The following is a 57,445-nucleotide window of genomic DNA, read 5'->3' as shown; positions in this document are numbered from 1 at the left end:
GATACCACTTTAAAATTGTCGAGCTGGCTGAGAAACGCCGCATCAAAAATTCCCTGATGTGTAGCGCCGTCGCCTGGAACAAGTCCGGCTCTGTCCACTGCCACCAGCACATTGGCGTTTTGCAGAGACACATCATGGATCAGCTGATCATAGGCTCTCTGCAAAAAAGTAGAATATAAAGCTACGACCGGTTTCAGACCAGTCTTCGCCAATCCTGCTGAAAACGTAACGGCATGCTCTTCCGCCATTCCAACATCAAAGAACCGATCTTTGTGCTGTTTATAGAAAAATTGAAGCCCGGTTCCATATTTCATCGCAGCAGTCACTGCGCAGATAGAAGCATCCTTTTCCCCGAGAGACGCAAGTTCTTCTCCGAACACCGTGGAAAAGCTGCTGGGCGGAGCCACATCCGGATCCGTCACATGATCCAAATCAAAGGCCGATACTCCATGAAATTCTCCAGGGTTTTGTTCTGCAGGCGCAAATCCTTTTCCTTTGACTGTCAAGATATGCAGAAAAACCGGTGCGCTCTGTTCATACTGATAAGCTGAAAAAAGATCGCACAATTCGCCAATATCGTGTCCGTTGATCGGGCCGGCATATTGAAAGCCCATCTCTTCGAACATGGTAGAATGGTACAAAGAACGCCGAAAAGCAGATTTAACGGCCTGAATTCCCATGCGTATCGGTGGCCCGACAACCGGGACGGCATCCAAAACAGACTGAACGTCACGTTTGGCTTTAAAATATCCCGGACTGGTACGAAGCTGTGTCAAATACTGTGCCACAGAGCCTACGTTTTTGGAGATGGACATTTTATTATCATTCAGAATCACGATCAGGTTAGAAAGGGTTCGAATGTTGTTCATCCCTTCGTAAACCATTCCGCCGGTAAAAGCCCCATCTCCGATAATGGCAATTACCTTTCCTTTTTCACCGCGAAGCCTTTTCCCTTGCGCCAAGCCGATTGCGGCAGACAGTGCGGTACTTCCATGCCCCGCAATGAAGGCATCGTGTTCGCTTTCCGATGGATTGGGGAATCCGCTCAGGCCGTTTTCCTGACGCAAATGCGCAAAGCCGTCTTTCCGTCCGGTCAAAAGTTTGTGAGTATAACACTGGTGACCAACGTCCCAAACGATCTGATCGGTTGGCGTCGAAAAAATCTTATGCAATGCGACCGTTAATTCTACAGTACCAAGATTGGAAGAAAGGTGTCCACCGGTTTTTGAGACATTTTCAATCAGAAAAGAGCGGATTTCTTCGCACAAAATTTTCAGCTGCGGCTGCGTGAGCTTCTTTACATCGACCGGACTGCCGATCTGTTCTAAGTAACCCGTCTCTGTCACCTCACTATGCAAATTTTTCAAGGAACGGGAATCAGTACTGCAATTAAAATTCCCAAAAGTGCACCAGATAATACTTCAAACGGAGTATGGCCCACTTTTTCTTTCAGCATTTTTTCGTTTTTAGGAAGAATATTTTCAATGTTTCCGTCCATCCATCCCTGCATCATGCGGTTCAGGACCTTGGCCTGTTCTCCCGTTTCGTGCCGAACACCCATGGCGTCGTACATAACGATGGCTGCCAAAATAAAAGCGAAAGCAAAAAATGGCGAGTTAACGCCTTCCAGTTTCGCGGTCGCCATAAACAGAGAACAAACAAGTGCCGAATGAGCGCTTGGCATTCCGCCTGCGCCCCAGAGGCGCTCAGCCTCAAATTTTCCGCTCAGAAAGAAATTGATGGCGGTTTTGCTAACTTGCGCTGCCAGCCAGGAAATCAACGCAACCGATAAAATATAGTTTCCGAAAAAAATTCGTTCGATTACCTGCATCCTTCCCTCTCCCCGCCTTATTTTTTGCGCTGCAATAACGATTTTGCCAAGTCCTGAAGGAAAGCCGCTCGCATTCCAAAGTTGCGGCTCAACTCTTCACATGCCTGCTGCGTAATTTTCTCAGCCATCTCCATGGAACGGGAAACACCGTAGAGAGTCACAAAGGTGGTTTTTCCATTTTCCGCATCACTGCCAACAGGCTTTCCAAGCGTTTCCTGCGCAGCGGTAACATCTAAAACATCATCTACGATTTGAAACACCAATCCAATGGAAAAAGCATACTGTGAAATCGCACGTTGAGTGGCTTCATCCGCCAAAGCAGCAATTGCTCCCAAGCGGGCTGCTGCATCAATCAACATCCCTGTTTTATTTTTGTGAATTTCCTGAAGCTGCTGCTCTGTTGCAGACTGATTTTCAAAACGAAGATCCAGTTCCTGTCCCCAAATCATCCCACGTGTTCCTGCTGCATGGCTAAGACACTTCACAGCATCTACATTCTGCTGCGGATTAAAAGCAGGCGCTCCGGCCAAAACCTCAAAAGCCTGGGTCAGCAAGGCATCTCCAGCTAACAGTGCTTCCGCTTCGCCAAAGGCCTTATGACACGACGGCTTTCCACGACGGAAATCGTCGTTATCCATACAAGGCAAATCGTCATGGATCAGTGAGTAACAGTGAAGCATTTCGACTGCCGCGGCATACTCACATGCCAGCTGTTCGTTTCCATTCAGCATGTCACACACAGCCATGCACAGCACCGCACGGACACGCTTTCCACCTGCCAGAAGGCTGTAGAAAGAGGCATCCGCAATTTTCGACTCAGTGTTCCAGTAATCTTGACGCAGCGTATTCAATCGTTGTTCTACACATACAAGATAATGCTGGTACTGTTCCTGATAGTTCATAATGCGCCTCTCATTCCTTGGGCGATATGGCCGTTTCCAACCGATCGGTAATTTCATCGATCTTCATCTGCGCATTGGCAAGTGTTTCATTGCAAAATGCGACCAACTCCGCAGCCTGTGCATACAGTTCCAAGCTGCGGTCTAATGTCGTTTCTTCCTGCGAAAGTTCACGCAGGATTTGATCCAGCTCTTCGCTCGCCGTTTCAAACGTGATTTTTTTCTTCATGAACATACCTCATCGGAATATACTTGCTCAACTATGCAATCAGTACTTCCCTTTTCCAAACGAATATGGAGCTTGTCCCCTTTGTTCAGTTTCTGCGAATCTTTTATCATTTCCCCCTGCTTTTCCACCACAGCGTATCCTCTGGCCAAAACACTGTATGGATTCAGGGAATGACACAGCTCCGCCCAATGTGCAAGCTTCTGTCGTCGCTGTTTTTGAAGAGATGAAACATGCTGATGCAACACAGACTTTTTCTCAATCAAAGAAGTTCTTTTCTGCTCCGGCAGCAAGCGTACTGCAGAAAAGGCCGGTGCTTGAACCGCACTATCGAGTCTATTATAGCACAAATGAATCTTCTGGTGCATTTCTTGGCGAATATTCGTATATATTTTGTATAAATTCTCCCACTCCGCACGCATGTCCGGCATCACCAGTTCGGCTGCTGCACTGGGAGTAGGCGCACGGAGATCAGCCACAAAGTCCAAAATCGAAAAATCGATTTCGTGACCAATTGCAGAAACCAGCGGTGTTTGGCAGGCATAGGCCGCCCGGGCAATCCGCTCATCATTAAATACCCAAAGGTCTTCACGCGAACCACCACCGCGTGCCACAATGATGACATCCGCCTTCCCACTGGCATCCAAGCGGCGAATCGCATCGACGATTCCAGGCGCAGCCTCGCTTCCCTGTACATTCACTGGAGCCAGCAGGAAATGTGCCATTGGATAACGCCGTCTGGTAACGTTAAAAATGTCCTGAATTGCTGCACCTGTTTTGGACGTAACCAGACCAATGCAATGGGGCATCTGCGGCAGCGCTTTTTTGTGCTCCGGTGCAAAAAGCCCTTCTTTTTCCAGCTTTTCCTTCAGCTGATCGAACGCAAGCTGCATCGCACCAATGCCATCCGGGAACAAATCCTCTACATATATCTGAAATGCGCCGTCCCGCTCAAACAGCGAAATCCTGCCACGAACAATCACGCGCATTCCGTTTTGCGGCAGGAATGACAGCTGCTGTGCATAACTGCGGAACATGACTGCCTTGACGGAACACTGCTCATCGCGTAAGGAAAAATAAAAATGCCCTGTTTTAAAATGATTGGTAAAGTTGGAAATTTCCCCACGCAATGCGATATCCGTCAGAACCGCATCGTGCTCCAAAAGTGTTTTTACATACCGGTTCAGAGCGGTTACAGTGATGACGTTTGCCATGAGCCCACCTCAAAAGACGCAATCACGGAGACCCCGATCGCGTTGTCACTGGAATATTTGCCCGGCACAAAATAAGTGCCCGGTACCGCAGCCTGCACTTCCTGGCGAATAATGTCGCTGCTCATCACTCCGCCGGCGCAAACAACCGGCAAAGACGGATATTCTGCATGCGCCGCTTCAATCATTTTGATGATTGTGCGTGCAATTGCGACCAAGCAATATTTTGCAGTATAGTCCGGAGTATATCCCTGTTCCAAAAGACGCATACATTGATTTTCAAGTCCCGAAAGGCTGCACTGCGTTCCCTTCACACTCACTTTTGGCTTAATCGTAGCAGTACATTCAGCTGCTTTTTCTGAAAGAAAGGAACCGGCCGGAAACGGAAAGCCCAGTCTCACGCCAATTCGATCCACAGCTTGTCCCGCATACAGGTCTGTCGTACCGCCTACCTTCTTTAAAATCTGATACCCTCGGCACAAAAGAAGCTCCGTTGTCCCACCTGAAATATGAAAAACCAAAAGCTCTTTTTCGAACAGATCCGAATTTCCGCAGGCGAGGAGCGCAGCGGCAACATGCCCCTGCTGATGAGTGGTCTCCACAAGAGGAATGCCACGACTCAAAGCGATGCTTTCGGCAACAGCCTTTCCCACCAAAAAACAAGGCATATAGGACCCCTCAACCGGGCGCGGCTTGCAGGAGACACCCACAGCTTCAATCTGCGTCAGCGGAGCGCAGGCATGGAGCTGCTTCAAAAGATTCGGCAGTGCGACCGTATGATGAAATACGGCATCGCTCTGGCGCAGGCCAAGCGCGCCCTGTTTCACGGGTAAAAATTCTTTTTTATCACAAACAACCTCTTTGGCGTTTGAATCATAGATTGCCAAAGAGGTTGCATAATTGCTGGTATCAATTCCTAAAACAAACATTTTTAACCTTCTGCAGTTACAGCTTTATCCCGCGAGATCGCGCCCAACACACCGTTGATGAACTGATAATCCTCATCGCCGGCCGCATATTTTTTAGCCAATTCCACAGCTTCGTTGATCACGATGCTGTCCATATCGTCCTGGCCGGAAAAACGCATTTCTGCAACAGCCAACCGCAAAATAGTGCGATTCACCCGCGGAAGTCGTTCCAACGTCCAGTCCTTCAGTTTTGAACGGATCAGCTCGTCGATCTCCGAAAGATGTGCCGTATAATTGGCGAGCAGCGCACTGCCAAAATCATCCACGGCATATTCGCCGCATTCCCGAGAGTAACGAATAATTTCGTCTAATTCACAGGAATGAAACGAAGTCTCAAAAGCGGCAATAAAAGCATTTTCACGAGCGGTTCTTCTTTTCATAATTTCCCTCACAAAGACAAACCCTCCTGCGTCGGCGGGAGGGTTTGGTCAGATTACTCCTCTTCCTCAACGGATGCAGATGTTTCCTGAACAACACCATTCACAATCACGTTGACTTTGGAAACAGTGATACAGGTCATATTCTGCACAGCGCTTTTTACATTTTCCTGAATCTGCTCGGAGAGCTGCGGAATTTTGCATCCGTATGTCACCACGACATTGACAGTAATTTCCGCCACATCATCGCTCAGCTCCACAACAATCGGTTTTTGAATCGGCATTTTCCGAACAAAAGCAAACCCTTTTCCTGACAGAACACCGCCGGAAACATAGCGTACGCCCTCCACTTCCAATGTGGCCAGTTTGGCAATTTTAGCAATGACATCCGTCGAAATCTGTAAGCTGCCCTTCATCGCACCGGAATTCGTAACTTCCATTCTATAAGCCTCCTGCCTTCCCGGCATACGCGGCAGACACCGCACACTTTTAGAATATTATAGCATTACTTCCGGTATTTAACAACCTATTTTACTTCTACAATGCTGATATTTTTCGCTTCCGTCTCCATTTTGCTCAAAATAATATCCCGTAGCTGTGCAACTTCTGTCTTATCCAGGCCTTCTGCACCTGTTTTTACAGCTAAATTGATCTTATCGCCCTCAATAAAAGCAACACAGTCCGCAAAACCTTTGGCTTTCACCATGTTTTCGATGTCGCTTTCAATCGTGATGCTCTCTAAAGTATTGCTGAGCGTTGCTGTAAGCGATTCCTTTTCTTCAGTGCTTAAACTTGCATCCTTCAAACTTTTCTGCAGCGTATCAAGCGCTTCATCACGGGTTTTGGTCCTGGTCAGACGCGCCTGTTCAAAATACTTTTCATTGCTGTCTTCATCGGCACTGACCAGTTGTGCTTCTCCGTAATTTTTATCCGGCAGTGCTTCCAAAACCGGCTGCGTTTCCTGCTCTTCATCCACCTCGGCGTTGACGGCGGTTGTCTGCTGCAGTGTATACGGAGTATCTCCTTTCGCGTATTCCCAGTTCAGGTAAACCGCCACCCCAAGAGCAATCACCAAGGTAAGAAGAGTCAGTTTCCGTTTGCTTTTTGCGCTTTTCATATGCAATCCTCCGTCTAAATCTTTTTTGTAACGCAGATCCGGTTGCTGGGCAGATCAAGTACGACTGACACCAGTTCGGTAATGCGCTCAATCACTGCAATATCATCTCCGCCGGAACAAACCACTGCAACCCCTTTGATATCAGGGACGAGCTGCTCTTCCACCAGTGCCTGTTTGCCGGCGCCGCTATCAAAAAGAATATGTTCATTTTGAAAAGAAGAATCCCGTTGAACCGTCCCCTCCTCATCTTCCCGCGTGCTGGTCTGGCTTTGCTCATTTTGCGCATACACCGTTTCCGGTCCGCTTTCCAATGTGAGCATCACGGTAACTTCTCCGGCTCCCTGCACCTGGCCAATTACTTCTGTCAACTGTTCTTCAATCTTCTTTTGATAATCACTCTCTGTCTGATACGAAGAGTCTGCAGCTGGCTCGGTATTGCTGTCCGTTGAAAAGAATCCTGCAAAGCCGATTAGAAGAATTCCTGCAATTCCCAAAAGGAAGAGCCCGTTTTTTCTGTGAACGATCTTTGACCACTTTTCCTTGAATGTATCCATCGTTTCGACAATCCCTTTCATGAAATACATGTAACCTCGACATCTGTTTCCCATAGAGCCTGGATATAAGAGCGCACCGTATCAGGATCCGCAGATGTCTTCACGATAAGCTGATCGACCTCTACTTCGCCAGACTCAGAACACTTCAATTGAATTTCCACTTCAGCCTGAATTCCCTTTGCCAGAAGCTCTTTTTCCAGCTGCCCGCTCAAATTCTGTTCGGAAACGCTCAAAATCTCCTGCTGTGTATCCAAAGAACCTGCATCGGCGACAACCGAAACTTCTTCCATCTGCCAGTCCCAAGAGGAATCAACCACCGGAGAAAGTGCAGTTACTAAAATATATAATGTCAACACAAGCTTTATGCCCGAAATCTGTTTTTTCGTGCTGATAAACTGCTGCAGAATTCCCGTCGTGATACACGCCAGGCTTACCGTTAAAACCCACTGGCGCAGCTGTTCCATTTTATGCACTTCCGTTTCCTAAAAGAATCATAAGCACGGTGGTAGATACTACAACAAAGGAAAAAAATACAACCATCGCAAGTTGAAGCTGCAGATAATCGGTCATCCCCCGAAGGAGTTTTCCGCAAGTTGCGTTTCCTGTTGCGCCGGCAATGATTTCACCGATAAAAAAGAGAAACTGACTTACAACGCATTTTATAATCAAAGGCAAAAACGTCAGCGCGATAATCAGAATAGCGGCAAATCCAACGGAACCTTTCAAAAGCTTGACACCTGCCAAAACGCTTCCCATGGCGTCAGAGACCGCTTTCCCCACCACCGGAATACTGCTGCTGAGCAAAAACTTTCCGGTTTTTAGTGCCAATGTATCTGTGCTTTGAGCAAAGACACTTTGAAGCGTTAAAAGTGTGCCAAAAACAGTTGCGCAAAACGTGAGCAACCAACGACCCCATTTGGCGATCCCTCTGGTGAGAGCCGAAAAATCAACGGGTGTTTCCATAATTCCGCAAGCATTCAAGACAAGCAGCAGTTGAAGGATTGGTACACCGAAATTGCACAAAAGCGCGGCAATCAGATTGGCAAACCCTAAAAACAAACCGCCATAAACCGCTGCCGTGCCCGCTTGGCCGCAGCTGACCATTACCGATGTAAACACGGGAATGAAAACCGCAAGATATGTTCTGCAATTCTCCAGACTTGCTTTTAAATCCTGAATCATCTGCAGTAAAAGCGGACTGCATAGGAGAAAAACCGAAACAGCTACGATTATGTCAAAACTGGTTCCAAGCCCGCTCAACGCTTTTTCACTGCACAAACTTTTGACGACTCCTGCGAGAACCAGAATCCCTGCCAAACGAGCAGCCAGACGAATCGGTGCCTGCACAGTTCCTTTTAATTGTGAAGAAAAGAAATCCCACAAATCACGCAAGGACATTGAGCGAAACTCCTGGGCGGTAAGAGGCGCCTCATCCATGGTCTGCTGCCAGGCCGGTGGAATTTCAAACAAACCCGTTTCGGCGCCAGGTTGTGCCGCAAAGGCCGCCGAACAAAGCAAAAAAGCAAAAAGCAAAATAAAACATCCTTTTTTCATCGAAGCAGCTCCTGAAGAGTGGCAGTAAACGTTCTCAGCAGTGGCAAAGCGGTAATCAAGACAGCGGCTTTTCCCGCAACATCTACTTGTCCCGCCAGTGCTTGCTGTCCTGCGTCGCTGCATAAATCTCTAAGATTTTGAGTCAGCAGAACAATGGCGGCAGCCTTCAGCACACAGGACAAATTCTCGAAATCAGACAGCCGGATCAATCCCAACAGCCATTCAAGAACCGGCGAAAAAAGTTCCAACGCCCAGGACAGCAGCACAGCGCATGCAGCCAGTGCAAACAGCAAAGCATATCCTTGTCCATATTGTTTTAAAAGGCTCAGCATCACAACTGCGAGAAGCGCAAACACCAGAATTCGTAAAAGATCCGTCATAATGAAAACAAGTCCTTGATTGTTTCGAACAGCGTACTGATCTGCTCGATAATCATCATCAAGACAACGATCAGACCTGCCAAAGTTGTCATCATCGCCTGTTCTTCGCGGCCAGAACGGATGAGCAGTTGATTCAAAACCGCTACAATGATGCCGATGGCTGCTATTTTAAAGACAAAATCAATATTCACAGTCCTTTTTCTCCTTTACCGCGAATTTTAAAGCAGCAAAAGCGCCGCCATCCCGCCGAAAGAAAAACCCATCACTCGGTAGAGTTTTTTCTGCTGATCGCATTCTTCTCTTGCGTTGCGTACAAGCAAGGAAAGCTGCGATGCAGAATATTCCAAAAGCTTTTCTTCCTGTTCGGCCGGAAGATTTGTTAAACCGGATAAGCAACTGACAAAATATTGAAATTCGTGCTCATGTATAAGAACTTTATACCGTTCGTGAAGTTCTTCCAAAACACGGCTCAAATCCGCGCGTAAGGATGGCCCATCCGACAAACCGCCAAAAGGCAGTCGCAACTCCCGTAAAAGAAGGTTCTGCGAAGCCTTTTGAAGAATTTCATAAGTAGAACCAATTTCAAACCGAAGCGAATCGTGCAAATGGTTCAAAACGATAATCATATCTTCCAGAATCCGCACACGTCGTGTCAGCTGCTCTCCCTTTTGCCAGCCTGCTGCTCCGCAAGCAAAAAAAATCAACACCGCTCCCGCCAGTTTAAATCCCACTTGAAACATTGCAGACCTCCCGAATTCTACCCGGCGCAAGATGACCTTCCAAAAAAACAACCGAATCGAATGCCCCTGTTTTAAGCAGCGCCTGATATTGGGGGCGCCTCATTAAACCGATCATATCTTTTGCATGAATGGATGCTAAAAGCCTTACACCTGCATTTGCCGCCTGTTCAATCGCCGTCACGTCATTCAGGTCTCCCACTTCATCGCAAACAATAACATCCGGTCCCAGACCGCGCAGTGCATGCTGCATGCCGATATGCTTGGGATAACCTGATAAAACATCACAACGACCTGGCGGCAAAAATGCAAAGCCGGTGCTGCCAACAGGGAATAATTCGCCGCGTTCATCCACGACTGCTGTCTGCCAGTTTACATCCGACAGCACCTGTACCGCCGCCCTCAGCAAAGTGGTTTTTCCGCTTCCCGGCTCCCCTGCCACAATCATGCCGCTTTTCATATCACGCAGAGCCCGACAGAATTGCGGAGATAGTCTCAAAACTTCTTTGCGGGCAATCCGAATATTGAGACTTGTGATATTTTGAACAGTCAAACGCCCGGGTTCGGGATAAAAGGCACTTCCGCCAACACCGACACGGTGCCCGCCCGGCAGTGTAAGATATCCGTTTTCCAACGCACGCGCCTGACTGTGTACAGAGTATCGGCAGAGCGCTAAAAAGCATCTGTTTATCATTTCATGCGAAAGAGTCCAGCTGTCCTGTGTACTGGCCGTCATCGGGCCGCGGGAAGAAAACAAAATGTCTGTTCGCCCTGCGCCAATGCAGCAAAGCGGACGATTGGATCGCAGCCGGACTTCCGTAACAGTCTGTGCCTTTTCTTCTTCCAGGCGCTGCATTGGCGCTGAAAGTTCCGGTGGAAGCCATCGAATCACATCATAATAGGCATCCATTTTTTCACCATCCTTCAATCTTGTTTCAAATATATGAAAGCAGGACAGGCATTAGAACAAAAAACGGGAAAGCTCCATCAAGGAAGCTTTCCCGTAAAAGAGAAACAATCTTTACTTTTCAAGCATCGCCAGCAGTTCCGCTTCATTCAAAATTGGAATTCCAAGCGATTGTGCTTTGGTCAGTTTCGAACCAGCAGCCTCGCCTGCTACCACATAACTGGTCTTCCGGGAGACGGAAGATGCCGCTTTTCCACCGTTCCGGGTAATCAGCTCTTCTGCCTGCGTTCTGGACAAAGTGGGAAGAGTTCCTGTTACGACGAAGGTCAAACCTTTCCACGTCTCGCCTTTTTTCTCTCCATGATAAACCATGTTTACGCCCGCCTGGCGAAGACGGTCAATCAGGTCCCGTGTCCCCTCTTTTGCAAAAAAGTCAAGAACGCTGTCTGTCATAACACCGCCAAAGCCATCGATTGCGTCCATCTGTTCTGCGGTAGCCTGCATAACCGCATCCATGGAGCCAAAAGCTTCTGCCAGCAAAGCCGCCGCTTTACTGCCAATGTTACGAATGCCCAAAGCAAACAAAAGCTTATCCAAATTGTTCTGCTTGGACGCTTCAATGGCAGTAAGAAGATTGGAAACAGACTTTTGCTTAAACTTCTCCAGCTGAAACAGCTGATCGGCTGTCAGGTCATAGATGTCAGCCGCATTGCGAACGTATCCCTTGTCCACAAGCTGGGCCGCCACAGCGCTTCCCAACCCATCGATATCCATTGCGGTACGGCTGGCAAAATGAATAATGTTTCGCAGCGTCTGAGCCGGACATTCCGGATTGGTGCAGCGCAAAGCCGCCTCTTCCTTCAGGTGCGAAACCGGTTCTCCGCAGGACGGACATACCCGCGGCATCTCAAAAGCAGCCGCATTGGGACCATGCTTTACAACAGTTACTACTTCTGGAATGATGTCGCCAGCTTTTCGGACACGAATGGTGTCCCCAAGGCGAATGTCCAAATCCCGAATAAATGCTTCATTGTGAAGAATTGCACGGGAAACAGTTGTTCCCGCCAAAAGAATTGGATCAAATACTGCCGTGGGCGTCAGAACGCCGGTCCGTCCTACAGACACTTCAATGTCCTGCAGAACAGTTTCCTTTTCCTCGGGCGGGTACTTGAATGCAATCGCCCAACGCGGATATTTGGCGGTACTGCCAAACATTTCACGCTGCGCAAAAGAATCCACTTTTACAACAGCGCCATCGATATCGTATGGAAGCGTCCCCCGTAATTCTCCGATTTTTTGAATCTCTTCCAGAACCGGTTCGATGGAATCGAAGCGGGTACGGCGAGGAGACACCGGAAATCCCAGAGAAGCAAGATACTCCAAACTTTCTTTATGCGAAGTAAGTTCTTTTCCCTCAATTTGCTGCAAATTAAAAATAAACAGCGATAATCCGCGGCTTGCAGTAATGCTGCTGTCTTTCTGACGCAACGATCCTGCGGCTGCGTTGCGTGGATTTTTAAATGGCTTTTTGTCGCTTAATTCTTGTTCTTCCACCAGTTTCAGGAATGCTTCTTTGGGCATATAAACTTCGCCGCGAACTTCCAAAAATGCCGGCGCATTTTCAAGTTTCTTTGGAATATCACGAATTGTCGCAAGGTTTTCTGTTACATCTTCGCCCACTTCGCCGTCACCACGAGTGGAGCCCCGCACAAAAACACCGTCGCGATATTCCAGGCTGATGGAAAGGCCATCAATCTTGGCCTCCACCACATACTGCGGCTGAATCCCGGACTCTCGAATTCGGCGGTCAAATTCCACAACCTCTTCCAACGAAAACACGTCCTGAAGACTTTCCATTTTAACAGTGTGAACCACTTTTTCAAATTTGGAAGAAACGCTTCCGCCAACATGCTGCGTATAAGATTCCTGCGTCACAAAATCCGGATGATCGGCCTCAATCGCCTTTAAACGCTGTGTAAGCTGATCAAATTCATAGTCATCCAGCTCAGGTGCATCCAAATCATAATATAGATGACTGTGGTATTCAATTTTCTTTTTCAGTGCTTCGTATTCTTCACGAAGATGTTGATTTTCCAATTTTTTCACCTCATTGGACGTCATGTTTTCTCAAACGCTTCTATTGTGCGGTTATTATACCACAAAACACGGAGAAAACGCCACTGCCCTTTACGAACTGGCGTAAAATTGCGGCACTTCTCCCACAATCAAAGTCTGGGCAACACAAATTTTATTTTCTACCGTAACACTGGTCGAATAGCCGGGTAAAATAGCGCTCATCTCAACTTTAAAATCGATAAAAATTCGATGCTGCGTTTGATTAATCCCGGCAGTTTCCAAAGAATCCTGAATATCGCTTTCCACAAATGATGTCGGCAAGATTTGGAGATGGATATTGGGGCCTCGCCCGGCCAGGAGCTGCCATCCGGTTAAAGTACCCAGAGGAATGCCAATATCCTGCTTCTGAATTCCAAGGAGGCGATTGGTAACCGCATCTGTCAATCTCGCCTGAAGGCGGTTCATCTCAACAGAATCAATGTCAACCGATACCACAGAGCCATCTTCTCGGGTCACAACACGAACCAGGCGCTCATCAATATCAGGGTCTTCCTCCAGTTCATCCATCACCGCTTCGTTCATAGCTAAAATGGAAATAACACGGCATTGGTACTCTGCCATTGTCGTAATCACAGGACGCAGCTGCATATCGATTTCAATCAAAATCAGAAACAAAATACTCAGAAACAATAATAGTTTTGTCCAGCCCCTTAATCGAAAAACAGTCCTGCGGTACCTTGGTTTTCGCACAGAGCCATCCTCCTTCCGTGCGGGTTTCGTAACAGTATATTCCGTCGGAAGGAAAATTGTGCGAAAAAAGGCCTCGTTTTACGAGGCCTTTTGTCAAAATCTTTTAGATGGAAATTGCATGAGAAATATCCAGCAAAGCTGTGTCAATCGTTTTGTACATCGACAATGCAACAGAAATATCATAATCGACGATGGACTCCGCACGGGTAGCCACAACGCGGTTGAAAATTCCTTTGTTGATCAACTCAATGGCATGATAACCCATACGGCTGGCGGTAACACGATCGCGCAAAGTCGGAGAGCCACCACGCTGCACATGTCCCAGCACCGTCGCGCGGGAATCGATTCCTGTACGTGCCTGAATCTCATTGGCAATATCAGAAGCCTTACCGGCACCCTCAGCTACAACAATGATGAAATGCTTTTTACCGGTTTTCTGAGTTTCCTTCATTTTGGAGATGACATCACGATCCAGATCGAAGGGGACCTCCGGAATCAAAGTGACCAGAGCGCCTACCGCAATGCCGGTGTTCAGAGCAATGTAGCCGGCATTACGACCCATTACCTCAACGACAGAACAACGGTCATGGCTCTGCGTGGTATCACGCAGTTTGTCGATCATTTCAACTGCGGTGTTCATCGCCGTATCATAACCAATGGTATAGTCGCTGCACGCGATATCGTTGTCGATCGTACCGGGGATGCCGATGCAGGGAATGCCCTGCGCCGCCATGTCTTTAGCGCCGCGGAAAGAACCGTCACCGCCAATGACCACCAGTGTGTCAATTCCCGCCTCACGGCAGGCCTGTGCAGCTTTTTGCTGACCTTCCAGCGTTTTAAACTCCAGGCAGCGGGCCGTATACAGAATGGTACCGCCGCGGTGGATGATTTCAGACACGCTGCGAAGATTCATATCGACAATATCTCCCGTCAGCAGACCATTGTAGCCATGGCGAACACCCTTCACCTTATAACCCTTAAAAAGCGCAGCGCGCACAACAGCACGAATCGCAGCATTCATGCCAGGAGCATCACCGCCGCTAGTCAGCACACCAATTGTTTTGATCTCGCTTGACATAGATGTTATCCTCCTTCAAATATCCTCTCTTCTGCTGCCTCTTATTATAAACATTTGTTGCGTCAAATTCAACCGGTTTTGTTATAAAATTATCGGACTTTCACATTTCCCTTACCTAAAATGCGCTCCAGTTCCGAGAAAAGAAGGTCATTTTTAACACACCAGAGCGAACGCGGTGCACGCATACGCTTGTTGGTATCCTCAAAATACATGTATACCGGGCAGTCACCCTCAAAAATGCTCAGCAGATTTTTGACTTCTTCAAAAGAACGGCTGTTCATGGACGAAAGTTTCAGCCAAAGCTCATTTTTTGTATTTTTATTGCCACTATCTACAGTCAAATCCTTTTGGTAACGACTGATATCCGTGATTTTTTCTGCAATGATTTTGCTGGCCTCATCCTCTTTGTAGGAAACACGGCCGGAGATCACAACTACTGCATTCTCCCGTACTGCCTCAGAACACTGTAAAAGGATTTTCGGGAAAGCAAGAACTTCAATCGTACCACTGAGGTCTTCCACTGTAATGAACGCCATTACTCCGCCTGATTTTGTATTGATGGTCTTGCTTCGGACAATGGTACATACAACGCATACACTCTGATTGTCGTATTGATGCGCATCCTCGCCGTTTAAATCGGAAATTTTACAAGTGGAATACTGTTCGATGGCATCCCGGTGCTGATTCAACGGATGGCCGGAAAGATACAAACCGCTTACTTCCTTCTCCATCTGCAGGAGAGCATCATAAGGATATTCCTCGCAATCCGGAATTTTGTAATCGCTGATTGCAGCTTGCTTTGCATCGCCAAAGCTGCCGAACAGATCCATCTGCCCATCCAGATTTTTGCGGGAATCGTTCTCCACACTCTTCAAAATGCCTTCGACAGCTTCCATCATTCCGCGCCGCTTGGTCTCGATGTTGTCAAAAGCCCCTGCTTTGATCATGCTCTCAACCGCACGCCGATTGATTTCTGTCCCATGCATCCGGCGGCAAAAATCATACAGGCTTCGATAAGGTCCGCCCTCCTGACGCTGCTTTACAACCGTGGCAATCAAATTGCGGCCGACATTTTTCAGCGCCAGCAGCCCGAACCGAATGTCTTTTCCCTGTACGGTAAAGCCAATATCACTTGCATTGACGTCCGGCGGCAAAACCCGGATCCCCATGCGCTGGCACTCTGCAGTGTATTCAATCACCTTATCCGTATTATCCAGCACGCTTGTGAGCAATGCTGCGAAGAACTGCCGTTTGTAGTGCCGCTTCAAATAAGCGGTTTGATAAGCAACCACTGCATACGCCGCAGCATGGGACTTGTTAAAGGCATATGAAGCGAAACTGGACATCTCGTCAAAAATCGCATTTGCAACATCCGCGGGAATTCCATTGGCAACACATCCTGCGCATTCGTGGCCCGGTTCCTGATTCCCATAAACAAAATGCTGCCGTTCTTTTTCCATGACGTCGTGCTTTTTCTTGCTCATGGCACGGCGCACCAGATCCGCCTGTCCGTAAGAGAAACCCGCGAGTTCACGGCAAATCTGCATAACCTGTTCCTGATATACAATACAGCCGTTGGTCACGTCAAGGATATGTGCAAGCTGCGGTGTTTTATACCGAATGTTTCCCGGATTATGTCGATTGGCAATGTACGTCGGAATGGACTCCATGGGGCCGGGACGATACAGCGAAATAATAGCGATGATATCCTCAAGGCTACGAGCTTTCAAACCCATAATTGCCTGCGTCATTCCGCCGGATTCCATCTGAAAAATCCCCAGAGTCTCCCCGGCATTCAGCATGTCATAAACCTTGGGATCATCATAAGGAATTTTCTCCATTGAAAAATCCGGATCTGTTTCACGAACCATTTTTTCCGCGTCGCTGATCACAGTCAACGTCCGCAGCCCCAAAAAGTCCATCTTGAGCAGGCCGAGTTCCTCGATGGTTGTCATGGTAAACTGCGTGACCGGATTGCCATCGTTGGTCGCAAGGGGAACATACTCGTCGGCAGCCTCCCGGGTAATGACCACGCCGGCAGCGTGGGTGGAAGCATGCCGGGGCATCCCTTCCAGCTTCAAAGCTGTATCGATCAGTTCGCGGACCTCTGGTTCCGCTTCATAGCGAGCCGCTAACTCTCTGGAAGTTTTCATCGCTTTTTGAAGCGTCATTTTCGGCTCCATGGGAACCAACTTCGCAATGGTGTCAACCGCCTGATAAGGCATGTCCAGAACACGCCCTACATCTCGGATGGCGGCCCGCGCAGCCATTGTTCCAAATGTGACGATTTGCGCGACGTGATCGGCGCCGTATTTGCGAATTACATAATCAATAACTTCCTGCCGCCGTTCATAGCAAAAATCCACATCAAAGTCAGGCATCGAAACACGTTCCGGATTCAGGAAACGCTCGAAAAGCAGGTTGTACTGAATCGGATCAATATTTGTAATTCCAATACAGTAAGCCGCAAGACTGCCAGCGCCGGAACCACGTCCCGGTCCCACAGGAATCCCCTGGCTTTTGGCATAATTGATGAAATCAAATACAATCAAGTAATAATTGATGTATCCCATTCGATCAATAATTCCGATTTCATAATCAAGGCGCTGACGGATCTCCGGCGAAACCTGCGGTCCGTAGTGTTTATGCAGGCCCGCCTCACACAGCTGAACAAAGTAATCTTTGTTATCCATGCCATCCGGCGCTTCGAAGTACGGCAGCTTTGTCACACCGAATTCAAAATCAAAATTGCACATTTCAGCAATCTTGTTGGTATTTTCGCAAGCTTCCGGCCAGGCAGAAAAAAGGTCGTACATCTCCTGTGTACTTTTCACATAAAACTCATCTGTACCAAATTCCAACACATCGTCATCGTGTACGGTTTTGTTCGTTTGGATACAAATTAAAACATGCTGCATCTTGGAATCTTCCTGGCGCAGATAATGTGAATCGTTTGTTGCCACCAACGGAATACCAGTTTCCCGGGACAAACGAACCAACAGCGGCAACACACGCCGCTGCTCCTCGATTCCATGATCCTGAATTTCAATATAATAGTTTCCTTTTCCGAACAGGCTCTCGTAGTAAAGCGCCAACTGCTTGGCTCTTTCGTAGTCGCCCGCCAACAGCGCCTGTGGCACTTCACCTGCCAAACAGGCCGACAAGCAGATCAGGCCCTCATGATGACGTTCCAGCAGTTCATGGTCTATCCGCGGCTTATTGTAAAATCCTTCGATAAAACCGGCGGAAACCATTTTGATCAGATTCTTGTAGCCAATTTCATTTTTACACAAAAGAACCAAATGGTAAGATCCGTCAATCCGATTCACTTTGTCGAACCGGGTTCTGGAAGCCACATATACTTCGCAGCCAATGATCGGTTTGATCCCTGCTTTTTTGGCTGCCTTGTAAAAATCCACGCAACCGTACATCGCACCGTGATCCGTAATCGCCACGGCCGTTTGGCCCAATTCCTGGATTCGTTCCATGAGACGATCAATTCGGCATGCGCCGTCCAAAAGACTGTATTCTGTATGCAAATGCAGGTGCGTAAATTGTTTCGTGAGATCAGGCATTGCAATTCCTTTCCATCAATGTGGCAGCAATTTGCTCAATTTTTTTCATTCTGTGAGACAACCCGGATTTGCTCAACGGCGGGTCAAATTGAAGCGCCAATTCTTTCAAGGGAAGATCCGGATACTTTTCGCGGCAGTCCGCCGCCACCCTCAATGTTTCCGGCAATGTTTCCAATGCGCCATTTTCCCGCAGATACTGGATAGCCTCAATGGTCTTGCCGCTTGCGGAAACAATTTTATCGATATTGGCCGTCTCGCAATTCGTGATACGGTTGGCTTTGTTTCGAAGGTCTTTATACACTTTCAGATTCATCAGCTGAAGCGAAGACCCCGATGCTCCCATATAAGTAAGCATATCCTCAATTTGCTCGCTGGCCTTAAAATAAAGCACGTTTCCCCCGCGTCTTCGGGTCGTCTTCGGTAAAAAGCCGTGTCCCATCAAAAGCGCACTGAAATCCTGAATCAGGCCATACCGGTTGGATAAAAATTCAAGGTTGTACTCTTTGCTTGGGTCCGTAATGGTTCCGCTGCATAAAAAGGCCGCTGAAATAAACGCCTGCACGCAGTGTTCGCATTGAAAAATTTTACTGTTAATGCGAAGGGAAGGCTCTGTGCCGGTGCCCCCAAACAAAGAAAACATCTTCTCGATCTGCTCGCTGTCTTTCACTGCGAACTCGTACATTCTGCTGTCTTCTTTGCCGCGCGCATAAATTTTTCCTTCGACACCTGCCAGCGAAAACACCTTTTTCGCATATTGCGCAATACCGGTCCGCTCTGTATGCAGCACCATTCCTTTTGAATCAAAATATTTTCCAAAACAAGCCACTCCATAAGCAGCTGCAACTGCGCAGCAGCCTTCAGGCGGAATATGGTTCATGATCTCCTGCTTTACATCCTGGGAAAAACTCACGGGCACTCCTCCACTCGTCAGTTGTATCTTTGCTCATCCCGATGTTCCAAAACAGGATGATATCCTTTTTGCTTGAAATGCTCTGCCAAAAGATTGGCAAACGTAATAGACCGATGTTTCCCACCAGTACAGCCAATGGCAATCGTCAACTGACTTTTACCCTCTTTCACATACAGCGGGAGGGAATAATCCAGCAATGCCTGAAGGTGCTCCAGCAATTTTTGGGACTCTTCAAATTGCATCACATAATCAGAAACTTCATGATCGTTGCCGTTTTTCCCCTTGAGCTCCGGAATATAAAACGGATTCGGCAGACAGCGCACATCATAAACAATATCCGCCTCCCTGGGAACACCGTATTTAAAACCGAAAGACATGATATTCAATGTCATTGCGTCCGAGCTTTTATCTACAAACAGCGAAACAATACGATCTTTCAGCTGAGCCGTAGACAAGAGCGAAGTATCAATTTTATAATCCGCCATCGCGTACAGCGGTTCCAGGATAAGGCGTTCCTGCCTGAGCGCTTCGTCAATGGAAACCTGCGAAGCGATGGATATGGGATGTCTTCGCCTGGTTTCTTTATACCGCCGTTCCAGCACATGCACTTGCGCATCCAGGAACAGAATTTTGAAACTCACATCCTGCCGGCGCAGCTGCTGCAAAGCGTTAAGGATCTCCTCCGAGGACTTGCCGCCACGAATATCCAGAACAACCGCAATTTTCTGCATGGAGTTTTCACTTTGAAGCGACAACTCTACCAACTTTGCCAGCAAGCTCGCCGGGATGTTATCCATGCAAAAAAATCCGATATCTTCCAGCGCGTTCATTGCCAACGACTTTCCTGCGCCGGACAGTCCTGTCACAATTAAAAGATCCATAGCCTTTCCCTTCCCTCTTTATTCCACAACGCGAATCTCTTTCTCCAGAGTGAACCCCGTCTGCTCTTTTACAATTTTAGCCACAACGTCCGTGAGACACAATACGTCAGCACAAGTGGCATTTCCTTTATTCACTACAAAGCCGCAATGTTTCTCACTGATTGCCGCATCGCCTACTGCGTAACCCCTCAAACCGCACTGATCAATCAGCGCGCTTGCATAGGCACCTTCCGGACGTTTGAATGTGCTTCCGGCACTGGGCATATCCAGCGGCTGTTTTTCCGTTCTTCTGCGAGCATAATCAGCCATTTGTTCCCGGATAGAGTCCTTTTCACCTGGTGTTAGAGAAAAAGTAGCCGATAAAATACACCACGGCATATAGGCAAACGCGGAAGTCCGGTATCCGAGGGAAAGTGCCCCGGCCTCCAGCGTGATCTCATGTCCTTTGTCATCCAAAAACGTAACATCACGCAAAATATCTTTAATCTCCCCGCCATAGGCGCCGGCATTCATATAGACGGCGCCGCCCACGCATCCGGGAATCCCGAAAGCAAATTCCATTCCTGCCAAGCCGGCTTCCGCCGCTGCCAGGCAAACTTTGGAAAGAGATGCGCCTGCACCCGCTTTCAAAACCGTTCCCTGTACCTCGATGGCTGAAAATGCATCTCCAATGCGAACTACAACACCATCATAACCTTTATCCGAAAACAGCACATTGGTTCCCTTTCCCAGCAAATAGGTCCGGACACCCTCTTGTGCACAGTAATCGCGGATATCCTGCAGCTGCTTCGGATTTTTCGGCGTACAATAAATTTCAGCCGGCCCGCCGATTTTAAAAGATGTATGACGCGACATTGGCTCTTTTCTCGCGCAGGGAATCTCCTGCTGAATCATCCAATTAAATACAGAATCCAGTTTTTCCATTAATATTACACGCCCTATTATTCATTATTTTGACTGCCGAGGCTCGCGGCGCCGATGATGCCCGCATCGTTGTGCAGCTGCGCAACCACAATTTTGGTGCGGTGCTCGCTGTTCCGCGCGTAGTCCTCTTCATCTACAAGTTTACGCAACGGAGCAAGCAAAGTTTCCCCTTCCCGCGAAACACCACCGCCAATGCAGATAATTTCCGGCTGGAAGACGTTGATAACATTGGTCAGGCCGCACGCCACATACTCAATAAAACGATCGACTAACTCTTTGGCAAGCGCATCGCCGGCCCGCATCCCATCAAAAGCAGTTTTTGCGTTCACTTTACGCAAATCGCCGCCAATATACTGCCACATGATATTGTCCTTATGTTCCTGCAATGCTGCGCGGGTGTCTTCTTCCAAAGCACGGGCAGAAGCGTATTTTTCCCAGCATCCCTTTCGACCGCACATACACGGCCGTCCGCCTTTTTCAATAACTGTGTGCCCGATTTCTGCACCCGCCGAGTTAAAGCCCGAAAAAATTCGTCCATCAATGATAATGCCGCTTCCGATTCCGGTTCCCAGCGTGATCACAACAGCGTTTTTGCTTCCTTTCGCGCCACCTGCAATATATTCTCCATAAGCAGCCGCATTCGCATCATTCTCAATATAAACCTTACCCGGCAGCAATTTTTCCATATCGGCCGTCAAATGCCAATCATGATATCCAAAATTGGCATTAAATTCAATAATACCGGTTTTAGGGTTGACGCTTCCGGGCGTACCAATGCCAATCCAGCGAATATCCTGTTCAAAGGAGAGGTCGTTCCGGGCAACCAGCTCGCGGCAGATCTCAGCGATAGATTGCTCCACCTCTTCCTCCGGTCGGGGCAGATTGGTCTTGCGGGAAAGATGATCCACAATGTGGTGATCTTCATCCACAAGTCCCACGGCAATATTGGTTCCACCCAAATCGACACCAAGCGCGTAACGTTTCATTCCATTCCCTCCATCAAATTTACAATCGTCTTATGATGATCGCGGAGCATTGCGACAAAGGCTTCTCTGCTTCCGTTCACAATCAATTCCGGCGGAAAGTCGATTTCCCGCAGCATTTCGAAAATTGATTCAACTCCACCCAAATGATACTGCGAGTGTGCGTCGGAATTGACCGCAACCGGCACATCATTTCGCTTACAGGCAAGCGCCAAGGCCAGCATATTCTTTTCATTGCCCGGCCGCGCCACCCGTGAATTTGCATTTAACTCAACCACCTTGTGGTTCTGCGCAAAAACTTTTGTGACAGCGTCGTAATCATAAGGATAGAAACGGCTTTCCGAATGCCCGATCATATCCACATAAGGGTTTTGAGCCACATTCAGCCAAAGCTTTGTTGTCTCATCCTCCTGCAAGGGTCCGGAGAGGACTTCCGGGTGAATCGACGCAACGATCCAGTCCATATCCAATTCCTGCAGCGTGTCATTATCAAAATCCAACGCGCCGTCCAGATTGCGCACATTCGCTTCCATCCCTTTTAAAACCCAAACACCTTCCATCTTGTGCGGAAGTGTTGTGACATTATAGAAATACCACGGATGCGCACTGTCTTTCATGAGCGGAGCATGATCCGTAATCGCCAAAGCCCAGTGTCCCAACTCGTTGGCGCGCCGAGCCATTTCGGTAATTGTATTAAAGGCATGGTTTGATACCATTGTGTGCGTGTGTAAATCAGCAATAATCTTCATAAAATATTTCCTGCTTTTCTCAACCGTTCACATCATTTTCCAGGCCCAGGCGCGCCAGAAGGTCCTGTGCCGCATTGTAACCCATTTTTTTCTGCCGGTTATTGATGGCCGCAGCCTCAAGAATAACAGCGAGATTTCTGCCGGGCATGACCGGAATGACCGTGCTCGGAAGCGGCAATCCCAGTATATCTGTCGTATCCGTTTCCAGCCCGGTACGGCTGTAATTTTTGGTTTTATCCCATGGCTCCAAATGAACCACCAAATCAATTTTCTCGCTCATTTTGATGGCACCGGAACCGAATACGCGCGCCACATTGATGATACCAACACCGCGCAGTTCAATAAAGTGTCGAATGTTCTCCGGCGCAGTTCCCAAAATGGTTCGATCAGAGACGCGGCGCAGTTCCACCGCGTCATCCGCAATTAATCGGTGACCGCGTTTCACAAGCTCGATTGCGGTTTCGCTTTTTCCGACACCACTTTCGCCAAGGATCAGCAAGCCCTCGCCATATACTTCCACCAATACGCCATGTCGGGTGATGCGGGGCGCAAGGTCCACGCTGAGGATTGAAATCAGGCCGCTCATCATACTGGAAGTACTCTCGGAACTGCTCAAGACCGGCACTTGGTACTGCTGTGCAAATTCAAAAATAGCGTCGCAAATATTCAGATCCCGCGTAACGATGACCGCCGGTGGTTTCATTGAGAAAAGTGTATGAACATGGCTCCGACGCTCATTTTCCGGCAACGTATGCAGATAGCCCATTTCAGCATTTCCCAAAATCTGAATACGTGTGCGATCAAAATACTCATCATACCCTGTCAGCAAGAGCCCCGGGCGGTTGACGTCCGCAGACTGAATCGGAATATCCTTTAAATCTTTCGGAGTATATGCAACACGAAGATTCATCTGTTTTACGATTTTTTCCAAAGAAATGCTGAAATTCATCATTTTTCACAACCTCACTTTTCCAAGCTCAGACGTCAGGAAGGCTTAAGCATCTGCTTTTATTATATAATAACGTACGTAAGATATCAATTTGGTTTTGCTTTGAAAAAGAATTTGTATCGAAAAGTTTTCCAAATAACGTAAAAAATCCAGCATCTGGTTCGTTTACTTTAATAAAATGGAAAAAGAACATTTAATGAAATTCTCTTCTCAAACGCCTTGATTTCTGATATAATAAATTGTAACTGTGCGTTTTCGAATGAGAACTGCAATAAGGAGATGCAATGATGAGAATTGCCATTTTTGCCGAAACTTATTTTCCCTTTATCAGCGGAATCGTTACACATATTCAAACGCTGAAAGAATCTTTGGAAGAAAGCGGACATGAAGTGCTGATTGTAACTGCCAGCCCTAAAACCAACCGTCATTATGTGAAAGATGGCGTGCTTTATTGTCCGGCCATTCCCATGAAGCGTATTTATGGATACGGCTTTTCCAATCCCCTGAACCTCGAGCGTTTGAAGATTATTCGAGAGTTTAACCCGGACGTACTTCATATCCACACGGAGTTCAGCATGGGTATTTTTGCACAGTTTGCCGCGCGGAAATTGAAAAAGCCCATTGTTTACACGCTTCATACCATGTATGATGACTATTTGTTCTATGTCGCTCCCCACAAATTCGGGCAGAAAATGGTAAAACCGGCTGCGCACCTTTACTTCCGCAGCACTGCCAACAAAGCGACTGAAATCATAGGACCTTCTTTGAAAGTCGTGGAGTTTTTGCGCCGCTGCGGTGTGGAACGCCATATTAACATTATCCCCAACACTGTGGATCTGTCCGATTTTCTGCCGCAGAATGTCTCTCCCGATGATATCTCTTCGGTACGCAAAACGCTTGGTATTCGTGAAGGTGACACGGCCATCTGCTTTGTGGGACGGCTTGGGAAGGAAAAGAGCATTGATACACTGATTGAGTTTTTCGCACAAAATTGCAAAGGAAACGAGCAGTACAAACTTTTCATTATCGGAGACGGGCCCGAAAAGAACAACCTCGCTAGGCAGATTCAGGATTTGAATGTCACCTCACAGGTTAAATTGCTGGGACGAATTGAGCATGCCAGCTTACCGCCCTACTATCATGCATGTGACCTGTTTGCCACTGCTTCCCTTTCTGAGATGAATTCAATCTCGATGCTGGAAGCTATGGCCAGCGGCCTGTATGTTCTGCAGCGGTTGGATATTTATAACAAGAATCAGATTGAAGCCGGCGAAAACGGTGAAACGTTCACTTCATCCAAGGAGTTCGGTGCCCTTGTCTTTGCCCAGGCTGCAATGACAGCAGAACAAAAGGCAGAACGGAGAGAACGCGTAACAGCTTTCACCAATCGTTACGGAAAAAAAGAATTTGTCGCTCAGGTGCTGAATGTATACGAGCGAGCAATTGCAGAATACAAAAAATAAAAGGAGCATCTTCATTATGCAAAAATACGATGTAGCAATTATCGGCGGCGGCATTGGCGGATTGATGAACGCCTATGAACTGTGCACCAAAGCACCTCAGCTGAAAGTGATTTTGTTTGAAAAGGGTCATGATATCGAAAAACGGCTGTGCCCCATTGTGGCCGGAAAAGTCTCCACCTGCATTAAGTGCCCTTCCTGTGCCATTATGGAGGGTCTCGCCGGCGCCGGTGCTTTCTCTGACGGAAAATACGTTATCTCTACCGAATACGGCGGATGGCTGCCTGAATTTCTGGAACCGAAAACGGTTCTTGACTATATTGAGCAGGCCGATGCAATTCTCCAGTCTTTTGGCGCCCCCGCTGAGCGTTTTATGCCGAACAATGAGCTGAAGAAAAAATGTCTGGAATATGATCTGCACATGTCTCAGGCCCAGCTGAAACATTTGGGGACCGATGCGAACTTTGCGACAATGTGCAAAATGGCCGCATTTCTGAAAGAACGCGTCACCATTCTCACGGATACCGATGTAACAGATGTAGATAAAAGCACCCACACCGTTTACTTTACCAACAAAAATGGTTCAGACACGGTAACGGCAGAACACATTGTTTTTGCCGTTGGCCGCGTCGGCAGCCGTTTCTTTGCAAAGTGGTGTGCCAAAAATGCCATTCCCCTGAAAAATAACCAGGTCGACATCGGCGTCCGGGTGGAGTTGCCCAGTGTCGTGTGGGAGGACTTTTCCAAGAAAATCTACGAGCCCAAAATTTGGTACCGCTCCAAGCAGTACGGTGATGTAACGCGCATGTTCTGCTTTAATGAGCGCGGACAAGTTGTTATGGAGAACACTTCCGGTGTCCTGACTGTCAATGGACATGCTTATGTAGATGAAGCTAAGAAGAGTGAAAACTCCAACTTTGCCCTTCTCTCTACCATTCGGTTTACGGAGCCCTTCAAAGAGCCGATTGAATACGCGCGCAGCGTTGCCAGCCTGGCCAATCTGATCAGCGGCGGAAGCGTTTTGGTACAGCGTCTCGGCGATTTGATTGCAGGACGCCGGACAGATGCCCGCCGTCTGGCTCAGAGCACCGTGCGCCCCACATTGAATGCTGTGCCTGGCGACTTGAGTCTTTGCCTACCCAAACGTCAGTTGGATAACATTGTGGAAACACTGGGTGCACTGGACAAGGTTGCTCCCGGCACAATGAACTACGACACATTGCTTTACGGTGTTGAGTGCAAATATTATTCTGCCCGTCCGGATTGCACAGACTTTGAATTGGACGGCTGTGAAAAAATTTATGCGGTCGGTGACGGAACCGGATTTACTCGTTCGCTCTCCCAGGCGGCTGCACACGGTTTGTATGTAGCAGACAAAATTTTGAAAAAGTAAATCACATGCAAAGAGGCCTGTTTCAAACAGGCCTCTCTTTTTATTCTCTGTACAAATTGCTTTTGATACAGATTTGAACATTCCTTTCCAGTTCATTCTGATTTTTCCATTTTTCTACTTGCTGCGCATCATACATCCGAAGCCACCATTCCAATTGAAAAATATCATTTTGACGATAAAACGTATCTTTCACAATATTCATTGCTTCACTTGCAAGCCAACGGTTGACCAAAACGGTTTCGTCCAATGAATTTGAGGCAGAAACCGTTTTCCCTTTTATGCTCAAATGTTCAATTTTCCCTGAGATCTGAATTTCGAGTATCCATTTTCCGTTTTCCGGCTTCACATTTTTTTCAATGGAAAGAGCGGATGTTTCCAATGAAATCAGGGTCTGCTCAAAACTTGTCTGCACCGAAAGATTTCGACATTTTCCATCCAGCAGCAAAGCGACCTGAAGTTCTGTTGCATCCCAAAAAGAGTAACAAATGCCATCCTTGAAAAGCGCTGCCCGTTTCACCCCAATAAATGCATCGCTTTTATCTGAAAAATCCAAAATCGGAAGCCAGCCGCTTTCCCCATGCTCCCCGGGAATTGCTTCAAAAATGCTTTGAGAAGGGTTAGCTTGAAGGGCATTGCGCTCCGTCAGCCGCTCGCCTTCCTGAATAACCGTTTGCAGAACCTCTTCGCATTCAGGAAACTCTTTTCCGTCTAAAGTAGTCAGATACACCGATAAGTTGAGACGGCCCACGTCTTCCTGCCCAAAATAGCACAGATAGCTGGATACCCCCTGCTCAATTGCACCTGGCCCCAAAAACAAAAGCTGATTTTGTGCGTAAAAAGCCGATTTGTTTTGCTGGCGTTCCGCCTGATAGAGCGCTTGCTCCAGATTATCTCCCTGTCCCATATAAATTTGGGCTTTTTCGGTGACAGAGCCTGTGTCGGAGCTCGGTTGACATTGTAACACCACCAACGCTGCCTCCACCTGTCCATCATCCAGCGTATTCACATAAACCGCTTTTACAATCGCCCGTTCACCCAGACTTTTCCCTTGCGCGCATCCGCACAAAAAAATGAGCGGAACGACCAAAGCGAACAGCCTAAACAGCGTTCTGTGCACCGTGGTGCCTCCTTTCCCGCATCGCAGCAGCCACAAGGCAAACCATCAATCCTGTTGTTCCAGCACTTTGAATTACCTGCTGCCAACCCTCCGAGCACAAATTTGTCAGAATCACACCGAGTAAAACACCTCCGACGGCCCAAATTTCCGGGTGTTTGCAATCCACTCGAATCAAGAGAATACTTTTCTGCGCTGTACAGGCATAAAGAGCTGCTTTTGAGAATTCCACCATGGACCAGATCCAAACATGAAGAGCATCCATGCGCTTGAAAACCGAAAGTCTTCCCAAGCGCGACAAAGAATGAAAAACAAGTGTCTGCTGTGCCGCCTGTTCTCCCAAAACCATCTCTCCAAACAAACTGAGTATTGTTCCCAGAATTACAATCGCTCCAAAAATTTTTGAAAAAGAACGCATTTTTCTCCGTCTGTCACCTTTTGCGAAAACAAGCGGGATCAATAGAACCGGGGAAAGGCAAAAGCCAGCCTGTGCGCTTTGTATAATTTCGCACATGGAAAACGGCCTTACAATCAAATTTTCCGGCTGCATTTGCACCAGATTTGCTGCTATAAGCAATCCGATTGAAAACAAAAAAGGTACAAGCATCAGATTGACCAATCGCAGTGTTGTCTCCATGCCGCTCCGCAGGAGATAAAACAATACAGCTAAAAAGATTCCATAAATAAGCATTGACGAATACATTGCATTGCTTGTGAACCGCCAAAACTGTTCCGTGCGTGTAATTGTGCATCCTGCACTGAATGCCATCAATGAAGCCAGTATCACATGACACCACTTGGCAAGCAGCCCCGACTGACTCAACCGCAAAAGCAGCCATAGAATTCCAAGTGTCAGCGCAGAATTTAAAATGGTCGCCGGAATCGTTACCTGAGCACGAAAATATTCTTTTTCAGTAAAGGCTGTAATAATCAAGTCAATGGCTAACATCAAAAAAACCGCTGGAAACAAGGCACGGGCGTTCAACTTGCTCCTTCTCATTCGCTCTCCTCCGCTTCCTGCAATTTGTCTACATAGAAATCAGACTTTGCAAGCCTTTTCCAGCTGCTACGGATCATTCCATCACGCAAGAAATCTTTGCGCGCAGGAGCGATGGGGGCAAGATACGGAATTCCGAACGGGTTCATGCTGCACAGATTACTCAGCATCCACACCGTTAAAGCCGAAATCCCCAATGGTCCCAAAATGCCGCCAGCTAAAATGAACAGAATTCTCAATACTGTCACCGGTTCATACAGTGATGGAACCACATAGGTGCAAATGGCAGTTAACGCTATAACAATGACCACTGGTGTGCCCAAGATGCCCGCGCTGACCGCAGCATCTCCTACGATCAGCGCAGCTACCAAACTGACAGAATGGCCAATCGGTTTTGGAAGCCGCAGTCCTGCTTCCCGTACAATTTCCAGAAGGAAATTCACAAAAAGCGCTTCCAGAAACAACGGCAGCGGTGTGGCCATCTCGGCTGCCGCAACCTTATACAAAAGTTGCGGCGGAAGCAGCTCCGGAGTAAAGTTGGCAATGGACACAAATACCCCCGGCAGCATAACCGCAAGAAAAAACGCCACATATTTCACAATGCGAATCAACGATGCAAAATACGCTTTTTCCGAATAATCGTCCATACTTTGGAAATTCTCATTGAAAAAGTATGGAACAATCATTGCAAACGGGCTTCCATTGGCCAAAACAATGATTTTGCCTTCGCAAATTTTTGCGCTGGACGTATCAGGTCGCTCTGTATACCCGACTGCTTGAAAAAATGAAAAGCGGCTTCGCTGCAAAAAAGCCGCCAGATAACCACTGTCAAACACAAACGGAAGCTGTGTATTTTCTAAGCGTTCACGAACCAATCGAAGAAGCTTTTGAGAAACAAGCTTTCGATTATAGAGCAATGCAATCTCCGTCTGTGTCCGCTCTCCTAAGCTCATGGTTTCCACCATGAGCTCATCGGTTCGAATCAACCGTCGAATCAGACTGATGTTCACGCGAAGAAGTTCCGTAAATCCTTCCCGGGAACCACGTATATTATTCTCCCCACTCGGTTCCTGAACCGAACGAAACTGCATGCTCTGCGTAGAAATCACAAGTGCACGGTCTACGCCATCGATCAAAATCACACTGGTACCCGCAGTCAACTGGGCACGGGCATCGTCCACACATAAAACGCACTTGGACTCCATAGGGACAGCGGTTTTCCTCCAGATGTAATCAAATAATTCCTCCGGGTCGGAAATCGCACGTTCAGGACGGCTGAGAATGTCCAGCATCATAATCCAAAGGCGTTCAATACTGGAAAGTCCCTCAAACATGCAGATGCAACAAGGAATTCCAAACAATTCAATATCCTTTGTATAAAAATCGGTGGCATTTCCAAACAGCCCCTTTAAAAGCAGTTTATTTTCCAGTAAGTCTTTTTTCAAAAGCTGCTGTTCCATCACTGCTTCCCCCTTTCCTGTTTAGTATGCCCGGACCTTGTATGGTTTTAATCAGATAAGGTCATATTGAAAGGGAGGTGTTACGGTATGTTATTGTTGGTTCTGCGCACGCTTCTGATCTATGTTCTAATTATTTTTGCAATGCGCCTCATGGGGAAAAAACAACTGGGCGAACTCCAACCATCTGAACTGGTCTCTACCATTCTGATTTCCAATCTGGCCTCAATTTCCATCGAATCCCCGGAGCTGCCATTGGTCAGCAGTGTGGTGCCCGTTTTTCTGATCGTCGCCCTGGAAATTTTGATTTCTTCACTTTGCGCTCATTCTCATACTGCGTCTCGATTGGTTGCCGGTTCACCCAAAATCATTATCAGAAATGGGCAGATCGACCAGAAAACATTGAAGGAACTTCGCTTTTCGGCAGAAGACTTGTTGGAGGCTCTTCGCGGAAAAGATATTTTTGAACTGGAACAGGTGGAGTTTGCCATCGTCGAAACCAACGGTAGCATCAGTGTGCAAAAAAAGTTTGAATATGAAAGTCCTACCAATGAGATGACGCAGCAAGCTCCTCCGCCAGCCAGACAACCATCTCTGCCTTTGATTGCAAACGGGACAATTCTGAATGAAAATCTTCATTTTCTGGGAGTCGACCTTCCTTGGGTGGAAGAACAATGCCGTATGCGTGGATTTTCTATTCGAGACATTCTGCTGTTTTTATGCAATGATGCAGGACAGATTCTTGTGATTCCGAGGGAGGGGCTTTGATGAACCGTCGCGTATATGCTGCACTTCTGATTCTTCTGAGCACATTTTCACTGAGCTGGTTCAGCCATATTCAAATACATCGGATTACTGAATATACCTGCGCGGGACTCTCAGAAATACGTCAGGCGGCATCTGAGGAAAAATACGATCTCGCCAGCCAAATTCTTGATGAAACATTATCCTATTACAAGCATAAGCAACATTTCCTGGAATTTTTCATCAAGCGTGAAACAGTGATTACCACCACGGTCAACCTTCAGGGACTGAAAGCTTATATCAACCGCACTTCAATAGCAGACCTTTTCAGCGAAATTGCCAAAGCGCAAGAACAACTTCAAATGATGGAGCACTTATTTACCGCAATTGTATAAAAAAGGACTTTTCCTGACGGAAAAGTCCTTGCTTTTATTTCTGAGAGCGCTTGTTCAGCAAATCCTTTAATTCATCCATAAATGTATTGATGTCGCTGAACTGCCGATAAACCGAAGCAAATCGCACATAAGCCACTTCATCGATTCTCTTCAATTCCTGCATGGCCAGTTCGCCGATATGGATGGATGTCACTTCGCGGTCATAGGAATTCAATAATTCCTGTTCAATGTTATCCACGGCAGTTTCCAGCATTTTATATGTCACCGGACGCTTTTCGCAGGCGCGCATCAAACCATTCAATAACTTTTGACGGTTAAATGCTTCGCGCGATTTATCCTTCTTAATCACCATCAGCGGAACAGTTTCCACAATTTCGTATGTAGTAAAACGTTTCGAGCATGATAAACATTCCCGGCGGCGGCGAATACGCTCTCCATCATCCGCAGGGCGGGAGTCAATTACCTTTGATTCAATTTCACCACAATACGGACATCTCATAACTCTTGATTACCCCTTCCTCATTTTGCCTTTAATAACTCTCTATAAAGGAAACCGCATTTACCAGCTGCTGTTTCGTTTGAAACCCATCTCGATACAATTCTACTACCATACTGCAAGCTTCCCGCTTTAAACGGGGCAGCAGAAGTGCCCATGCTTCTTGCCCCTCACCTGGTGGTAAACAGTCACAATCCAGGTCAAAATCACTCAGGTGGGCATGGCGGATTTTCCCTTTCATCGCATCCAAAAGAGCATCCACATGATTCTCTGCTCGGCGGGCCTGCTTCAAATCCAGAACAAATTCCGCCCGATCATCTGTCAGCTCTCTCATGCGTCGAATCTGCTCCCAAAAACCGCATTTGCACCGTACCACGTTTTCCTGGCAAAGCGCCACACCATATTCTTTTCCAACACACTGCAACGCACTGTAGTTTTTGCAATAAGCCTCAAAGGGATAGGCCGTGTTCTTATAATCACCGTGGAAAACTAAAATTGGAGCTTCTAAAATTCGGCACGCTTCAAAATACCGTCGATATAAAGCAACCCCATCCTCAAATCGAGTTCCATAAGAAGAGGCAAAAAAGAAAGATTCCATCATCGACGTAAATGGATGTACAGCCAGTACATGCATGTCACTTTTCTTCACGATCGACTTCAAACGGGATAAATACTCCGGCTCCAATTCCCGGAATGTGTTTAAAAACACTTCAACACCTTTTACCTCGCTTAACGAAATTTCAAGCAGTGCCTGTTCCGTTTCCATCGGAAAAAAGCAAGCTGTCGATATTCCACACTCCATAAAGCAGCCTCGCTTTTCTTTACAACTAGTATTAGTATTACATAAAGTACATTTTTTTGCAATAGAAAAAAGCGGGCATATTGCCCGCTTTTTTCAGAACTTATTTTGCTTTTTTCTTCTTTACCGTCTTTTTGCGGCGAGATTCCCACTCGACCCACAGAGGTCCTGCGATACAAATCGAACTATACACGCCGGAAACCATACCAATCATCAGGGGGAACGCAAATGTGAAGATGCTGTCAAGTCCAAAGACAATCGAAATCACGCACACGCTGCCCAATGCAAGCAGAGTGGAAAGTGTTGTATTGATTGTTCGACGGAGACTTTCGTTGATGCCCGAGTTGACCAACGCAGCAAAGTCGACATGTTTGGAACCGCTCAAACTTCTGTCTTCCCGGATGCGGTCATAAATAACAACCGTATCATTGATCGAATAACCCAAAATGGTCAACATCGCAGCAATAAAGTTTCCGTTGAGAGGAATTCTCAGAATGACAAAAACACCGAAAATAACGATCATGTCATTCAGAAGCGCAACAATGGCCATTGTTGCTCCGCGCCAACCGCCCAGCTTTTTAAAGCGAATGGAAATATAAATCAAAATCAAAACAGCCGCTGCAGCGATTCCAACAAGGCTCTTTGCAAAGAACTCTCCGCCAATTGTCGGATCCACATTGTTCATGGACAACTGTTCAAAGGAATTGTCGGGATAGTTACTGGCAAGCATCTCTCCCAAAGCCTCAACTGTTTCAGTTTCGACTGTTTCCGTACCCGGCAAAGTAATCGTCAGGGTCTGCGAATCAGACGCAATGCTGCTACCGCTCTGCAGTGTCACCGAAGACCCCAGGATTTCCTGGACATCTGCTTTGACGGAATTCATGTCCATTTCACCAGTATAGCTGTAGGTCAGCATTGCACCGCCTTTGAACTGAATGTCCATCTTAACGCCAAACACCAGGCTGAACACGACAATGACAATCAGCAGTGCACTGGAAAAAGCAAAGAATTTTTTGCGATTTCCGACAATGTTGATTTCCTTTTTCGGCTTTGCCTCAGCACCGGGGCGTAGTGCACCATACAATACCGGATTGCGCATGCATTTCAGCTTCGAAATCCCTTTCAGCATGATGCGGGTCGAAATAACGCCAAATACAAAGTTCAGCAGAACGCCCACCAGCAAAGTATAGCCGAAGGAATAAATCGTTCCTGCCGTCGACGGTCCGAACGCAAAGAAAATCGGACGCAGAAGTTTGGCAAAGAAACTATCCGTCGGTCCAAAGGCGCCCATCAACATAACCGCCACAATGATAACAGTTACGTTGCCGTCGATAATCGGTGTCAAACCACGATCAAAGCCGGCTCGCAAAGCACCTTCGATGGTCTTCCCTCTTCGAATTTCCTCTTTAATACGTTCCGCCGTAATTACGTTCGCGTCTACGCCCATGCCGATTGCAAGAATAATACCTGCAATACCGGGCAAAGTCAGCGTAAAGCTGTTCAACACAGAGAAATAACCGGACACGAATGCCAATGTCATTGCCGTTTGACCCAACAGAGCAATCGATGCAATGAAACCGGGCAGCCGATAATTAAAGATCATGAACAGGACAACCAGCACAAACGCGATCACACCCGCGAGCACCATTGCATCCAGGGAGTTTGCACCCAAGCTGGGGCTGATTGTGCTGTACGTCTCTGCCTCCAATGCAAACGGAAGCGAGCCCGAATTGATTTGGTTAGCCAGCGTAATAGCTTCCTGGCGTGTTTCATCATCCGAACCATTCAGCGTGATCTGTGCATGGCCATCGGTAATAGCCGACTGCACCTGAGGATACGAAATCATCGTATCGTCCATCCAGATGGAAATGGTTCCTTTGGGGCTTTCCTCAGACAAACGCTTTGTGGCCTCTGCGAACTTATCCTTACCGGACTCGTTCAGTTCCAGCGCAACGTAGTACTCGCCATAAGTAGAGCTTTCCCGGTTTGTGTCAACGCCCGGCGTTGCACTCTTGATATCTGTCCCTTCCAGGATGATATTTTCCGCAGTTACACCCGTCGGCTTTCCCTCGGAATCCACTTCATTTCCTTCACGGAACGTAAGTCTTGCTGTCGCTCCGATTTCCTGGATCGCGCTCTCCGGATTAAATTCCGTCTCGTCCTCTTTCCAGGGGAAACGAACAATGATGCGGTCTTTATCATAGTCCGCATACACTTCGTTATCCGTAATGTTCAGGTTGACCAAACGTTGTTCGACAATCGCCTTTGCCGCATCCATTTGCTCATCCGTAGCATCATAGCCGTCTGCAGGCATAAAAGTGACGTCTACGCCGCCACGGATATCAATACCAAAGCGAATGTTCTGTGCACCTTTGATCCAAATTTTTGTTGTATCGCCATACTGTGTACTGACGCCAAAGAAAGCCGTAAAGGCAAAAAGGACGATCAGAACAGCCACAACAAAAAATTGCCAAGGTCTGCCTTTTGTTTTCATGGTGTTCCTCCAGAAAAGATTTTATCAGAAAGTGCTGGTTTTCATTACGCCAGCAGCTTTTCTACCGTCGCTAATTTTACTGCCACACACAAAAGGTGCGTTGCCGTCTCCAACTCCTCCAACGGTGGATATGTCGGAGCAATACGAATATTGGTGTCATCCGGATCGATTCCATAGGGGTAAGCTGCACCGGCTCCCGTCAAAACGACTCCCGCCTCTTTGCATAACTGTACGGTGCGCTTGGCAACGCCCTGTGTGTACAAACTGATGAAGTAGCCGCCGTTAGGCTTTGTCCAATGGGCAAGCTTCTCATAGTCTCCCAGTTCTTTATCAAAAATCGAAAGTACTGTTTTGAACTTCGGCTCCACAATCTGACGGTGCTTATCCATGTGTGCTGCAACGCCATTTGCATCTTTCAAAAACTTCACATGACGAAGCTGGTTAAACTTATCATAACTGATAATCATGGAAAACATATTCTTTAAAATATATTCTACATTTTTCAAGCTTGCCGCCATCGCTGCGACGCTTGCGCCGGGGAATGTTACTTTGCTCAAAGAGCAGAACATCAACGGACGATCTTCACAGCCCACCTTGCGGCACTCGTCCAGAATATTCAGGACATGGTCCGGTGTGTCTGTCAAATGATGAACACAATAAGCGTTGTCCCAAAAAATTTTGAAATCAGGTGCAGCAGTTTTCATGGCCGCCAGGCGTCGAACCGTCTCATCGCTGTAGGAGTACCCATCCGGATTCGAGTACAAAGGTACGCACCAGATTCCCTTCACCTCTTCATCCTGTACAAGTTTTTCAACTTGATCCATATCCGGACCGGTGGGAAGCATCGGCACAGTAACCAGATCAAAACCAAAATACTCCGTCACTCGAAAATGGCGATCATAACCGGGAGCCGGGCAGAGAAATTTTGGTTTTCCTGCACTCCAGGGGCGCGGGCTATCAGCAAATCCGCTGCGCCAGCCCAACTCAACCAGATAGTACATCATGTTCAGGCTGGAGTTTCCGCCTACAATCACTTCTTCCGGTTTTGCCCCCAAAATTTGGGCAAAAAATGTCCGCGCTTCCGGCATACCTTCCAAATTGCCGTAATTTCTGGAATCAATTCCCGTCTCCCCGATGTAGTCACGAATAGACAACATATCCATCGACAGATCCAACTGTTCCGGCGAAGGTTTGCCGCGGGACATATCCAATTTTAATCCCTTGTCACAGTACCCCTTATAAATGCGCTTTAAAGACTGGTACTCTTCTTCCAGATCTTCCCGATTCATGGCAAAATAATTTGTCACAATCCTTACCCCTCTCTGAATCACCATTTTTGCTGTGCCCCTTTCCCCTCAGACACAGCACAATCCCATCGGACTTACACAAGTTTATATTATAATATAATTACAGCAAAGTTACAAGTTCCGTAAGTGCTTTTCTCCGTGCAAAAGATGAAATTCATTGTTTTCTGCTTTTTATCTGTCAACCAGTCGATAAAGATTCCCCTGTTAAAAGCACCCCGCACGGAACGTGCGGGGTGCTTTCTGAAAACTCATTTATACTTTGAAAGTTACGGAAGTATCGCCTTCCAAATCTTTTCCGAATTCGTAATCATTGCCCGGCAAAATTGCGTTCAAAAGAATTCCCGCAATAGCAGCAATGGCAAGACCAGAAAGATTGATGACCAGGCCAAACACCGGAATGTTGATGCCGCCCACAGAATTGAAGCCAAGCGCGCTGACCAAAATCACTGCAGCGATAATCAGATTGCGCGAATTGGTAAAGTCGACCTGATTTTCCACGATATTTCTTACACCTACCGCAGAAATCATTCCATACAACACGAAAGAAATGCCACCAATAATCGCAGTCGGAATGGTCTGAATCGCAGCACCGACCTTCGGGAAGAACGAAAGTGCAATCGCAAATACAGCAGCAATGCGCATAACTTTCGGATCGTACACCTTTGTCAAGGCCAGAACACCCGTGTTTTCGCCATAGGTCGTATTGGCCGGGCCGCCAAAAATACCCGCTAAACTGGTCGCTAGGCCATCACCGAGAAGCGTCCGATGCAAGCCAGGATCTGCCAGGTAGTTTTTTTGGGCAGTAGCACTGATCGCCGCAATGTCACCAATGTGCTCCATCATCGTTGCCAGAGCGATCGGTGCAATGGTAATGCAGGCACTGATGCTGAACTTGGAAAAGGTGGAAGGATGCAGGGCCACACCCACCACAGAGGCTTCATTGATCGCAGTGAAATCCACTTCGCCCATAAGCAATGCCACAATATAAGAGCCAATGACACCAATCAGAATCGGAAGGATCTTGACCATCCCACGGCCCCAGATATTGCACACAATGATAATCACCAATGCTACAAACGCGAGGAGCCAGTTTTCGGCACAGTTCGAAATTGCAGTAGGAGCCAAAATCAGACCGATGGAAATAATGATCGGGCCCGTTACCACCGGCGGGAAGAAGCGCATGATTTTTCTGACCCCAAAAACTTTAATCAGCGCAGCCAAAACGACATAAATCAGGCCGGACACTACTACACCGCCACAGGCATACGGCAGCAACTCCGTATTGGCACTGCCATCAGCCAGACGAGGCGCAACTGCTGAAAAGCCGCCCAAAAACGCAAAACTGGACCCCAAAAAAGCCGGAACTTTGCCCTTTGTGATTAAATGGAACAGCAACGTGCCAAGTCCTGCCATCAAAAGCGTAGTCGACACATCCAGCCCGGTAATAATCGGCACGAGCACCGTTGCACCAAACATGGCAAACGTATGTTGGATTCCTAAAATCAGCATCTTGGGAATTCCAAGCTGGCGTGCGTCGTAAATTCCTTCCGTGCCCAACGCCAGGTTCTTTTGTTCATTTCCCATTTCTTTTTCCTCCTCAAAATATGTTCCTCTATAAATAGAAAAACGGCCACCTCATTGTCAATTGACAACAAGATTGCCGTTTACATAAAGGTCAAAAACACATCACGTTCAAAATTCCAATCTCCGCATACCAGTGTGCGCATGTTAACGACCTCTTTTTCCACATTTTCATTAATAATACCAGAAGAAGTCCGGTTGCGCAAGTCCTTACGAATAAAAGTTTATGGAAGTTTTGCCTGTAACATCTGACGACGCATTTGCAAAATCGCCTTTTTTTCGATGCGTGATACATAGCTTCGGCTGATCTTCAAAATATCTGCTACCTGTTGTTGTGTTAAGGCTTGATTTCCGTTCAGTCCATACCTCAAAACAACAATTTGTCTCTCCCGGCCAGACAGCAATTGCACCACTTTATAAAGTTCTGCTATTTCTTCTTTTTTTTCGTATTCTTCACGAATATCCAAAGTATCTGCCATTACATCATTGAGAGTTAAACTGTTCCCTTCCCGGTCACTTTCAATCGGCTCCTGAATCGAAACATCATTCTGGCATTTTCGGGACGCTCTGAACTGCATAAGAATTTCATTTTCAATGCAGCGCGCAGCATAAGTGGCAAAGCGAGCGCCTTTCTGATTATCGAAGCTATTTACCGCCTTAATTAAGCCGATTGTGCCAATGCTGATCAGGTCTTCCTGCTCAGCTGTCGCTCCTGCATAATATTTTTTAGCGATATGCGCCACCAGGCGAAGATTGTGCCGAATCAGTTTTTCACGCGCCTCATCGCTTCCATTTTTGAATGCTTCAAAAGCCTCAATTTCTTCCCGGGCACTCAGCGGCTTTGGGAAGCTGCTGCTTTCCAAATGAAGCGCAAAATAAAGAATATGGCTTGCGATAAAGCTCAAAATCATTCCAAACAATTGCTCATCCCCTCCCTTTAATGTATTGTATGGTAAATCATGGTACACAAATGCAAAGAGCTGCGAATTTTATTCCGCAGCTCTTTTTTGATAAATGGTGCGTCCCTCTTTTATGGTTTCAAGCACCTCTATATTTTTTAATGCTTCCGCTGGGACATCCAAAGGATTTTGGGACAAAATCACCATGTCTGCCAATTTCCCCGGTTTTAAACTTCCCTTACGGTTCTCTTCAAAATATTGATATGCGCCATGAATTGTGATTGCCTTTAAAGCAGCCAGCGTATCAATGCGCTCCTCTTCTCCCAGAATCCTGCCTGTTTTGGTTTTCCGATTTACTGCACACCACACTGTTTCCATCATATCCGGCTCAATGACTGGTGCGTCCTGATGAAAAGTAAACGGAAGCCCCAAACGCATCGCTGTCTGAGCAGGACTGATTTTACTTGCGCGTAAGTCCCCAAAATTTTGCACATGAACCTCTCCCCAATGATACACATGCGCTATAAAAAAGGATGGCAAAACACCAAGCTCCCGCATCAACGGAAGCTGGTCAGTTCCCACAAGCTGTGCATGGATCATAACGGGCCGGATATCCGGTGCATCATCTAACTCTCCCATCGCACGAGCAACTGCCTGAAGATATTGCTGCGCCGCTGCATCACCGTTGCAGTGTGCTAAAATCTGACGTCCTTCTCGCATGGCACGACGCACGGCATTTAAAACGTCTTTATCCATCATGGAAGGATAACCAAAATTCTCCTCTTGCCCCACATATGCAGTGCGCATCCAGGCAGTTCTGCTCTGTGGAGAGCCATCTAAAAAGATTTTGTATCCGCCGATTTTCAGATGGTCCGAATATTGATCAACATGTTTGGCCATTTGGGTGGCGATGGTCCCATAGTCCTCAACACCTGCATATGCGACAACATCCAGTTCTAATGCATGTGATGTGCAGAGCATCTGATAGAGACCCACCATCTCTTTCATAAGATATCCATCCTGAACGGTCGTAATGCCATAAGACGCATAACGCTTCTGCGCCTGCTTTAATGCATTAAGAATCTCTTCCGACTGTGGCATGGGAATTTGCTTCAAGTATGAAAGAAAGGCATTTTCTTCCATATAACCCGTTGGCTCTCCCGCTTCATCCTTTTCAATTTTTCCGCCTGCTGGCGCCATGCTGCTTCTGGTAATCCCCAGAAAATTCAGCGCAGCTGTATTAAATACACCATTGTGACCCGAACGATGCTGTAAAACAATCGGGTGACCAGAAGAGGCCTCATCCAGTATTTCACGTGTAGGGTGGGTTTGTTCATCCAGCGCATTATGGTCGTATCCTTTGACGATAACCCACTGGTTGTCCGGCAGATGTCTGTTCTCAATAAACGCAGCAATTCTTTTTTGAATATCTGAAAACGTGTGAGCCCCCTCTACGGACACCTGAAGCAGCGACATTGCATATCCCATAAAATGGCTGTGCGCATCAATAAAAGAGGGCATCAGCGTGTGGCCTTGCAAGTCCACACATTCAAAATGCGTTCCAGCTGCCTGCCTGACTTCGTCCAGCGCTCCAACAGCTACAATCTTGCCATCCTGTTCCAGCAGCGCTTGGGCACAGGAAGGCGTTTCCATGGTTAGAATCGTACCGTTCCAATAAAGTTTTTGCCGCAAACCCTTGCCCTCCTTTTTTCCTGCATATACATTCGTCTGAATCCACCGTGTTAAACAAAAAACCGGAAGCAAAGCTTCCGGTTTTTTCTGGCGGAGAGTTAGGGATTTGAACCCTAGGTACCTTTAAAGGGTACACACGATTTCCAGTCGTGCGCCTTAGACCACTCAGCCAACTCTCCATGGCACAAAGTGCTTTATTATATTACCCGATTTCATTACAAAAGTCAAGCAAAAAATTAAAAAAGATCAAATTAATTCTCTGGGTTTTCTCCTATTGACCCGGTCCTTTTTCCTTTATATAATTAAAAATGAACAATTTTTGTTAAAAAGATAACGTTTCAGAAAGGCTCGGTGGACATACTATGAATATTTGCGTTTGTGTCGGATCTTCTTGTCATTTAAAAGGTTCTTACGATGTGATTCAGATGATGAAAGAGAATCTGGAAAAGAACAATTTAACAGACAAGGTGAATCTTTCTGCCGCCTTTTGTCTCGGAAAGTGTACACATGGCGTTTCTGTGAAAATCGATGATGAAATCATTACCGGTTGGAACAAAGATAGCTTCGATTCTCTTTTCCAAGAAAAGGTCCTCGGAGGGCTTTCAAAATGAATAGGTTTCTACAGCTCAAAAAATCGAACTGCAAAAACTGTTATAAATGCATCCGGAGCTGTCCGGTAAAAAGTATTAAATTTGCAGATGGACAGGCAAACATCATTGCGGATGACTGCATTCTTTGTGGCAATTGTTTTGTCAACTGCCCGCAGGATGCGAAACAAGTGCGCCTTGATACGCCTCATGTTAAAGAGCTGATTGCTTCCGGTCGTCCTGTCATCGCAAGTGTAGCCCCTTCTTTCATTGCGGAATTTCCCGTGAAAGATTTTGCCGCCATGCGTACCGCGCTTCTTTCTCTGGGCTTTTCTGATGCCGAGGAAACCGCAATTGGCGCTACTGTGGTCAAACAGGAGTACGAACGAATGATTGCCAGTGGAGAGCACGATGTCATTATCTCTTCCTGCTGCCACAGCATCAACTCTTTAATTCAAAAGTACCACCCTCTTGCCCTGCCCATGCTCGCACCCGTCCTGTCTCCCATGCTGGCCCACGGCAAGCTGATCAAAGAAGCGCAGGCCAATGCAGCCGTTGTCTTTATTGGCCCCTGCATTTCCAAAAAGGAAGAAGCGGAACTTTACTCCGAATATTGCGATGCGGTGCTGACCTTTGAAGAACTTGAGGCGTGGTTTGAGGAAAAAGGCATCTCCTTTTTCCTTTCAGAGGAAGACATCGGAAATAAACGTGCGCGCTTCTTCCCGATCAAGGGCGGCGTCATTAAAAGCATGCACACTGAACAAAGTGATTTTACATACCTCGCAGTAGACGGTGTGGAAAATTGCATTGCTGCTCTTCAGGAAATTGAAGCGGGCAATCTGCATCATTGCTTTATAGAGATGAACGCCTGCGAAGGCGCTTGTGTCAATGGGCCCGGAATCCGCCATCACCATGCTTCCCCTTTGAGCGGTGAGATCAAAGTGCTTGATTTTGCCGGAGAAGGCGAATTTACTTCCGCCGACCCGGGCGATTTGTCTAAAAACATGCCTTATGTCGGCACACACAGTCAAATTCCCGGCGAAAATACGATTCGGGAAATTCTTGCCAAGATGGGCAAAACAAGCCCGGAGCAGGAGCTGAACTGTGGCAGCTGCGGCTACAATACCTGCCGAGAAAAAGCCATCGCTGTGTATCAGGGCAAAGCGGATTTAAGCATGTGCCTGCCCTATTTAAAGGAACGTGCCGAAACGTTTTCCGGTTATGTAATCAATACGACGCCCAATGCCATTTTGATCCTGGACGAAGATCTGTGCGTACAGCAAATCAACCGTGCCGGCTGCAGTCTCTTCAATTTGAAAAATCCTGCTGATATTATTGGTTCGCCGATTGTCCGTCTTGTAAACCCGGCGGAATATCTGAACGTTATGACTACCGGCATTCCCGTAAAAGAGAAAAAGGTCTATCTGGCAGAATACAGCAAATACGTTTCCCAGACCATTGTGTACGATCGGGAGTATCACATCATTTTCATTATTATGCGCGATATTACTTCTGAGGAGGTTCAGGCCGGTCAGCATGCCGAGCTTTGCAATCGCACAGCTGAAATCACCAACGAAGTAATTGAAAAACAGATGCGCGTAGTACAGGAAATTGCAAGTCTTTTGGGTGAGACAACGGCAGAAACCAAAATTGCATTGACACAGCTTCGAGATGCCATCCAGAAATAAGTAAGAGAAAGGCAGAGCCAAACGATGAACCATTTGTGGACTGATACCGGTTACGTGAGCATCAATCACGTAGGAGAACAGCTTTGTGGCGATCGGGTGGAAATCATTGGAGACAACGAAAATTCTGTCACACTTGTTTTGGCGGACGGTTTGGGAAGCGGTGTAAAAGCCAATATTCTTTCTACACTGACCAGTAAAATTATCTGCACCATGATGGCCAACAATATGCCCATTGAAGAATGTGTGGATACCATTGTAAAAACACTGCCGGTCTGCCAGGTCAGGCAAGTTGCCTATTCCACGTTTACGATCATTCGTGTAACAGACAATTCCGTCGCTGAAATCATTCAGTTTGACAATCCAAACGTCATTCTTCTTCGGGACGGAAAAAGTGTGGATTATCCCATCACCAGCCGCGTCATTGAGGGCAAAACCATTCTGGAAAGCAAAATCCCGCTGCAGCTTCACGATGTATTCATTGCCATGAGCGATGGTGCCATCTATGCCGGCGTCGGAAAAAACATGAATTTTGGATGGCAGCGGGACAACATTATCGAATATGTTGAGCGCCTATATGAGGATTCTCTTTCTGCCAAGATGATTGCGTCTCTGATTGTTGACGAGTGCAATCGTCTGTACGAAGGCGAACCTGGAGATGATACAACGGCTGCCGCAATCCGCATCCGTGAGCGCGCACCAGTCAACTTGCTTTTCGGCCCCCCTGCTGACCCCAAAGACTGCACCAAAATGATGACGTTGTTTTTCTCCAAAGAAGGAAAGCGAATCGTTTGCGGTGGCACAACTTCCAAAATTGCCGCGGATTATCTTCACGAAACCATTGAGACCTCAATCGAATACGGAACGGATCCGGATATCCCGCCAATCGCGCATTTAAAAGGGGTCGACCTTGTGACAGAAGGCGTTATCACCATGAGCAAGGTTGTACAATACGCCAAAAGTTTTGTCGAGGGGTCCGACCTTTCCAACCTGTGGAGTTTGCAGACAGACGGTGCTTCTCTGATTGCGCAAATGCTGTTTGAGTACGCCACGGACATTAACTTCTTTGTGGGCAAAGCAATTAACCCTGCTCATCAAAACCCTGATCTTCCCATCACCTTTGGAATCAAAATCCACCTTGTGGAAGAGTTGACCGAATATCTGAAAAAGATGGGCAAACAAATCAAAGTCAGTTATTTTTAAAAAAGAAAGGCACTCGAGCGTCGTCTCGGGTGCCTTTTCACATTTTCCCACCTTCTTCATATACTGTTATTGTCAAGCGTTCGACGCCAACGAAGGAGGGATTATTCTTATGTCCATGCCGATTATCACAACTTCACCCAATCCAATTTCCATGAGTCAGGCCGTCACAGATCTTCTGGAATCCATCGCAATGGAAGAAACCGCGCTCAGTCACATTCTGAATGCCGAAGGCGAAAAAATCCAGAAAGCACTCGCCTGGGATGATATTTCTCTGGAACAAATCATGGAAGTCAATTCGACTGTCATGGAAATGGTTTCCACCGTCAACGAATTGGAACATACGCTGCGTGACAAATTAGAGTTTATCTCCAACAATCTTTATTACCCTTCTCGTGATCCGCAATAATAAAAAGGAGCCGTTGAACGGCTCCTTTTTATTGTTTAGATTCCGCCAAGATAAGCAGCTTTCACCTTCGGATCTTTTGCAAGCTCTGAAGCATTTCCTGACATTGCAATTACACCTGTTTCCAAAACATAAGCTCGGTTTGCAATTTCAAGCGCCATTTTAGCGTTCTGTTCCACCAGAAGGATGGTAACACCCGATTGATTGACGTCATGGATAATTTTAAAAATCTCCTGCACCAGCAACGGCGACAATCCCATAGAAGGCTCATCCAAAAGCAGCATCTTCGGGCTACACATCAGTGCACGGCCAATGGCCAGCATCTGCTGTTCTCCGCCCGACAAAGTACCTGCAAGCTGCCGGCGCCGCTCTTTCAAGCGAGGCAGACGCTCAAAAACCATTTCGTAATCCGCTGCAATCGCGTCCGCGCCATCCGTTCGCGTGAACGCCCCCAACTCCAAATTCTGCTGAACGGTCAAATTAGCAAAGACACGCCGACCTTCCGGGACCTGAGTCAAGCCCAATTTGATAATTTGATGCGGCTCCATGTTACTGATGGGGTTTCCGCAGAATGTAATCTCGCCGGCCGATGGCTTTAAAAGCTTGGAGATGGCGTGCAGTGTGGTTGTCTTGCCCGCACCGTTGGCACCAATCAGAGTCACAATTTCCCCCTGATTCACGGAAAACGAAATTCCTTTGATGGCATGAATGGCACCATAAGATACTTCCAAATCTTTTACACAAAGCATCTCGTCCATTTTACTCACCTCCCAGGTAGGCAGCAATTACCTTCGGATTGTTTCGAACCTGCTGCGGATTTCCCTGCGCAATGATTCTGCCATAGTCAAGCACCACGATTTCTTCGCACAAACCCATCACAAAACTCATGTCATGCTCGATCAGCAAAATCGCCACATTGAAATGCTCTCTTACAAACTTGATTGTTTCCATCAATTCTGCGGTTTCATTGGGATTCATTCCGGCTGCCGGTTCATCCAGAAGCAGCAATTTCGGATTCGTGGCAAGCGCACGTGCAATTTCCAACTTGCGCTGTTTGCCGTAAGGCAAACTGGATGCCAACTGATTCGCTTCATCTTCCAAATTAAAAATCTTCAGAAGCGACATTGCTTTGCCACGCATTTCCCGCTCTTTTTCATAATACGCCGGCAGCCGAAAAACACCTGCCAAAGAAGAATATTTTATCTGGTTATGCAGGCCAACCTTAACATTATCCAGAACCGTCATATCTTTAAACAAACGGATATTCTGAAAGGTTCTTGCAATGCCGGCTTTTGAAATGGCTGCAGGCGGTTGGCCGGTAATATTCACACCGTCCAAAATAATATCGCCTTCCGTCGGCTTATAAACACCCGTCAGCATATTGAAAACCGTTGTTTTTCCTGCTCCGTTCGGGCCAATTAAGCCATACAAACCGCCTTTTTCCAGACGAAGGTCTACTTTGTCAACAGCCTGCAAGCCACCAAACGCAATGCCCAAGTTGGATACTTCCAAAAGCGCCATGACACTACACCTCCCCGTCATTGGAATCCTTCGCCTTTACTTTTAACAGCTGAGGCAAACGATTTTTCAAATTCAAACGCCACTCCTTGCCTTTTTCGCTCTGATTGAACAACATCAGCGCAATCAAAACAATCGCGTAAATCAGCATCCGATAATCGTTCAAACCGCGCAGCAGTTCCGGAAGAACTGTCAGAACAGCCGCGGCGATAATCGAACCACGAATATTTCCGATCCCGCCCAAAACAACAAATACCAGGATCAGGATGGATGTGTTGTAGTCAAACTTTCGGGCTACGAGCGAAGAAAAGTTATGGGCATACAGAACACCGGCAATGCCCGCTAAAGCCGCGCTCAACGAAAATGCAATCATTTTATACTTGGTCACATTTACGCCCACAGATTCCGCTGCAATGCGGTTATCTCGAATCGCCATAATTGCCCGGCCCGTTCTGGAATGAATCAGATTGAGCACCACAAACAGCGTAAACATTACCAGCAAAAATCCCCAGATAAAATTGGAATCCCTGGGTGTCCCGGTAATTCCCTGCGCACCGTTAATCAAAATCAAGCCATCGGCATCCATGTCCAAGGCAGTTGCATCCGTCATGGAAAAATGCAGTCCATTGGCATCAAAGCCTAAATAGATGGAATTCAGCAGATTTTTGATGATCTCGCCAAAGGCCAACGTCACAATTGCAAGATAGTCCCCCTGCAAACGTAAAACCGGCACACCAATCAAAATGCCGAAAATGCCGGCCAACACGCCGCCAACGATCAACGCCAGCAAAAAGCGCACCCACGCAACGGGAATAATATCTTCCATCAGCAACGTGAACATGGCTCCGGAAAATGCACCGATACTCATAAACCCGGCATGACCCAGGCTCAATTCACCCAAAATTCCTACCGTCAGGTTCAGAGAAACAGCTAAAATCACATACGTGCAAATCGGAACCAACTGTCCCTCCAGCGAGTTGGACAATACGCCTGTCACTGATAAGAGCTCGATGACAACAAAAGCGACCACGACGATTGCATATGTAACAAGGTTTTTTCTTGTATTTCTACTCATATTTTTCAATCCCATGGCACTTCACCTTACACTTTCTCGCTGATTTTCTTACCCATAATTCCCGTGGGTTTCACCAGCAATACAACAATCAGAACTCCGAACACAATCGCATCCGCCAACTGCGCTGAAATGTAAGCCTTGCTCAAATTCTCAATCACTCCCAGCAAAATGCCGCCGATCATAGCACCGGGAATGGAACCAATTCCGCCAAATACAGCCGCCACAAAAGCTTTGATGCCGGGCATTGCTCCTGTCGTGGGTTGAAGAATCGGATAGGCCGAGCACAAAAGCGCTCCCGCAATGGCAGCCAAAGCACTGCCAATTGCAAATGTAAGAGAAATGGTCGCGTTCACGTTGATTCCCATCAATTGCGCCGCGCCTCTATCCTCTGAAACCGCCAGCATGGAACGCCCCATCCGCGTACGGTTGATAAACAGCGTAAGTGCAATCATAATGACAACGGACACCAAAATGGTGACCAACGCCTCACCCGTAATCGTGAGTGCCCCTCCCATCAGTTTGAGAGGCTGAATCGAAACTACGGATGTAAAAGATTTCGGTGCGGATCCCCAAATCAACAACGCCAGGTTTTGCAGCAAATAGCTGACACCAATCGCTGTGATCAATACCGCCAGACTGGGTGCATTCCGCAACGGCTTATAGGCAATCCTCTCAATGACGATTCCGAGAATCGTGCATACCACCATTGAGATCATCACGGAAACAACTGCGGGAAGGCCCAGATTGTTCATGGCAATAAACACAATGTAGCCACCCACCATAATTACATCGCCATGTGCAAAGTTCAACATTTTAGCAATTCCGTACACCATGGTATATCCCAGTGCGATGATGGCGTAAACGCTTCCGAGACTCAAGCCGTTGATCAGATAAGATAAAAACTGCATAAAATCTGCCCCTTCTCTCACTCTACTTGAATCCAAAAAGGCCGCCGGCCCTACGTAGGCCGGCAGCCTTGACTCTACGTCAAAAATTACATAGCCGTATAAACACCGTTCTCGATTTTTACTGCCTTCGGCTCTTTGTTGGGCTCACCACTGGCAGACCACGTAATTCCTGCACTGGTAACGCCGTCAATAGAAATCTCAGTAAACGCCGTTTTCAGCTTATCACAAATATCCGACGCGCTCATATCGGCAGTAATACCCGCCTTTTCGCAGGCAGCTGCGATTGCGTAAACACCGTCGTAAGCATCGGCTGCAAACTGGTTCGGTTCAATTCCAAAAGTCTCTTTGTATTTCTCCGTAAAATTGGTCGTAATTTCATCAGAGCCGGGAACATACGGAGTCAGCAGCATTACGCCTTCCGCCAGAGAAAGATCGAATTTATCTACGTTCAAAATGCCGTCCAAGCCATCACAGCCAAAGAACAGAGGCTCATATCCCTGAGCCGCCGCAGTGGTCAGGATCTGGGTCGCCTCGGTATAATAAATCGGCAAAAAGACCAGTTCGGCACCAGCAGCCTGGCATTTCTGAACCTGAACGCTCATATCGGTTTTGTTATCTGCTGTGAACGGCTCTGCCGCTACAATTTCAATTCCCTGGTTTTCGCACTCTTCCTTGAAGTTGGCATAAATGCCAGAAGAATAAGAAGTAGAGCTGTCATAGATAACGCCTACTTTGGTAGCCAGCTTGTTCTCGCCAATGTATTTTGCAGACGCCGTCCCCTGGTTGGGGTCAGAGAAGCAAACACGAAATGCGTTGTCATACTGTACGCATTTTTCAGCTGTGCCAGAGGGAGTCAGCTGGAAAATATTGTCGTTATAACTCTCTTCGCCAATCGCAATAGTGGGATCGCTGGTCGTTGCGCCAACCAGAATCTGCATTCCCCAGTCTTTTAAGCTGTTATAAGCGTTAACGCCTTTTTCGATGTCGTTTTCGTCATCTTCAAACTGATAGGCAAACTGGATGCCACCTTTTGCATTGATCTCATCCACAGCCAACTGGATTCCGTTCTTCACAGCTTCACCATACTGGGCTGCAGAACCAGTAATCGGGCCAATTCCGCCGATCTTGATAGCCGCAGGATCTGCAGCACTTTCTGTATCGCCTGAACCGCCGCAAGCAACCAGCGATGCGGCCAGACACAGAGCCATTGCAACACTGAGAAACTTTTTCATACTTTTTCCTCCAAACTAAAATCCGCAAACGGATATGTATTGATACTAATTTTACCCATAAACTGAGCGCGGTGCAATTCGCCATTTTTACATACTTTTGTCCGCTAAAGCACGTTTTTGGTGTATTTTGCATAAAAACAGATGTTTTTATATTAAACTCTTCTTAGAAACACATTTTTCGCAGATATGCAAATCATTGTAAAATCAAAGGTTTCGAACCAATAGGCTCAAAAACAAAATGTTTTATTCTAAAACATCAGAAGATTTTTCTTCTGCAGATACCCGACCGAGAATTGTTCGGTAACCGCCGTTTCCATATTGAATGCAGCGATTGATACGGCTGATTGTCGCAGTGCTGATTTCAACCTCTTTGACAATTTGCTCATATGTTTTTCCATCCAAAAGCATATTAGCTGTCTCCACTCGCTGAGCCATATCCGCCAATTCTTTCATTGTGCACAGATCCTCAAAAAAATCCTGGCATTCTTCAATTGTCTGCAGCTCAAGAATTGCCCGAAACAAAACTTCGGTCTGCCTGGACATTTTCTCTTTTCGTGACAATCTACCCATCTCCTTCAAGCAAAATGCTGCATTAATACTTTAATACTTTACCATACGAAAACAAAAAATACAACTGTTTCGCTGAAAGAATTTTAAAACACAAGTTAAAGAAAGTCCCCGGCTAGATCCACTCCAAATAAAAACGAGAGTCCCGCCTAAAACAGAACTCTCGTTTTCATTACTGATTATTCAAATAAATGTGTTGTTAAACACACAAACTTATTTGATCATGCCGGCCACTTCAGATGCGAAATCATCCGTACGTTTCTCCAGGCCTTCGCCTTTTTCAAAACGAACATATTTCACAACCTGAATGTCACCACCCAGCTCTTTGGCGGTATTCTCAATGTACTTGGCCACCGTCAAATCCGGATCTTTGACATACTGCTGATCAACCAGGCAGTTTTCTTTGTAGTATTTGCCGATTTTGCCCTCGACCATTTTTACTTTAACCTGCTCCGGTTTGCTGGCCAGCTTCGGGTCATTACTGATCTGCGCCAGCAAAATCTCCTTCTCCTTCGCCAGAACCTCAGCGGGAACAGACGCCTCGTTCAAATAAGAGGGATTTACAGCGGCAATCTGCATTGCAATGTCTTTGCCGAAAGCAACAAACTCCGGTTTGGCAGCAACCTCGTCAGAAGTCTCAAACTGAACCAAAACGCCGTGAGTACCGCCGCCATGCACATAAGCCGCGCAGATTCCCTCGTAACGCTCGAAACGACGAATCTTAATATTCTCGCCGATTACGAGAATTTTCTCCTGCAGAGCGCCCTCAACGGTGCCATCGCCCATTTTGCAGGCCAGCAGAGCCGTGACATCCGCAGGATTCTCATTCATGATCACTTCTGCTACGTCCTTAACAAAGCCTTTAAACAGATCGTTTTTGGCAACGAAATCCGTCTCGGCATTGACCTCTACCACAACGCCCAGCTTACGGGAAATATCAGAAACAGCATAAACCATGCCTTCTGCAGCAATGCGGCCAGCCTTTTTCGCAGCAGCAGCCAAACCTTTTTCACGCAGATATTCGATTGCTTTATCAAAATCGCCGCCGGACTCGGTCAGCGCTTTCTTGCAATCCATCATACCGCAACCGGTCTGCTCACGCAGATTTTTTACGTCTTGTGCAGTGAAAGCCATTTTTCTTTCCCCTTTCTATTATTCAGCAGCCTCTTCCTGAACCTCTTCCTCAGCGGGAGCATCCTGCGTGCCCTGACGGCCTTCCAGAACGGCATCCGCCATAGCGCCAGCAATCAGTTTAACAGCACGAATCGCGTCGTCATTGCCAGGGATCACATAATCAATCTCATCCGGATCGCAGTTGGTATCCACAATTGCAACGATGGGGATGTTCAGTTTTCTTGCTTCGGAAACAGCGATGCGCTCTTTGCGCGGGTCAACAATAAACATAGCTTTCGGCAATTTGTCCATCGTTTTCACGCCGCCCAGGAATTTCTCCAATTTCTCCAGTTCCAGTTCCAGCTTGGCAACTTCTTTTTTCGGCAGCATCTCAAACGTGCCGTCCTCACGCATTTTGTTGATCTGCTCCATGCGATCGATCCGGCGACGAATGGTGCGGAAGTTCGTCATCATGCCGCCCAGCCAACGAGCATTGACATAATGCATGCCGCAGCGCAGAGCCTCTTCACGCACAGACTCCTGAGCCTGTTTTTTCGTACCAACAAACAGAATGTCGCCGCCCTCAGCTGCAACGTCGCGCACAAAGTTGTAAGCCTCGTCCAGCTTTTTAACGGTTTTCTGCAGGTCGATGATATAGATGCCATTGCGCTCGGTGAAGATGTACTTCGCCATTTTGGGGTTCCAGCGGCGGGTCTGATGACCGAAGTGCACGCCAGCTTCGAGAAGTTGTTTCATAGATACGACTGCCATAAAATTATCCTCCTAAAATTGTTTTTCCTCCGCATTGCCGTCCTGCCCCTTCACCTGTTTTCAGGCACAAAAAAGCAAAGCAATGCGTGCGTATTGCCGAATTAGTATAGCATACTCAACAAAAGAATGCAAGTGTTTCTTATTAAGTTATCCCTCATCCGTTACATAATCTTCCTGATAAGGCTCACCGAACATATAGTCGTACTGCAACATCCAGTGATCATTATACCACTGTTCCTGCTCCTGGGTCATTTCTTCGCTGAAAGATCCGTCTGGTTCTACTGTAATTCCCCGTGTACGTGCCCGCATAACGGACAATTCCTGAATTAAGAAATCATACCAGGTCGGCGTTTCAAGCCCATACAAATTCATGACAACAGGGCTTATTTCGTATGCAGCAACCGTTCCCAAATCAATCGGTTCTTTATAATAGTTACTCCAAATCAGCAAATCGGTCTGACGAAGATTCGGACTGGTAGTATCCCCCTGATCGATATAACCGGTTTTTTCAAACACTTCGTATCCTGTACCCAAAGGATTGTAATGATCGCCCCAAAATACAATGATCGTCGGCTCGTCCACATCGCTAAAATAATCCACCAATTCTCCCAGTGCCTGATCCGCTTCGTATACTCCTGTAGCAAAATCCTGAAGCTGAGAAACGGTATTATCAGAGAAGCCCGGATCTTCGAGCACTTTTACAAGCTCTTCTTCCGGATAACGATTCGAGTCATAGGTTGTATGGTTTTGCATGGTCACCGCATGGACAAAAAACGGCGCATCCGAATCCGCTTCATGGTTTTCATATTCCTCAATGATTCGCTGGGTCATCTGGGAATCTGAAATAAACCCTCTCTTCAGTTCCGGGTTGGAAAAATTTTCTGCCGAGATAAATGTATCGATTCCCAAATTCGGGTATGCCGTATTTCGGCTCCAGAATTTTCCGTAATAACCATGAATTGCGATGGTATCGTACCCCTGTGCCTTTAAAAACTGCGGAGTCGAAAACATCGGTTTTGTCACATATTGCTGATAGGGTTTACTACCGGCCGGCAGATGCTCCAGCGAAAATCCGGTCAACGCCTCAAATTCAACATCACATGTACCGCCGCCAAAGGACGGAGAGTAGCATCTTCCATAAGCTGCCTGTTCAGCCAGTGCCTTCAGGTTGGGTGTCAGTTCGCGGTCAAAAACAACACCTTCCAATCGGGACACATCCCAAAAAGACTCGTTCATTACGAAAATAATATTAGGCTGCTGCACCACCTCTTCTGTGCTGCTCGCATAACTGTTGGCAAAGAAAGGTTCAGAATCCGCCTTCTGCGCTTGCTCTGTGCGCTGCACAATTTGATCGACTGCTTCCTGCGAATACCCGTCCGGCGCGGAAATATCCAGAACGCGCAGATTTGTAAAAAAGCCGGTGAGGATGCCATAATTTTTGTAATAGCGATCCTGCATCCACATATCTTCATAGATTCCAAAGAACTGGCAAACCGCGGTCTGCATCCATATTCCGAAAACAATCGCCAGGGCTCCCACAAAAGATCCACCCGATAAAATCAGCCGCCAGTGCCATTTGCGTCCGGAAGTTCCCATCGGTAAACGAAGAAAGCCCGCAAACAGGATCATTACTAAAAGCAGGACACCGACCACAATCATGCTCGGCTGCACCTGAAGTTGAATATGCTCGGCCACACCGGCCAAGTCACCGATCTGTGAAAAATCCCAAGGCAAAAACGGCTCTCCGCGCATCTCCAGCTTATAATAGGTGACCACACCTGACACGTTGGTCAAAAGTCCAAGTATAAGCGTTGCCACCCAATGACGTGCCGTCAACTGACTCACAAGGACATAGAGCAGAATGAGAAATACCCATCCCCAAAAGAACCCAAAGAAGTGCGAAAAAAAGCGCGTTGTCCAAAAATCCGAAAGCAATGTTCCTCGATGGATCCATTCCATCGTAAACAGAAAAACGGTTGGAACAATGAGCGTCCAAGCCAGATTAACCCAAAAAGAGTCACGCCAAGACGCTCGCTTTTCCCCACCAGAAACTTGTTTCATGCTGAACCACCTTTATTTTAACTGTCCTTTACCATCGTTTTACCGATTCTTTCATTATATAATATTTGTCAAGTTATATCATGAAAAGGAACTTTTTCTTACGAACCGGAACAATCGTTTTCGTTTCAACTAAAATGACATCGCTTCCAATTTTTCGGATATCTTTCCACGGAATCAGCGTATCCTCTTCCCGTCCCAGAAGGCCAAACAATTTTAATCGGCCATATAAAACAAGATTTTCAATACAGGCCGTATTTTCATCAAAGGAAAGATCATCCACTTTTCCGAGATTGGCCCCCGTAGAAATGCAAATCACATCGCGCTGACAGAGTTCATACAATGTCATAACGAAACTCCTCCCTTTCTTTATTCACATTTTATTCCAGAAGAAAGGGTTTCTATGCCGCTGAAAATGTTGTATAATAAAATACATTATCGAATAAGAGCGATACGGTGGGTGATTTTTTGTATAAAAATATTGTATTTGATTTGGGCGGAGTGGTCGTTGATTTTAATCCTCGTGAATTCCTGGTTGATCACTTTCTCAATGAAAAAATTGAAAATAAACTTTATGATATCACATTCGGCAGCGCTGAATGGCTCAAGATCGATGCTGGCGTAATGACTCGCGCGCAGGCCTATGAGATTATGCGCGAAAAAGGAAAAGATTTGGGGCTTTCTTTTGAAACAGATGTCATCTTATCTGATTGGTTTGACATGTTAAATACCAAAGATGACACTGTTCAGTTGATGAAACGCTTAAAAAAGCGCGGCTATCGGCTGTTTTATCTTTCCAACATTGCCGACGATGTATTGGAAACTTTACAGCAGCGGAGATTCTGGTCTCTCTTTGACGGTGGAATCGCATCTTGTGAGGTACGGTTGCTGAAACCAGATATTCGAATCTACCAGACTTTGATTCAAAAATACCACCTGATTGCCTCTGAATGTGTTTTTGTCGACGATAATAAAATCAATGCTTCTGCAGCATTTGATGCGGATATGGTGGGCATTCATTTCCGAAATGTACGCACACTGCAACGAGCCTTAAAAAGCTACGGTATTGAAACGGAACGGAAGTCACCCCGGCATGCCAAAAAGGAGCCGGAAAAGGCCGTTACAAAATAATATTTAAAAAGACGCGGGCACAAAGCTGTCCGCGTCTTTTTACTTAAATTTGCTTTTTAATTCGCTCCAAAGCACCTTTTTCCAGCCGACTCACCTGTGCCTGGCTGATTCCGATTTCGCGAGCCACTTCCACCTGTGTCTTTCCGGCAAGATACCGAAGCGAAATAATTTTCTTTTCACGGTCCGATAAGGCGCCAATCGTATCCCGAAACAAAATAGTGGAGATCCAGCTCTCTTCGCCCTCATTTTCGCCTATTTGATCCATCACATATAGCGTATCCCCACCATCATTATACACTGGTTCATATAAGGAGAGGGGTTCCATGACAGACTCCAGAGCCAAAGTCACCACCGACTGTGGTTGCTCCATACGGGCAGAAAGTTCCTGAATGGTCGGGTCTCTTCCCAGTTCTTTCTGCAACTGCTCTCTTGTCTGCATGGCGTGATAGGCCATGTCTCGGACCGACCGACTGACACGCATACTGTTGTTGTCTCTGAGAAATCGTCGAATTTCTCCTAAAATCATTGGTTGTCCATAGGTGGAAAACCGTAATCCCAATTCCGGGTTAAAATGGTCAATCGCTTTGATCAGCCCAATGCATCCCACCTGAAAGAGATCGTCCATACTTTCTCCACGTGACGCAAATTTCTGTACCACGCTTAAAACCAACCGTAAATTCCCTTGTATCATCGCCTGTCGTGCATCTTGATCTCCCGCCTGCGCTTTGCGAATCAACTCAATTTTTTCCTTTTCTTTGAGAACCGGCAGTTTTGCGGTATTGACACCACAGATTTCCACCTTGTGATATTGCACGTGCCACACTTCCTCTGAACAAGTTCTTGTTCAGAGTATGGACGTCACGCTTAAAAATCATAAGAAGAAAACTCTTCCAGTTATTGTTCGATACGCTCCAATTCACCTCTTAATCGCTTTATAATGCGCTTTTCCAAACGAGAAATATAGCTCTGTGAGATGCCTATCATATCCGCAACTTCTTTTTGGGTATGTTCCTTTCCACCATTCAATCCGAATCGCAATTCCATAATTTGACGCTCGCGTGGATTTAAATGATCCACAGCCTGCCGAAGCATGTCACATTCGGCGCACTGCTCCAGTTCCAAGCTCACTTGATTCTGGTCGCTTCCCAGCACATCGGATAGCAACAGCTCATTTCCATCACAATCTGTATTTAATGGTTCATCAATACTGCTTTCCTGTCTTCGATTGCTGCTTTTCCGTAAATACATTAATATTTCATTTTCAATGCAACGACTTGCATAAGTTGCCAGTTTGATATTCTTGGATGGTACAAACGTATTGACTGCTTTTATCAGCCCGATGGTTCCAATAGAAATCAAATCCTCCGCACTTGTTGTCTTGCTTTCAAACTTTCGCGCGATATATACCACCAGTCGCAAGTTATGAACGATCAGCAAATCCCTCGCGTCGGTACTTCCCTGCTCTAACCCTGCAAAAACAACTCGTTCTTCTTCTTTTGATAATGGCGGTGGCAAAATTTCCGGGCCATTGATATAGTAGAGATAATCCGGCAAGCGTACCCCAATGATCCATTTGAACAACAATATTTTCCAGAAATTTTTCAGTGTTATTTTTCTTTTCATTGTTTGATCCTCCTAATGCTCCGCCGTTGCCGGATTCACCAAAGCTTCAAATGTCCCATCTCCCAGCCGTTCCGGTGTAAAAACAGCTAAGGCTGCCGTGGTTTCCCTCCAACGTTCTCTTTGCATCAACTGCAACGGTGCTTTTATTGCGGGAAGCAGCCTCATTCCGGTTGCCGTTCGGGCAGGAATCAGGCGAATTCCATCTCCTGCCTGTAAATTTCCAGTTCGAAAATAATTTGAAAGAGCCTTTTCCAACGGAATGGAAAGTTTTGATTGCACTTCCGGGAAACTGAGCAAAAATGTACTTGCTCCCGATATAGGGTCTTTAACATGATATCCTGTATCCCATAAAGCATATCCATCTAATTTGTCAGAGCCGAAAGTCGCACGGAACGGCAGGACGATTTGTTCTCTTGGCCTTCCCATCAAAAAGGTCATAATCTGCATCACAAAATATGTACCCGTGACACAACCAATCAGAAGCAGCGGAGACACATTAAAATAAAGTGTCATATTATAAATTTGAATCTCTGACGGCTCCAAATAGTACAGCGCCAAAAGAATCGTGCCGGATAAAAGCACATTTAATGCTACATACCACAATAAACACTTCAAAAATATGCGCCGACCGTTTTTAAAAAAAGCCAGGGCCACAATGGTCCCTGCGCTGATAATTTTCATCAAGCCCATGATCCAAGCTGGAAGCGGCGGCAATATTACCATTAAAGAAGATATCCCCGCCAATATACCGCCGGCAAACAAAAAAATTTTTTGTACCGCGCAACCAGTCAAACTTGCACAGCAGCGCAGCAAGCACCATCCGATCAATGCATTGGTAAAAAACAAAATATCTACATAGACAACGCCACGCATGCAATCCCCCCATTGAAAACAGCCTAACACTTCAGCCGCGCAAAATATGTCACACCTGCAGAACTTGTCCCGGAAAATGGTATACAGCGCTCTTCCCTCAAGCGCTGAAATCAACGACTTAGGCGTAGAGTATAAAAAGACCCCATCACCTCTCGGTGTGGGGTCTCATTTCTCCATATTCTACTTTGGAAATTTCATTTTGCCTTTTTGGAAAATTCGTTTTGCCCTTTTTTA

At 46.8% G+C, this 57,445-nt stretch carries 59 protein-coding genes and 1 tRNA gene (1 of these 60 cut by a window edge); 10 read left to right on the top strand and 50 right to left on the bottom strand.

Annotation, left to right across the window (positions count from 1 at the left end; genetic code table 11):
- The 26 genes from dxs to hprK form a co-directional block, all read right to left on the bottom strand.
- Positions 1–1,346: the 5' portion of a 1-deoxy-D-xylulose-5-phosphate synthase gene (dxs, locus tag WMO24_RS09925; protein WP_349216285.1), read on the bottom strand. It extends 526 nt beyond the left edge of the window; the window shows 1,346 of its 1,872 coding nt (coding positions 1–1,346); the start codon lies at positions 1,344–1,346; the stop codon falls past the left edge of the window.
- 17 nt (positions 1,347–1,363) lie between these two features.
- Positions 1,364–1,831, bottom strand: a complete 468-nt coding sequence (locus tag WMO24_RS09920) for a divergent PAP2 family protein (RefSeq protein ID WP_349216284.1) — start codon at positions 1,829–1,831, stop codon at positions 1,364–1,366.
- A gap of 17 nt (positions 1,832–1,848) precedes the next feature.
- Positions 1,849–2,733 carry a polyprenyl synthetase family protein gene (locus WMO24_RS09915; protein ID WP_349216283.1) on the bottom strand — a complete coding sequence of 295 codons (885 nt, stop codon included), beginning with the start codon at positions 2,731–2,733 and terminating at the stop codon, positions 1,849–1,851.
- 10 nt (positions 2,734–2,743) lie between these two features.
- Entirely contained in the window at positions 2,744–2,959 is a 216-nt protein-coding gene (gene xseB, locus WMO24_RS09910; protein ID WP_349216282.1) for an exodeoxyribonuclease VII small subunit, read from the bottom strand.
- Positions 2,956–4,170, bottom strand: coding sequence for an exodeoxyribonuclease VII large subunit (xseA, locus tag WMO24_RS09905; RefSeq protein ID WP_349216281.1), 1,215 nt, complete (start codon positions 4,168–4,170; stop codon positions 2,956–2,958). The genes xseB and xseA overlap by 4 nt, the downstream gene beginning before the upstream one ends.
- Complete coding sequence (locus tag WMO24_RS09900) at positions 4,149–5,096, bottom strand: tRNA (adenosine(37)-N6)-threonylcarbamoyltransferase complex transferase subunit TsaD (RefSeq protein ID WP_349216280.1); 948 nt, start codon at positions 5,094–5,096, stop codon at positions 4,149–4,151. Before WMO24_RS09900 ends, xseA begins: the two co-directional genes overlap by 22 nt.
- Before the next feature lie 2 nt (positions 5,097–5,098).
- Entirely contained in the window at positions 5,099–5,515 is a 417-nt protein-coding gene (gene nusB, locus WMO24_RS09895) for a transcription antitermination factor NusB (RefSeq protein ID WP_349216279.1), read from the bottom strand.
- Between the two features lie 53 nt (positions 5,516–5,568).
- Positions 5,569–5,952: an Asp23/Gls24 family envelope stress response protein gene (locus tag WMO24_RS09890; protein WP_349216278.1), complete on the bottom strand. Its 384-nt coding sequence runs from the start codon at positions 5,950–5,952 to the stop codon at positions 5,569–5,571.
- Positions 5,953–6,038: 86 nt separating this feature from the next.
- Positions 6,039–6,629 carry a SpoIIIAH-like family protein gene (locus WMO24_RS09885; RefSeq protein WP_349216277.1) on the bottom strand — a complete coding sequence of 197 codons (591 nt, stop codon included), beginning with the start codon at positions 6,627–6,629 and terminating at the stop codon, positions 6,039–6,041.
- 14 nt (positions 6,630–6,643) lie between these two features.
- Positions 6,644–7,204 carry a SpoIIIAG-related protein gene (locus WMO24_RS09880; RefSeq protein WP_349216276.1) on the bottom strand — a complete coding sequence of 187 codons (561 nt, stop codon included), beginning with the start codon at positions 7,202–7,204 and terminating at the stop codon, positions 6,644–6,646.
- Positions 7,201–7,647: a hypothetical protein gene (locus tag WMO24_RS09875; RefSeq protein ID WP_349216275.1), complete on the bottom strand. Its 447-nt coding sequence runs from the start codon at positions 7,645–7,647 to the stop codon at positions 7,201–7,203. Before WMO24_RS09875 ends, WMO24_RS09880 begins: the two co-directional genes overlap by 4 nt.
- 1 nt (position 7,648) lies before the next feature.
- On the bottom strand, positions 7,649–8,737 hold the full coding sequence (locus WMO24_RS09870) for a stage III sporulation protein AE (protein ID WP_349216274.1): 1,089 nt from the start codon (positions 8,735–8,737) through the stop codon (positions 7,649–7,651).
- Positions 8,734–9,117: a SpoIIIAC/SpoIIIAD family protein gene (locus WMO24_RS09865; protein ID WP_349216273.1), complete on the bottom strand. Its 384-nt coding sequence runs from the start codon at positions 9,115–9,117 to the stop codon at positions 8,734–8,736. Before WMO24_RS09865 ends, WMO24_RS09870 begins: the two co-directional genes overlap by 4 nt.
- Entirely contained in the window at positions 9,114–9,308 is a 195-nt protein-coding gene (gene spoIIIAC, locus WMO24_RS09860; protein ID WP_349216272.1) for a stage III sporulation protein AC, read from the bottom strand. Before spoIIIAC ends, WMO24_RS09865 begins: the two co-directional genes overlap by 4 nt.
- Before the next feature lie 27 nt (positions 9,309–9,335).
- Positions 9,336–9,857 (bottom strand): stage III sporulation protein AB, encoded by a 522-nt coding sequence (locus tag WMO24_RS09855; RefSeq protein WP_349216271.1) that lies wholly within the window; start codon positions 9,855–9,857, stop codon positions 9,336–9,338.
- Positions 9,838–10,782 carry an ATPase, T2SS/T4P/T4SS family gene (locus tag WMO24_RS09850; protein ID WP_349216270.1) on the bottom strand — a complete coding sequence of 315 codons (945 nt, stop codon included), beginning with the start codon at positions 10,780–10,782 and terminating at the stop codon, positions 9,838–9,840. The genes WMO24_RS09855 and WMO24_RS09850 overlap by 20 nt, the downstream gene beginning before the upstream one ends.
- Before the next feature lie 93 nt (positions 10,783–10,875).
- Complete coding sequence (ligA, locus tag WMO24_RS09845) at positions 10,876–12,882, bottom strand: NAD-dependent DNA ligase LigA (RefSeq protein ID WP_349216269.1); 2,007 nt, start codon at positions 12,880–12,882, stop codon at positions 10,876–10,878.
- A gap of 66 nt (positions 12,883–12,948) precedes the next feature.
- Entirely contained in the window at positions 12,949–13,587 is a 639-nt protein-coding gene (gene yunB / locus WMO24_RS09840) for a sporulation protein YunB (RefSeq protein ID WP_349216268.1), read from the bottom strand.
- Positions 13,588–13,690: 103 nt separating this feature from the next.
- On the bottom strand, positions 13,691–14,665 hold the full coding sequence (gene pfkA / locus WMO24_RS09835; protein WP_349216267.1) for a 6-phosphofructokinase: 975 nt from the start codon (positions 14,663–14,665) through the stop codon (positions 13,691–13,693).
- Positions 14,666–14,754: 89 nt separating this feature from the next.
- The gene (locus tag WMO24_RS09830; RefSeq protein WP_349216266.1) at positions 14,755–18,240 is read right to left on the bottom strand and encodes a DNA polymerase III subunit alpha; all 3,486 of its coding nucleotides are present in this window, start codon (positions 18,238–18,240) and stop codon (positions 14,755–14,757) included.
- Positions 18,233–19,150, bottom strand: coding sequence for a DNA-binding protein WhiA (gene whiA / locus WMO24_RS09825; protein WP_349216265.1), 918 nt, complete (start codon positions 19,148–19,150; stop codon positions 18,233–18,235). Before whiA ends, WMO24_RS09830 begins: the two co-directional genes overlap by 8 nt.
- A gap of 17 nt (positions 19,151–19,167) precedes the next feature.
- Complete coding sequence (rapZ, locus tag WMO24_RS09820) at positions 19,168–20,031, bottom strand: RNase adapter RapZ (RefSeq protein ID WP_349216264.1); 864 nt, start codon at positions 20,029–20,031, stop codon at positions 19,168–19,170.
- 18 nt (positions 20,032–20,049) lie between these two features.
- Complete coding sequence (gene murB / locus WMO24_RS09815; protein ID WP_349216263.1) at positions 20,050–20,925, bottom strand: UDP-N-acetylmuramate dehydrogenase; 876 nt, start codon at positions 20,923–20,925, stop codon at positions 20,050–20,052.
- A gap of 47 nt (positions 20,926–20,972) precedes the next feature.
- Entirely contained in the window at positions 20,973–21,941 is a 969-nt protein-coding gene (locus tag WMO24_RS09810) for an ROK family protein (RefSeq protein WP_349216262.1), read from the bottom strand.
- A complete protein-coding gene (locus WMO24_RS09805; protein WP_349216261.1) occupies positions 21,938–22,687 on the bottom strand; it encodes a phosphatase in 750 nt (249 codons plus the stop codon). Before WMO24_RS09805 ends, WMO24_RS09810 begins: the two co-directional genes overlap by 4 nt.
- A 19-nt stretch (positions 22,688–22,706) precedes the next feature.
- On the bottom strand, positions 22,707–23,639 hold the full coding sequence (gene hprK, locus WMO24_RS09800) for an HPr(Ser) kinase/phosphatase (protein WP_349216260.1): 933 nt from the start codon (positions 23,637–23,639) through the stop codon (positions 22,707–22,709).
- A 281-nt stretch (positions 23,640–23,920) separates the two neighbouring features.
- Between hprK and WMO24_RS09795 the strand changes: the two genes are divergently transcribed.
- Positions 23,921–25,099, top strand: coding sequence for a glycosyltransferase (locus WMO24_RS09795; protein WP_349216259.1), 1,179 nt, complete (start codon positions 23,921–23,923; stop codon positions 25,097–25,099).
- 16 nt (positions 25,100–25,115) lie between these two features.
- Complete coding sequence (locus WMO24_RS09790; protein ID WP_349216258.1) at positions 25,116–26,489, top strand: NAD(P)/FAD-dependent oxidoreductase; 1,374 nt, start codon at positions 25,116–25,118, stop codon at positions 26,487–26,489.
- 40 nt (positions 26,490–26,529) lie between these two features.
- Here WMO24_RS09790 and WMO24_RS09785 read toward each other — a convergent pair whose 3' ends face one another.
- The 3 genes from WMO24_RS09785 to WMO24_RS09775 are packed head-to-tail and all read right to left on the bottom strand — an operon-like array spanning position 26,530 to position 30,060.
- Positions 26,530–27,606: a Ger(x)C family spore germination protein gene (locus WMO24_RS09785; protein ID WP_349216257.1), complete on the bottom strand. Its 1,077-nt coding sequence runs from the start codon at positions 27,604–27,606 to the stop codon at positions 26,530–26,532.
- Positions 27,587–28,603 (bottom strand): hypothetical protein, encoded by a 1,017-nt coding sequence (locus tag WMO24_RS09780; protein ID WP_349216256.1) that lies wholly within the window; start codon positions 28,601–28,603, stop codon positions 27,587–27,589. Before WMO24_RS09780 ends, WMO24_RS09785 begins: the two co-directional genes overlap by 20 nt.
- On the bottom strand, positions 28,600–30,060 hold the full coding sequence (locus WMO24_RS09775) for a spore germination protein (protein WP_349216255.1): 1,461 nt from the start codon (positions 30,058–30,060) through the stop codon (positions 28,600–28,602). Before WMO24_RS09775 ends, WMO24_RS09780 begins: the two co-directional genes overlap by 4 nt.
- Positions 30,061–30,147: 87 nt before the next feature.
- Here WMO24_RS09775 and WMO24_RS09770 point away from each other — a divergent pair, with 87 nt between their 5' ends.
- Together WMO24_RS09770 and WMO24_RS09765 are read left to right on the top strand one after the other, a co-directional pair.
- Positions 30,148–30,825: a DUF421 domain-containing protein gene (locus WMO24_RS09770; protein WP_349216254.1), complete on the top strand. Its 678-nt coding sequence runs from the start codon at positions 30,148–30,150 to the stop codon at positions 30,823–30,825.
- A complete protein-coding gene (locus WMO24_RS09765; protein ID WP_349216253.1) occupies positions 30,825–31,196 on the top strand; it encodes a DUF4363 family protein in 372 nt (123 codons plus the stop codon). The genes WMO24_RS09770 and WMO24_RS09765 overlap by 1 nt, the downstream gene beginning before the upstream one ends.
- Positions 31,197–31,230: 34 nt before the next feature.
- On the opposite strand, the gene nrdR is transcribed toward WMO24_RS09765, so the two are convergent.
- From nrdR to WMO24_RS09725, 8 genes are all read right to left on the bottom strand, one after another.
- A complete protein-coding gene (gene nrdR / locus WMO24_RS09760; protein WP_349216252.1) occupies positions 31,231–31,695 on the bottom strand; it encodes a transcriptional regulator NrdR in 465 nt (154 codons plus the stop codon).
- 31 nt (positions 31,696–31,726) lie between these two features.
- The gene (locus tag WMO24_RS09755; protein ID WP_349216251.1) at positions 31,727–32,458 is read right to left on the bottom strand and encodes a sugar phosphate isomerase/epimerase family protein; all 732 of its coding nucleotides are present in this window, start codon (positions 32,456–32,458) and stop codon (positions 31,727–31,729) included.
- A gap of 136 nt (positions 32,459–32,594) precedes the next feature.
- Positions 32,595–34,985, bottom strand: a complete 2,391-nt coding sequence (gene secF, locus WMO24_RS09750) for a protein translocase subunit SecF (RefSeq protein ID WP_349216250.1) — start codon at positions 34,983–34,985, stop codon at positions 32,595–32,597.
- A 44-nt stretch (positions 34,986–35,029) separates the two neighbouring features.
- A complete protein-coding gene (locus WMO24_RS09745; RefSeq protein WP_349216249.1) occupies positions 35,030–36,292 on the bottom strand; it encodes an aspartate aminotransferase type Ic in 1,263 nt (420 codons plus the stop codon).
- A gap of 252 nt (positions 36,293–36,544) precedes the next feature.
- Entirely contained in the window at positions 36,545–37,876 is a 1,332-nt protein-coding gene (locus tag WMO24_RS09740; protein WP_349216248.1) for a uracil-xanthine permease family protein, read from the bottom strand.
- 221 nt (positions 37,877–38,097) lie between these two features.
- Complete coding sequence (gene sigK / locus WMO24_RS09735) at positions 38,098–38,784, bottom strand: RNA polymerase sporulation sigma factor SigK (RefSeq protein ID WP_349216310.1); 687 nt, start codon at positions 38,782–38,784, stop codon at positions 38,098–38,100.
- Between the two features lie 78 nt (positions 38,785–38,862).
- Positions 38,863–40,464: an amidohydrolase gene (locus WMO24_RS09730; RefSeq protein WP_349216247.1), complete on the bottom strand. Its 1,602-nt coding sequence runs from the start codon at positions 40,462–40,464 to the stop codon at positions 38,863–38,865.
- 88 nt (positions 40,465–40,552) lie between these two features.
- Positions 40,553–40,643, bottom strand: a tRNA-Ser gene (locus WMO24_RS09725).
- A 183-nt stretch (positions 40,644–40,826) separates the two neighbouring features.
- Between WMO24_RS09725 and WMO24_RS09720 the strand changes: the two genes are divergently transcribed.
- From WMO24_RS09720 to WMO24_RS09705, 4 genes are all read left to right on the top strand, one after another.
- On the top strand, positions 40,827–41,075 hold the full coding sequence (locus WMO24_RS09720) for a (2Fe-2S) ferredoxin domain-containing protein (protein WP_349216246.1): 249 nt from the start codon (positions 40,827–40,829) through the stop codon (positions 41,073–41,075).
- Complete coding sequence (locus tag WMO24_RS09715; RefSeq protein ID WP_349216245.1) at positions 41,072–42,739, top strand: [Fe-Fe] hydrogenase large subunit C-terminal domain-containing protein; 1,668 nt, start codon at positions 41,072–41,074, stop codon at positions 42,737–42,739. The genes WMO24_RS09720 and WMO24_RS09715 overlap by 4 nt, the downstream gene beginning before the upstream one ends.
- Before the next feature lie 24 nt (positions 42,740–42,763).
- On the top strand, positions 42,764–43,939 hold the full coding sequence (locus WMO24_RS09710) for a SpoIIE family protein phosphatase (protein ID WP_349216244.1): 1,176 nt from the start codon (positions 42,764–42,766) through the stop codon (positions 43,937–43,939).
- A 109-nt stretch (positions 43,940–44,048) separates the two neighbouring features.
- Positions 44,049–44,345 carry an alpha-helical endospore appendage domain-containing protein gene (locus WMO24_RS09705; RefSeq protein WP_349216243.1) on the top strand — a complete coding sequence of 99 codons (297 nt, stop codon included), beginning with the start codon at positions 44,049–44,051 and terminating at the stop codon, positions 44,343–44,345.
- Positions 44,346–44,380: 35 nt separating this feature from the next.
- Here the strand turns inward: WMO24_RS09705 and WMO24_RS09700 are convergent, their stop codons facing one another.
- The 10 genes from WMO24_RS09700 to WMO24_RS09655 form a co-directional block, all read right to left on the bottom strand.
- The gene (locus tag WMO24_RS09700) at positions 44,381–45,100 is read right to left on the bottom strand and encodes an ABC transporter ATP-binding protein (protein ID WP_349216242.1); all 720 of its coding nucleotides are present in this window, start codon (positions 45,098–45,100) and stop codon (positions 44,381–44,383) included.
- Between the two features lies 1 nt (position 45,101).
- On the bottom strand, positions 45,102–45,863 hold the full coding sequence (locus WMO24_RS09695; protein ID WP_349216241.1) for an ABC transporter ATP-binding protein: 762 nt from the start codon (positions 45,861–45,863) through the stop codon (positions 45,102–45,104).
- Between the two features lie 4 nt (positions 45,864–45,867).
- Positions 45,868–46,950, bottom strand: a complete 1,083-nt coding sequence (locus tag WMO24_RS09690) for a branched-chain amino acid ABC transporter permease (RefSeq protein WP_349216240.1) — start codon at positions 46,948–46,950, stop codon at positions 45,868–45,870.
- Between the two features lie 11 nt (positions 46,951–46,961).
- Positions 46,962–47,843 (bottom strand): branched-chain amino acid ABC transporter permease, encoded by an 882-nt coding sequence (locus tag WMO24_RS09685; RefSeq protein WP_349216239.1) that lies wholly within the window; start codon positions 47,841–47,843, stop codon positions 46,962–46,964.
- Between the two features lie 86 nt (positions 47,844–47,929).
- Entirely contained in the window at positions 47,930–49,075 is a 1,146-nt protein-coding gene (locus WMO24_RS09680) for an ABC transporter substrate-binding protein (protein WP_349216238.1), read from the bottom strand.
- Between the two features lie 243 nt (positions 49,076–49,318).
- Positions 49,319–49,618: a YerC/YecD family TrpR-related protein gene (locus WMO24_RS09675; protein ID WP_494338177.1), complete on the bottom strand. Its 300-nt coding sequence runs from the start codon at positions 49,616–49,618 to the stop codon at positions 49,319–49,321.
- 237 nt (positions 49,619–49,855) lie between these two features.
- Positions 49,856–50,776, bottom strand: a complete 921-nt coding sequence (gene tsf, locus WMO24_RS09670; protein ID WP_349216237.1) for a translation elongation factor Ts — start codon at positions 50,774–50,776, stop codon at positions 49,856–49,858.
- Between the two features lie 18 nt (positions 50,777–50,794).
- The gene (gene rpsB / locus WMO24_RS09665) at positions 50,795–51,526 is read right to left on the bottom strand and encodes a 30S ribosomal protein S2 (protein WP_349216236.1); all 732 of its coding nucleotides are present in this window, start codon (positions 51,524–51,526) and stop codon (positions 50,795–50,797) included.
- 147 nt (positions 51,527–51,673) lie between these two features.
- Positions 51,674–53,587, bottom strand: coding sequence for an LTA synthase family protein (locus WMO24_RS09660; protein ID WP_349216235.1), 1,914 nt, complete (start codon positions 53,585–53,587; stop codon positions 51,674–51,676).
- Between the two features lie 73 nt (positions 53,588–53,660).
- Positions 53,661–53,933, bottom strand: coding sequence for a PRC-barrel domain-containing protein (locus WMO24_RS09655; protein WP_349216234.1), 273 nt, complete (start codon positions 53,931–53,933; stop codon positions 53,661–53,663).
- Positions 53,934–54,040: 107 nt separating this feature from the next.
- Here WMO24_RS09655 and WMO24_RS09650 point away from each other — a divergent pair, with 107 nt between their 5' ends.
- Positions 54,041–54,715, top strand: coding sequence for an HAD family hydrolase (locus WMO24_RS09650; RefSeq protein WP_349216233.1), 675 nt, complete (start codon positions 54,041–54,043; stop codon positions 54,713–54,715).
- Positions 54,716–54,758: 43 nt separating this feature from the next.
- Here WMO24_RS09650 and sigG read toward each other — a convergent pair whose 3' ends face one another.
- The 3 genes from sigG to WMO24_RS09635 form a co-directional block, all read right to left on the bottom strand.
- The gene (gene sigG / locus WMO24_RS09645) at positions 54,759–55,529 is read right to left on the bottom strand and encodes an RNA polymerase sporulation sigma factor SigG (RefSeq protein WP_349216232.1); all 771 of its coding nucleotides are present in this window, start codon (positions 55,527–55,529) and stop codon (positions 54,759–54,761) included.
- Between the two features lie 80 nt (positions 55,530–55,609).
- Positions 55,610–56,338: an RNA polymerase sporulation sigma factor SigE gene (sigE, locus tag WMO24_RS09640; RefSeq protein WP_349216231.1), complete on the bottom strand. Its 729-nt coding sequence runs from the start codon at positions 56,336–56,338 to the stop codon at positions 55,610–55,612.
- 12 nt (positions 56,339–56,350) lie between these two features.
- Positions 56,351–57,211, bottom strand: a complete 861-nt coding sequence (locus WMO24_RS09635; protein WP_349216230.1) for a sigma-E processing peptidase SpoIIGA — start codon at positions 57,209–57,211, stop codon at positions 56,351–56,353.
- A gap of 46 nt (positions 57,212–57,257) precedes the next feature.
- On the opposite strand from WMO24_RS09635, the gene WMO24_RS09630 reads away from it, so the two are divergent.
- A partial coding sequence (locus WMO24_RS09630; protein WP_349216229.1) for a hypothetical protein occupies positions 57,258–57,445 on the top strand: 188 nt, incomplete at its 3' end.

The organism is Ruthenibacterium intestinale, assembly GCF_040096265.1.
Lineage (GTDB): Bacteria > Bacillota > Clostridia > Oscillospirales > Ruminococcaceae > Ruthenibacterium > Ruthenibacterium komagatae.
The sequence above is the reverse complement of the archived record's forward strand: the minus strand, read 5'-3'. Positions and strand labels throughout refer to the sequence as shown.

Excerpts from the sequence above, each read along its gene's own strand:
- WMO24_RS09920 (WP_349216284.1), bottom strand. The coding sequence starts at position 1,831 with ATGCAGGTAATCGAACGAATTTTTTTCGGAAACTATATTTTATCGGTT.
- WMO24_RS09915 (WP_349216283.1), bottom strand. The coding sequence starts at position 2,733 with ATGAACTATCAGGAACAGTACCAGCATTATCTTGTATGTGTAGAACAA.
- xseB (WP_349216282.1), bottom strand. The coding sequence starts at position 2,959 with ATGAAGAAAAAAATCACGTTTGAAACGGCGAGCGAAGAGCTGGATCAA.
- xseA (WP_349216281.1), bottom strand. The coding sequence starts at position 4,170 with ATGGCAAACGTCATCACTGTAACCGCTCTGAACCGGTATGTAAAAACA.
- WMO24_RS09900 (WP_349216280.1), bottom strand. The coding sequence starts at position 5,096 with ATGTTTGTTTTAGGAATTGATACCAGCAATTATGCAACCTCTTTGGCA.
- nusB (WP_349216279.1), bottom strand. The coding sequence starts at position 5,515 with ATGAAAAGAAGAACCGCTCGTGAAAATGCTTTTATTGCCGCTTTTGAG.
- WMO24_RS09890 (WP_349216278.1), bottom strand. The coding sequence starts at position 5,952 with ATGGAAGTTACGAATTCCGGTGCGATGAAGGGCAGCTTACAGATTTCG.
- WMO24_RS09885 (WP_349216277.1), bottom strand. The coding sequence starts at position 6,629 with ATGAAAAGCGCAAAAAGCAAACGGAAACTGACTCTTCTTACCTTGGTG.
- WMO24_RS09880 (WP_349216276.1), bottom strand. The coding sequence starts at position 7,204 with ATGAAAGGGATTGTCGAAACGATGGATACATTCAAGGAAAAGTGGTCA.
- WMO24_RS09875 (WP_349216275.1), bottom strand. The coding sequence starts at position 7,647 with ATGGAACAGCTGCGCCAGTGGGTTTTAACGGTAAGCCTGGCGTGTATC.
- WMO24_RS09870 (WP_349216274.1), bottom strand. The coding sequence starts at position 8,737 with ATGAAAAAAGGATGTTTTATTTTGCTTTTTGCTTTTTTGCTTTGTTCG.
- WMO24_RS09865 (WP_349216273.1), bottom strand. The coding sequence starts at position 9,117 with ATGACGGATCTTTTACGAATTCTGGTGTTTGCGCTTCTCGCAGTTGTG.
- WMO24_RS09855 (WP_349216271.1), bottom strand. The coding sequence starts at position 9,857 with ATGTTTCAAGTGGGATTTAAACTGGCGGGAGCGGTGTTGATTTTTTTT.
- ligA (WP_349216269.1), bottom strand. The coding sequence starts at position 12,882 with ATGACGTCCAATGAGGTGAAAAAATTGGAAAATCAACATCTTCGTGAA.
- pfkA (WP_349216267.1), bottom strand. The coding sequence starts at position 14,665 with ATGTCAAGCGAGATCAAAACAATTGGTGTGCTGACTAGCGGCGGTGAT.
- WMO24_RS09830 (WP_349216266.1), bottom strand. The coding sequence starts at position 18,240 with ATGCCTGATCTCACGAAACAATTTACGCACCTGCATTTGCATACAGAA.
- rapZ (WP_349216264.1), bottom strand. The coding sequence starts at position 20,031 with ATGGATCTTTTAATTGTGACAGGACTGTCCGGCGCAGGAAAGTCGTTG.
- murB (WP_349216263.1), bottom strand. The coding sequence starts at position 20,925 with ATGATTCAGCAGGAGATTCCCTGCGCGAGAAAAGAGCCAATGTCGCGT.
- WMO24_RS09810 (WP_349216262.1), bottom strand. The coding sequence starts at position 21,941 with ATGAAACGTTACGCGCTTGGTGTCGATTTGGGTGGAACCAATATTGCC.
- WMO24_RS09805 (WP_349216261.1), bottom strand. The coding sequence starts at position 22,687 with ATGAAGATTATTGCTGATTTACACACGCACACAATGGTATCAAACCAT.
- hprK (WP_349216260.1), bottom strand. The coding sequence starts at position 23,639 with ATGATGAATTTCAGCATTTCTTTGGAAAAAATCGTAAAACAGATGAAT.
- WMO24_RS09795 (WP_349216259.1), top strand. The coding sequence starts at position 23,921 with ATGATGAGAATTGCCATTTTTGCCGAAACTTATTTTCCCTTTATCAGC.
- WMO24_RS09790 (WP_349216258.1), top strand. The coding sequence starts at position 25,116 with ATGCAAAAATACGATGTAGCAATTATCGGCGGCGGCATTGGCGGATTG.
- WMO24_RS09780 (WP_349216256.1), bottom strand. The coding sequence starts at position 28,603 with ATGAGAAGGAGCAAGTTGAACGCCCGTGCCTTGTTTCCAGCGGTTTTT.
- WMO24_RS09775 (WP_349216255.1), bottom strand. The coding sequence starts at position 30,060 with ATGGAACAGCAGCTTTTGAAAAAAGACTTACTGGAAAATAAACTGCTT.
- WMO24_RS09770 (WP_349216254.1), top strand. The coding sequence starts at position 30,148 with ATGTTATTGTTGGTTCTGCGCACGCTTCTGATCTATGTTCTAATTATT.
- WMO24_RS09765 (WP_349216253.1), top strand. The coding sequence starts at position 30,825 with ATGAACCGTCGCGTATATGCTGCACTTCTGATTCTTCTGAGCACATTT.
- nrdR (WP_349216252.1), bottom strand. The coding sequence starts at position 31,695 with ATGAGATGTCCGTATTGTGGTGAAATTGAATCAAAGGTAATTGACTCC.
- WMO24_RS09755 (WP_349216251.1), bottom strand. The coding sequence starts at position 32,458 with ATGGAAACGGAACAGGCACTGCTTGAAATTTCGTTAAGCGAGGTAAAA.
- secF (WP_349216250.1), bottom strand. The coding sequence starts at position 34,985 with ATGAAAACAAAAGGCAGACCTTGGCAATTTTTTGTTGTGGCTGTTCTG.
- WMO24_RS09740 (WP_349216248.1), bottom strand. The coding sequence starts at position 37,876 with ATGGGAAATGAACAAAAGAACCTGGCGTTGGGCACGGAAGGAATTTAC.
- sigK (WP_349216310.1), bottom strand. The coding sequence starts at position 38,784 with ATGATTTTGAGCTTTATCGCAAGCCATATTCTTTATTTTGCGCTTCAT.
- WMO24_RS09720 (WP_349216246.1), top strand. The coding sequence starts at position 40,827 with ATGAATATTTGCGTTTGTGTCGGATCTTCTTGTCATTTAAAAGGTTCT.
- WMO24_RS09715 (WP_349216245.1), top strand. The coding sequence starts at position 41,072 with ATGAATAGGTTTCTACAGCTCAAAAAATCGAACTGCAAAAACTGTTAT.
- WMO24_RS09710 (WP_349216244.1), top strand. The coding sequence starts at position 42,764 with ATGAACCATTTGTGGACTGATACCGGTTACGTGAGCATCAATCACGTA.
- WMO24_RS09705 (WP_349216243.1), top strand. The coding sequence starts at position 44,049 with ATGTCCATGCCGATTATCACAACTTCACCCAATCCAATTTCCATGAGT.
- WMO24_RS09700 (WP_349216242.1), bottom strand. The coding sequence starts at position 45,100 with ATGGACGAGATGCTTTGTGTAAAAGATTTGGAAGTATCTTATGGTGCC.
- WMO24_RS09695 (WP_349216241.1), bottom strand. The coding sequence starts at position 45,863 with ATGGCGCTTTTGGAAGTATCCAACTTGGGCATTGCGTTTGGTGGCTTG.
- WMO24_RS09690 (WP_349216240.1), bottom strand. The coding sequence starts at position 46,950 with ATGGGATTGAAAAATATGAGTAGAAATACAAGAAAAAACCTTGTTACA.
- WMO24_RS09685 (WP_349216239.1), bottom strand. The coding sequence starts at position 47,843 with ATGCAGTTTTTATCTTATCTGATCAACGGCTTGAGTCTCGGAAGCGTT.
- WMO24_RS09680 (WP_349216238.1), bottom strand. The coding sequence starts at position 49,075 with ATGAAAAAGTTTCTCAGTGTTGCAATGGCTCTGTGTCTGGCCGCATCG.
- WMO24_RS09675 (WP_494338177.1), bottom strand. The coding sequence starts at position 49,618 with ATGTCCAGGCAGACCGAAGTTTTGTTTCGGGCAATTCTTGAGCTGCAG.
- tsf (WP_349216237.1), bottom strand. The coding sequence starts at position 50,776 with ATGGCTTTCACTGCACAAGACGTAAAAAATCTGCGTGAGCAGACCGGT.
- rpsB (WP_349216236.1), bottom strand. The coding sequence starts at position 51,526 with ATGGCAGTCGTATCTATGAAACAACTTCTCGAAGCTGGCGTGCACTTC.
- WMO24_RS09660 (WP_349216235.1), bottom strand. The coding sequence starts at position 53,587 with ATGAAACAAGTTTCTGGTGGGGAAAAGCGAGCGTCTTGGCGTGACTCT.
- WMO24_RS09655 (WP_349216234.1), bottom strand. The coding sequence starts at position 53,933 with ATGACATTGTATGAACTCTGTCAGCGCGATGTGATTTGCATTTCTACG.
- sigE (WP_349216231.1), bottom strand. The coding sequence starts at position 56,338 with ATGAAAAGAAAAATAACACTGAAAAATTTCTGGAAAATATTGTTGTTC.
- WMO24_RS09635 (WP_349216230.1), bottom strand. The coding sequence starts at position 57,211 with ATGCGTGGCGTTGTCTATGTAGATATTTTGTTTTTTACCAATGCATTG.